A 55,805-nucleotide genomic window follows, 5' to 3' on the forward strand; every position below is an offset into this window, starting at 1 on the left:
AGCCCGGCCCAGGGCTCGCCCCTGGTGCTGGAAGTCCGCCCCAAGGCCTACCCCACCCAGCACCTGCGCCTCAAGAACAAGGGGCAGGTGGAGCTATCGCCGGAAAACGAAGCCCGGGTGGCCCGGGAGCATGAGGAAATCCGGCAGCTCAAGCAGCATTGGCGGGATACGCCCTACGTGGATACCGATTTCGCCCTGCCCGCCGATGGCCGGGTTTCCGGGCATTTCGGGGTCCGCCGTTTCTTCAATGGCCAGCCCCGGGCGCCCCATTCGGGCATGGACCTGGCCGCCCCCCGGGGCGCACCGGTGCGGGCTGCTGCCGGCGGCAAGGTGCTGGCCGTGGCCGATTACTTCTTCAATGGCCGTTCCGTGTTCGTGGACCATGGCCAGGGCCTGATCAGCCTGTACTGCCACCTGGACAGCATCGCCGTGCGTCCCGGCCAGTGGCTGGAGAAGGGGGAGCCGGTGGGCAGCGTCGGTTCCACCGGGCGCTCCACCGGCCCGCACCTGCACTGGACCGTGGTCCTGAACGGCACCAACGTGGATCCCGCCCTGTTCGTCCAGCCGTGAAGCGGCGCTCCGGCATGGTTCCTTAACACAACTGCGGCATAATCAGCCCTTGTTCATCAACCAACCCAGGAGCACAGCCCCATGAACGCCCAGAACGGCTACGACATCGAAGACCTGCAACCCGGCATGAGCGCCAGCCTGGCCAAGACCATCACCGACGCGGACATCGTGCTCTTCTCCGCCGTGTCCACCGACACCAACGCGGTGCATCTGAACGAGGAATTCGCCAAGACCACCATGTTCGGCGGTCGCATCGCCCACGGCATGCTCACCGCCGGCCTGATCTCCGCCGTGCTGGGCAACCGCCTGCCCGGTCCCGGCACCATCTACATGGGCCAGACCCTGAAGTTCAAGGCCCCGGTACGCCCCGGCGACACGGTCACCGCTACCGCCACCATCAAGGAAGTGATCGTGGAAAAGAAGCGTTGCATCGTCGAAACCGTATGCACGGTCAACGGCAAGGTGGTGCTCGAAGGCGAAGCCACCATGATGTGCACCAGCCGCGCCGCCTGAGCCCTGCTTCCGGGGCGTAAGCCCTTCGTAAGCCAGACGCTGACACAATGCCGGGATGCCCCCATCCCGGCCCCTTTCTCCCCGCCTCGCCATCACCCTGATCGTACTGGCCCAGCTGTTCGGAACCTCCCTCTGGTTCTCCGCCAACAGCGCCGCCGATGACCTGATCCAGGCCTGGGGCCTCAGCCTCGCCGACCTGGGCAGCCTCACCAACGCCGTACAGGCAGGCTTCATCTGCGGCACCCTGGGATTTGCCCTCACCGGCCTGGCCGACCGTTTCCCTGCCAGCCGCATCTTCGCCCTGTGCGCCCTCCTCGGCGCCGCCGCCAATGCCGCCTTCGCGCTTCTGGCCAGCGACATGGACAGCGCCCTGCTCCTGCGCTTTTGCGTCGGCCTCAGCCTCGCGGGCATCTACCCCCTGGGCATGAAGATGGTGGTGAGCTGGGCCCCGGAACAGGCCAGCGCCACCCTGGCCTGGCTGGTGGGCATGCTCACCCTGGGCACCGCCCTGCCCCACGGCATCCGCATGGCCGGGGCCCACTGGCCCTGGCAGGAAGTGATCCTGGCCGCTTCCGGCCTGGCCCTGCTGGCGGGCGTCCTGATCTTCCGGCTGGGAGACGGCCCCCACTTCCGGCGCCGCCCCGATGCCCCCCGCCTGCGCCTGGGCCAGGCCCTGCTGGCCTTCCGCCAGCGGGATTTCCGGGCCTCGGCCCTGGGCTATTTCGGCCACTGTTGGGAGCTGTATGCCTTCTGGACCCTCACGCCCCTGCTGATCGTCGAGAGCGGCCTGGACCGGGCGCTGGGCTGGGGCGTTTCCGGCCTGGCCTTCCTCATCATCGGCAGCGGCGCCCTGGGCTGTGTCCTGGCGGGCCAGCTGTCCCGGCGCATCCCCGCCGGGCGGGTGGCCGCCGGCGCCCTGGCCCTGTCCGGCAGCTGCTGCCTGCTCTATCCCTGGGCCCAGGCCCTGCCCGCCGGCCTGCTGCTGGCTTTCCTGCTGCTCTGGGGCAGCACGGTGATCGCTGACTCGGCCCAGTTCTCCGCCCTTTCCGCCCGGGCCTGCGGACCAGAGGTGGTGGGCAGTGCCCTGGCCCTGCAAAACAGCATCGGCTTTGCCCTGACCATGGTCTCCATCCACCTGGCCATGGACCAGGCCCTGACCTGGGGCACCCAGGTGGCCTGGCTGCTGCTGCCCGGCCCGCTCCTGGGCCTGCTCGGGCTGCGCCCCCTGTGGCGTCGTCAGGCTTAGTTGTTGGTGTTGGCCTGCGGCAATGCGAAAATGGCGCCCTTCTTGCCATCACCGCCGCCACGCCTCCCTTCATGCCCGATCTTGACGTAACCCGACTTGGCCAAGTATTCACTCCCGCCCAGGTCGTGGACTGCATGCTCGGCCTGTGCCGCAACTCCGGGCGGGTGCTGGAACCTTCGGCGGGGGACGGGGCCTTCCTGAGGGAACTGCAGGCCCGGGGACGGGATTGCACCGGGATCGAGATCGATGCCCGGGTGGCCCCCGAAGGCTCCCTGGTGCGGGACTTCTTCAGCTACCCGCTCAAGGAGCAGTTCGACACCATCATCGGCAATCCCCCTTACGTGCGCTTTCAGGACATTCCTGCACGCACCCGCCGGCGCCTCAAATCGCCCCTCTTCGACGGGCGCAGCAACCTGTTCCTGTTCTTCATCGAAAAATGCGTGCGCCACCTGAAGCCGGGAGGTGAACTGGTGTTCATCGTGCCCCGGGAGTTCATCAAGCTCACGGCGGCCAAGAAGCTCAATGCCTGGCTCTACAGCCAGGGCAGCATCACCGATTTTCTCGAAACCGGGGACAGCAGCATCTTCGGCCCCTATGTCCCCAACTGCGCCATCTTCCGCTTCGAGAAGGGGCGCATGGAGCGGACCCTGCACGACGGCCGCCGGTTCACCCAGGTGGATGGGCAGCTGATGTTCCTGCGCGAGGATTACAGCCTGCCCCTGGCCCGCTTGTTCGAAGTGCGGGTGGGCGGGGTGTCCGGAGCCGACGACATCTTCACCCACCCGGAGGGCAATCTGGAGTTCGTCTGCTCCCGCACCGTGGATAGCGGCGAGACCCGGCGCATGATCTACGGCCTGCGCCATCCCCACCTGGAGGCCCACAAGGAGCGGCTGCTGGCCCGCCGGGTGCGCACCTTCGATGAGGAGAACTGGTGGCATTGGGGCCGGGCCTATCCCCTCAACGAGCGGCCGCGCATCTACGTGAATGGCAGAACCCGCCGGCCGGAACCCTTTTTCCTGCACGACAGCCCCCATTTCGACGGCTCCATCCTGGCCCTGTTTCCCACCAACCCAGCCCTTTCCCGCCGCGACCTGATCCAGGCCGTGGTGATGCTGAACCGGGAGGTAAACTGGGAAGAACTGGGCTTCGTCTGCGACGGCCGTTTCCTGTTCACCCAGCGCAGCCTGCAGACCTGCCTGCTGCCCGGGAGCTTCTCCCGATTTCTCGCCAAAGAAGACTGATCATGACCTTCATCGCCTCCCTGGCTGCCGCCTGGCAGAAAAACGACTCCCTGCTCTGCGTCGGCCTGGACCCGGACCCGGCCAGATTCCCCGCCCACCTGAAAGGCCGGGACGATGCCATTTTCGAGTTCTGCAAGGGCATCGTCGATGCCACTGCTGACCTGGTGTGCAGCTTCAAGCCCCAGATCGCCTACTTTGCCGCCCGCCGGGCCGAAGACCAGCTGGAAGCCCTGATCGCCCACATCCATGCGAAGCACCCGGGCATCCCGGTGATCCTGGACGCCAAGCGGGGCGACATCGGCAGCACCGCCGAACAGTACGCGGTGGAATCCTTCGAGCGCTTCAAGGCCGACGCCATCACGGTGAACCCCTACATGGGCCGGGATTCGGTGGAGCCCTACCTGGCCTGGCCGGACAAGGGGGTGATCCTGCTCTGCCGCACCTCCAACCCGGGGGGCAGCGACCTGCAGTTCCTCGACGTGGGCGGCGGGGAAAAGCTCTTCGAACGGGTGGCTCGTCTGGTGGCTACCGAGTGGAACACCACCGGCCAGTGCGCTCTGGTGGTGGGCGCCACCTTCCCGGCGGAAATCGCCCGGGTACGTGAACTCACCGGCACCCTGCCCCTGCTGGTGCCCGGCATCGGTGCCCAGGGGGGTGACATCGAAGCCACGGTGAAGGCCGGCAAGACCCTGGGCGGCACCGGGCTGATGATCAACTCCTCCCGGGCCATCCTCTATGCCGGCCAGGGCGGGGACTACGCCGACGCCGCCCGCCAGGCCGCCCTGGAAACCCGGGACGCCATCAACCGCTACCGCTGAAGCAGCTCCAGCCCCAGCAACAAGGGCCTTGTCCCCGGGAGGAGACAAGGCCCTTGTGCATGGCGGAGTGGCCTGCTGCCGGGATCAGGTCAGATCGAAGCGGTCGGCGTTCATCACCTTGGTCCAGGCGGCGATGAAGTCGCGGACGAACTTTTCCTGGTTGTCGTCCTGGGCGTAGACCTCGGCGTAGGCGCGCAGGACTGAGTTGGAGCCGAAGACCAGGTCGGCCCGGGTGGCGGTGAACTTGGTGGCGCCGCTGTGGCGATCGACGATGGCGTAGCTGTTGCGGCCCGTGGGTTTCCAGGTGTAGGCCATGTCGGTCAGATTGACGAAGAAGTCGTTGCTGAGCACGCCGACCCGCTCGGTGAACACGCCGTGCTGGCTGCCGCCGTGGTTGGCGCCGAGGACGCGCAGGCCGCCGACCAACACGGTCATCTCGCTGGCGGTGAGGCGCAGCAGCTGGGCCTTGTCGAGCATCATTTCTTCCGGCGTCACCACGTAGTGGGTCTTTTGCCAGTTGCGGAAGCCATCGGCCAGGGGTTCGAGCACCTCGAAGGATTCCACGTCGGTCATGGCCTGGGTGGCATCGCCACGGCCCGGGGCGAAGGACACTTCGACCGGGAAGCCGGCGGCCTTGGCGGCCTGTTCCACGCCCACATTGCCGGCCAGGACGATGACGTCGGCGATGCTGGCGCCGGCCTCAGTGGCGATCTTTTCATAGACCGCCAGCACCTTGGCCAGGCGGGCCGGTTCGTTGCCTTCCCAGTCCTTCTGGGGGGCCAGACGGATGCGGGCGCCGTTGGCGCCGCCCCGCTTGTCGGAGCCCCGGTAGGTGCGGGCGCTGTCCCAGGCGGTGGCCACCATTTCGCCGATGGAGAGGCCGGCGGCGGCGATCTTGGCCTTCACCGCGGCCACGTCGTAGTCCCGGCGGCCGGCGGGGATGGGATCCTGCCAGATGAGGTCTTCCTGGGGCACGTCCGGGCCGAAGTAGCGGGCCTTGGGGCCCATGTCCCGGTGGGTCAGCTTGAACCAGGCCCGGGCGAAGGTCTCGGAGAAATAGGCCTGGTCGTCGCGGAAGCGCTCGGCGATCTTGCGGTATTCCGGGTCGAACTTGAGGGCCATGTCGGCGTCGGTCATGATGGGCTTGCAGCGGATGGTGGGGTCTTCCACATCCACCGGCATGTCCTCTTCCTTGATGTTGATGGGCTCCCATTGGTGGGCGCCGGCGGGGGACTTCTGCAGCCACCAGTCGTAGCCGAGCAGCAGCTTGAAGTAGCCGTTGTCCCACTGGGTGGGGTTGGTGGTCCAGGCGCCTTCGATGCCGCTGGTCACGGTGTCGCGACCGATGCCGCGGCTGCTGTGGTTGTTCCAGCCCAGGCCCTGTTCTTCCAGCTCGGCGCCTTCCGGGGCGGGGCCCAGGTTGGCGGCGCTGCCGTTGCCGTGGGCCTTGCCGACGGTGTGGCCGCCGGCGGTGAGGGCCACGGTTTCTTCATCGTTCATGGCCATGCGGGCAAAGGTGGTGCGCATGTCCCGGGCGGTTTTCAAGGGATCGGGCTTGCCGTCCACGCCTTCGGGATTGACATAGATGAGGCCCATCATGACGGCGGCCAGGGGGTTTTCCAGGTCCCGCTCGCCGGAGTAGCGGCTGCCTTCGGCGCCGGTGGGGGCCAGCCATTCCTTCTCGGAACCCCAGTAGATGTCCTTTTCCGGATGCCAGATGTCTTCCCGGCCGAAGGCGAAGCCGAAGGTCTTCAGACCCATGGATTCATAGGCCATGTTGCCGGCCAGGATCATCAGGTCGGCCCAGCTGATCTTGTTGCCGTATTTTTTCTTGATCGGCCAGAGCAGGCGGCGGGCCTTGTCCAGGTTGGCGTTGTCGGGCCAGGAATTGAGGGGGGCGAAGCGCTGGTTGCCGGTGCCGGCACCGCCCCGGCCGTCGGCGATGCGGTAGGTGCCGGCGGAGTGCCAGGCCATGCGGATCATGAGGCCGCCGTAGTGGCCCCAGTCGGCCGGCCACCAGGGCTGGCTGTCGGTCATGAGGGCCTTGAGGTCGTTCTTCAGGGCAGCCACATCCAGCTTCTTCAGTTCTTCACGGTAGTTGAAGCCGGCACCCATGGGATTGGTCTTGGCATCGTGCTGGTGCAGGATGTCCAGGTTCAAGGCCTTGGGCCACCATTGCATGGGGGCATTACCGGCCGCCGTGTTGCCGCCGTGCATGACCGGGCATGTGCCGGTCCGGGTTGCATTCTCGCTCATCTCCATCTCCTGTCTTGGTGGGGTTGTTCCGCTGCTGCATCGGGCCGGGGCCGCGATGACTGATGCCGTGGCACTACTCTAGGCCAGGAAAAACATGGGGACCAATCATTTAAGGCAAACGACCCCATAACCTGCGGCTATGGGGTCTGCGAGAGGAGATAAATTCCGGCAAATAAGGCCGGGGAATCAGTGACCGGGACTGTCGTCCGGATGCAGATGGAACAGCCGGGAGGCCGCCTGTTGCAGCTCCTGGCGGCTTTCCGCGTCGCTCAGTTGCAGGGCCTGGGTGGGGGCGTGCAGGAACTTGTTGGTAAGCCGCAGGGAGAGCTGCTCCAGGACCTTCTCCGGCGGGTCGCCGGCGGTCAGGCGCTTCATGGCGTGATCCAGCTCATGGCGACGGTTGCGTTCGGCTGCATCCCGGAGGCTGCGGATCAGGGGCACCGTATCCCGGGACTCCATCCAGTGCAGGAAGCTGTCCACCTGGGTGTCGATGATGGCTTCCGCCTGGATCACGGCCGCCTGGCGCGACTCGATGCCACTCGCCACCACCTGGGCCAGGTCGTCCACGGTGTAGAGGAACACGTCGTCCAACTCCCCCACCTCGGACTCGATGTCCCGGGGCACGGCCAGGTCCACCATGAACATGGGCCGGTGCCGCCGGGCCTTGATGGCCCGTTCCACCATGCCCAGGCCGATGATGGGCAGGGGGGAGGCGGTACAGGAGACCACGATGTCGTACTGGCCCAGGGTATCCGCCAGTTCGTCCAGGCGGATGGCGTGGCCGCCGAAGCGATCGGCCAGGACCCGGCCCCGCTCCACGGTCCGGTTCGCCACCGTCACCTGCTTGGGCTGACGGGCGCAGAAATGGGTGGCGCAGAGTTCGATCATTTCCCCGGCACCGATGAACAGGATCTTCTGGCTGGAAACGGATTCGAAGATCCGCTCCGCCAGTTGCACGGCCGCCGCCGCCATGGAGACGGTATTGGCGCCGATGGCAGTGCTGGTGCGCACTTCCTTGGCCACGGCAAAGGCCCGCTGAAACAGCTTGTGCAGATGCATGCCCAGGGTGCCGGCGTTCTCGGCCAGGCGTACCGCATCCTTCATCTGCCCCAGGATCTGGGCCTCGCCCACCACCATGGAGTCCAGGCCGCTGGCCACCCGGAAGGCGTGGCGCACCGAGTCCCGGGGAGAAAGGGTATACAGGAAGGGCTTGATGGCCTCCCGCTCCAGGCTGTGGTACTCGGCCAGCCATTCGGCCGCCGCCTCGGGCTGCTCCGTGGCGCAGTAAATCTCGGTGCGGTTGCAGGTGGAGAGGATGGCGGCCTCGCGCACCGGTTTCTGCCGGGTCAGCGCCGAGAGGGCCTGGGGCAGGGTTTCCACGTGGAAGGCCACCTGCTCACGGATGGCCAGGGGAGCCGAGTGGTGATTGATGCCGAGGGTGAAAATTGCCATGGAGTTGCCATTCAGGGGGTGGGCAATTATATCACCCGCGCCGGCCCCTCCCTGTGGCTAGGCCGGCGTCTACGCGCTATCATCCGCCCCTGACCCAAATCCGTGCCTGGAATCCCCCACCATGAACCGCCCCAGCCGCTCCACCCTGGCCCTTTCCCTTGCCGCCCTGTTCCTGGCCGCCTGCGCCGCCGCGCCCAGCAATGACGGCAAGGTGGTTCCGCCCACCGCCTTCAAGGTGCATCCCGCTCTGCTCGGCCAGCCGGTGCCCCCGGAGCTGCAGCCCGCCGGGGCCGGCACTGTCGCCACGGTAGTGGCCGACAACGCCCAGGGCGGCACCATGCGCATGGATGGGGAAGGCCTGCGGACCCAGCGCAGCGTCTACTTCGACTTCAACCAGCACGACCTCAAGGCCGACTTCCAGCCCGCCCTGGCCGCCCACGGCCGCTACCTGGCCGAACATCCCAAGGCCCGCATCCGGGTCGAGGGCAACGCGGACGAACGGGGCTCCGCCCATTACAACAAGGTCCTGGGCATGCGCCGCGCTCACTCGGTGAAGAACGCCCTGCTGGCCAATGGCGCCAAGGATGCCCAGGTGCGCACCATCACCCTGGGCGACACCCGTCCCAAGCTGAAGGGCCAGGACGAAGCCTCCTGGGCGGAAAACCGCCGGGCCGACGTGGTCTACGAAGTGGAAAAATGAAGGCGGTGGCCCGCCCCATGAAAAACCCCGGTCCAGGCCGGGGTTTTTGTTTGTCCGGAGGCGGTCTCAGGCGAACAGGCGGGCCAGCTCCACGCCCGGGTCCGGCGCCCGCATGAACGCTTCACCCACCAGGAAGGCATGGACATTCCGGGCCCGCATGGCCTGCACATCCCCGGGCGCCAGGATGCCGCTCTCGGTGACCACCACCCGCTCGGCAGGAATCCGGTGCAGCAGGGAGAAGGTGTTCTCCAGGCTCACTTCAAAGTTGCGCAGGTTGCGGTTGTTGATGCCGAGCAGGGGGGTCTGCAGTTGCAGGGCCGCGTCCAGCTCGTCGCCGTCGTGGACTTCCACCAGCACCCCCATGCCATAAGCCTGGGCCTGGGCTTCCAGGGCCTGCATCTGGGACAGGGACAGGCAGGCGGCAATGAGCAGGATGCAGTCGGCCCCCATGGCCCGGGCTTCGGCCACCTGGTAGGCATCGACGATGAAATCCTTCCTGAGCACCGGCAGCGCGCAGGCCGCCCGGGCGGCCTGGAGGTATTCCGGACAGCCCTGGAAGTACTGCCGGTCGGTGAGCACCGAGAGGCAGGCGGCCCCGTGGGCCGCATAGCTGCGGGCGATCTCGGCGGGCCGGAAATCGGCCCTGATCACGCCTTTGGAAGGGCTGGCCTTCTTGATTTCGGAGATCACCGCAGGCTGGCCGGCGGCAATCCGGGCGCGGATGGCGCCCACGAAATCCCGGGGTGCGGCCTGGGCAGCGGCTTCGGCTTCCACCTGGGCCAGGGGCTTGAGCGCCAGGGCTGCGGCGATCTCTTCCCGCTTGGTGGCAACGATCTTGTTGAGGATGTCCGCCATCACTGCCCCAGCTTCTGGGTTGCCTGGACAAAGGCGTCCAGCCTGGCCCGGGCAGCGCCGGACGCGATGGCTTCCCGGGCCTTGGCGATGCCTTCAGCGATGCTGCCGGCCAGGTTTGCCACATAGAGGGCGGCCCCGGCGTTGAGACAGACGATGTCCCGGGGCGCGCCGGGCTGATTCTCCAGGGCGGCGAGCATCATCGCCTTGGACTCGCAGGCACTGCCGACCCGCAGGTGCCGCAGCGACATCATCGGCAGGCCGAAGTCTTCCGGATGCAGCTCGTATTCGCGCACTTCCCCATCCTTCAGTTCCCCCACCAGGGTTGCGGCGCCGAGGGAGATTTCGTCCAGATTGTCCTTACCGTGCACCACCAGCACCCGCTCGGCGCCCAGGCGCTGCATGACCCGCACCTGGATGCCGACCAGATCGGCATGGAAGACCCCCATCAGGGTGTTGGGCGCCCCGGCCGGATTGGTCAGCGGGCCGAGGATGTTGAAGATGGTGCGCACCCCCATTTCCCGACGCACGGGGGCCACGTGCTTCATGGCGCTGTGGTGGTTGGGCGCGAACATGAAGCCGATGCCGCAAGCCTCGATACAGGCAGCCACCTGCTCCGGCCCCAGATTGATGTTGGCCCCCAGAGCCTCCAGCACGTCGGCGGCCCCGGAACTGGAAGAGACACTGCGCCCGCCATGCTTGGCCACCTTGGCGCCAGCGGCGGCCGCGACGAACATGGAGGTGGTGGAGATGTTGAAGCTGTGGGCCGCATCGCCGCCGGTGCCGACGATATCGACGAAATGCCGGTCATAGGGCACCTGCACCGGGGTAGCCAGTTCCCGCATGACACTGGCAGCAGCGGCGATCTCGCCTATGGTCTCCTTCTTCACCCGCAGGCCACTGATGATGGCGGCGATCATCACCGGCGACACCTCACCGGACATGATCTGGCGCATCAGGGACACCATCTCGTCATGGAAGATCTCGCGATGCTCGATCACCCGTTGCAGGGCAGCTTGCGGCGTCATGGCTTGTGCTCCTCGAGGAAGTTGTTGAGCAGGTCGTGGCCCCGCTCGGTGAGGATGGATTCCGGATGGAACTGCACCCCCTCCACGGCCAGGGTTTTGTGGCGCACCCCCATGATTTCCCCATCCTCGGTCCACGCCGTGATCTCCAGGCAGTCGGGACAGGTTTCCCGCTCGATGGCGAGGGAATGGTAGCGGGTGCAGGTGAGCGGGTTGGGCAGGCCCTTGAACACGCCCAGGTCCTTGTGATGCACGGGCGAAACCTTGCCGTGCATCAGCTGCTTGGCGTGCACGATCTTGCCACCGAAGGCTTCGCCAATGGACTGGTGCCCCAGGCAGACCCCCAGCAGGGGAATCTTGCCAGCGAATTCCTTGATGGCCGCCAGGGAAACCCCGGCCTGGGCCGGGGCGCAGGGCCCCGGGGAAATCACCAGGTAATCGGGGCGCAGGGCGGCAATCCCCTCCAGGGTGATGGCGTCGTTACGGAACACCCGCACCTCCTGGCCCAGCTCACCGAAGTACTGGACCAGGTTGTAGGTGAAGGAGTCATAGTTGTCGATCATCAGCAGCATGATGGAAACCTTTCACCACAGAGGCACAGAGACGCAGAGAAAACATGGGTTTTCATAATTTCATCCTCTTGATGCCGTCCTTCAATACCGGGACATTGAAGTTGAGCAATAAGCCCAGGGAATAACCGCCCAGCTTGAGATAAGTCAGCAACTGAGCTTCGTGCAGCGGCAATAGCTGCTCCACGGCTTTCAATTCGATCACCACCGCCTGTTCCACCACCAGGTCCAGCCGATAAGCGGCATCCAGGCTGAGTCCTTTGTAATTCAGGGGAAGCCCCAGCTGGCTTTGAAAGTGCAGTCCCCGCAAGCCCAGTTCGAGCGCCAGGCACTCCTGGTAAACAGACTCCAGCAAGCCGGGACCCAATGCCCGGTGAACCTCGATCGCGGCACCAATGATTTGCTCCGTCAGAGCGTCTCTCGGTGTCTCCGTGTCTCTGTGGTTCATGGTTTTAGTCCAGCCGCGTATCGAGGCCGGCTTCTGCCAGTTCGGCGGCACGGAGCACGGCCCGGGCCTTGTTGCGGGTTTCTTCCCATTCGGCGTCGGGGTTGGAGTCGGCGACGATGCCGGCTCCGGCCTGCACATGCAGCTTGCCGTCCTTGAGCACGGCGGTGCGGATGGCGATGGCCACGTCCATGTCCCCATGGAAGCCCAGGTAGCCGACGGAGCCGGCGTAGATGCCGCGCTTCACCGGCTCCAGCTCGTCGATGATTTCCATGGCCCGCACCTTGGGCGCGCCGGAGACGGTGCCGGCAGGGAAGGTGGCCTTGAGCACGTCCATGGCATCCAAGCCTGGCTGCAGCCGGCCTTCCACGTTGGAGACGATGTGCATCACGTGGGAATAGCGCTCGATGCTCATGTTCTCGGTGACCCGCACGCTGCCCACCTGGGCCACCCGACCGCAGTCATTGCGCCCCAGGTCCAGGAGCTGCACGTGCTCGGCCCGTTCCTTCTGGTCGGCCAGCAGTTCGGCGGCCAGGGCCTCGTCTTCCTCGGGCGTGGCGCCACGCTTCCGGGTCCCGGCGATGGGGCGCACGGTGACCTTCTGCGTTTCGCCCTGGTGCTCCAGGCGCACCAGGATTTCCGGCGAGGAACCCACCACGTGGAAATCCTCGAAATCGAAATAGAACATGTAGGGGGACGGGTTGAGGCTGCGCAGGGAGCGGTACAGGGCCATGGGACTGGCGCCGTAGGGCTTTTCCATGCGCTGGGACAGCACTACCTGCATGATGTCCCCTTCGGTGATGTAGTCCTTGGCCTTGAGCACAGCGGCCTTGAAGGCTTCCTCGCCGAAGGTGGACACGGCCGGGGCCGAAGCGGTCGGAGTCTCCACCGGTACGGATACCGGCTGGCGCAGCCGCAGCAGCAGTTCCTTGAGGCGCTTCCGGGCCTGCTGGTAGGCGCCTGGCACCCCGGGCTCCGCATAGACGATCAGGGTCAGCTTGCCGGACAGGTTGTCCACCACCGCCAGCTCTTCCGAAAGCAGCAGCAGGATGTCGGGTGTGCCCAGGTCGCCGGCGCTGGGTCCCTGGTTCAGCCGGGGCTCCACGTAGCGCACCGTGTCATAGCCGAAGCAGCCTACCAGGCCGCCGGTGAAACGGGGCAGACCAGAAGACGGGGGCGCCTTGAAGCGGGCCATGAACTCGGCGACGAAATCCAGGGGATTCACGTCCTCGGCCTGTTCGGCGATGCGCTGCCCGGTGAGCACCAGCACCCGCCGGCCATAGGCGCTGATGCGGGTGGGGGCGGCCAGGCCGATGATGGAGTAACGCCCGAAGCGCTCGCCCCCCTGCACGGATTCGAGCAGGTAGGTGTAGGGGCCGTTGGCCAGCTTCAGATAGATGGAAAGGGGGGTATCGAGATCGGCAAAGGTCTCGAGGCTGACCGGGATGCGGTTGTAACCTTGCCCGGCCAGGGCATTGAATTCTTGTTCAGTCATGGAAAGCCTCGCAAAAACGGAAACGACGAAGGGGTGCTGCGGGTGCTGCGTACAGGTTGCCTGCCGGAAACGGCTCGGCGCAGGATCACGGACGCCAGAGGCGCCAGCTATGCCGGGGTTGCCAGGTACGCAGGTTCGTCATGTTCTTGAGGCTGTCTCAGTTCGGAGGTACGGAGAGAATCAGATCAGGGATCGGGCCTGCCGCAGGGCGGCAAGCAGGTCGGATACTAGCGCATCGCAATCGGCACTGTCCACCGGCTTGCCCTCGGTGTAGCCGTAGGGCACCAACCAGGCCAGACTGCCGGCGGCCCGGGCGGCCGCCACATCGTTGAGGGAGTCACCGATGTGCAGATTGGCCTCGGGCGCCACGCCCAGGGCCTCGCAGGCATGCAGCACCGGCCCCGGATGGGGCTTCTTGTAGGGCGTACTGTCGCCGCAGACGTAAAGCTGGAAATAGGGGGCCAGGCCGGTCATTTCCATCAGGGGTTCCGTGAAGGCCAGGCTCTTGTTGGTGACCACCGCCAGGGGCAGACCGGTCTCCAGCCAACCCTGCAGCCCCTCCACCACGCCCGGATAGGGCCGGGCGGCCCGGCCGTTTTCTTCCTGGTAGAACTGCCGGAAGAACTGCACCCCGGTCTGCACCGCCTCGGGGGCCGGCGGCGCATCCCAGGTCAGGCACTTGGTGACCAGTTCCTCCATGCCCCGCCCGACGAAGTTGCGGATCTCGGTCTCGCTGCGTTCCGGCAGGGCCATGGCGCGGAACATCCGGTTACAGGCCACGGTGATGTCCAGGGCCGTGTCCAGCAGGGTCCCGTCCAGGTCGAAAGTCACGGATTGCAGTTTCATGCTCAGACCTTTGCCAGTTCAGCCCGCAGGGCGCCGATCACCGAATCGTAGCGGTGCGGGTCGCTATCCCGGCCCGCGCCATAGACGGCAGAGCCCGCCACGAAGGCATCGGCCCCGGCCCGAGCGATCTCGGCGATGTTGCTGACCTTGACGCCGCCATCCACTTCCAGGCGGATGTGCCGGCCGCTTTCCCGTTCGTAGGCATCGAGCCGGGCCCGGGCCTGGGCCAGCTTGGCCAGGGTGGCGGGGATGAAGGACTGGCCGCCGAAACCGGGGTTCACGCTCATCAGCAGCACCAGGTCCAGCTTGTCCATCACATGGTCCAGGTAATGCAGGGGGGTGGCCGGGTTGAACACCAGGCCGGCCTGGCAGCCGCTGTCCCGGATCAGGCCCAGGCTGCGGTCCACGTGCTCCGAGGCTTCCGGATGGAAGGTGATGATGTTGGCCCCGGCCTTGGCGAAATCGGGAATGATGCGGTCCACGGGCTTGACCATCAGATGCACGTCGATGGGCGCCTCGGTGCAGGGCCGGATGGCCTCGCAGACCAGGGGGCCGATGGTGAGATTGGGGACATAATGGTTGTCCATCACGTCAAAATGGATCCAGTCAGCGCCGGCGGCGATCACCTGGGCCACCTCCTCCCCCAGTTTGGCAAAATTGGCCGACAGGATGCTGGGGGCGATGAGAAAGTCCCGGCTGGGCATGGAGATTTCTTTCAGGAGGTGAACAAGCCCGCTATTCTAACGATCCATACTCCTCCCCAAAACCCAAAAAAACCAATTCACCCCCCCAGAGCCCGACCATGAGTGACAGACACAACATCCAGGTGAGCGTGCGCACCCAGTTCCTCCCCGACCAGTCCGACGGAGAAAACGGCCGCTACGTGTTCGCCTACACCATCACCATCCGTAACAGCGGCACCCTGCCGGCCCAGCTGATCTCCCGCCACTGGATCATCACCGACGGCAACGGCCGGGTCCAGGAAGTCAAAGGCCTGGGCGTGGTAGGCAACCAGCCCCTGCTCAAACCCGGGGAAAGCTTCGAGTACACCAGCGGCTGCGTCCTCGACACCCCGGTGGGCACCATGGGCGGCAGCTACCAGATGGTGGCCGACGACGGCAGTCCCTTCGAGGCGGAAATCCCGGAATTCGTGCTGGCCATGCCCCGCACCCTGCACTGAGCTTCATGAGCCTGCGCTTCACCTACAGCTGCTTCGCGCCCCTGTACGACACCCTGGTGGAGCGGGCCACCCGCTCCCTGCGCCAGGACAGCCTCGCCCACCTGCCGGCGTCCCCGGGCCGGGTGCTGCTGGCGGGCCTGGGCACCGGCCTGGACGCCCCCTGGCTGCCGCCCCAGCATGAGTACGTGGGCCTGGACCTGACCCGGGCCATGCTGCAAAAAGCCCTGCCCCGGCTGGTGGCGCACCGTTTCACGCCCCTGCAGGGGGATGTGCACGCCCTGCCCTTCGCCGACGCCAGTTTCGACCACGCGGTGCTGCACCTGATCCTGGCCGTGGTGCCGCGCCCGGAAGCCTGCCTGCAGGAAGCGGCCCGGGTGCTGAAGCCCGGCGGCCGGCTGCTGATCCTGGACAAGTTCCTGCGCCCCGGCCAGAAAGCCCCCCTGCGCCGCCTGCTGACGCCGGTTTCAGGCCGCCTGGCGACCCGCCTGGACGTGGTGTTCGAAGAAGTACTGGCCCGGACCCCGGGCCTGGAGTTGGAGGAAGACCAGCCCGCCCTGGCGGGAGGCTGGTTCCGGCGCATCCGGCTGAGAAAGAGCGATCAGCTGCGGTAATCCGCGTTGATCTTCACGTAGTCGTAGGAGAAATCGCAGGTGTAGACCCTGGCGGCGGCGGCGCCCCGGCCCAGGTGCACCCGCACGGTGATCTCGGCGTTGGCCATGATGGCGGCGCCCATTTCTTCCTTGTAGGCCCCGGCCCGGCCACCCAGCTCGGAAACCAGGGCCGACTGCCCAGCGGCTTCCAGCCACACCTTGACCCCGTCCACATCCAGATCGGCGATGCCGGCGTAGCCCACGGCAGCCAGGATGCGGCCCAGGTTGGGGTCGGAGGCGAAGAAGGCGGTCTTTACCAGGGGGGAATGGCCGATGGCGTAGGCCACCTGACGGCATTCGTCCCGGTCCTTGCCCCCTTCCACCGCCACGGTGATGAACTTGGTGGCGCCCTCCCCGTCCCGGACGATGGCCTGGGCCAGCTCCCGGGCCACATCGATCAGGGCCGCCTTGACCTCGGCCCAGCCGGCTTCCTGGCCGGAGGCAAAGGCAAGCTCGCCCTTGCCGGTGGCGATCATGATGAAGGAGTCATTGGTGGAGGTGTCGCCATCCACGGTGATGCAGTTGAAGGACTCGTCGGCGGCTTCCTTCACCAGCGCATCGAGCAGGGGCTGGGCGATGCCCGCGTCGGTGGCCATGAAGCCCAGCATGGTGGCCATGTTGGGCTTGATCATGCCGGCCCCCTTGGAGATGCCGGTGACGGTCAGGGTCTTGCCGGCCACCTGCAACTGGCGCGAGGCGGCCTTGGCCACCGTGTCCGTGGTCATGATGGCGTGGGCGGCGGCATGCCAGTGGTCGGCGGCGAGGTTGACCTTGGTGGCAGGCAGACCAGCCACCAGGCGCTCCACGGGCAGGGGTTCGAGGATCACGCCCGTGGAAAAGGGCAGCACCTGGTCGGCGCCGATGCCGAGCAGCTGGCCCACGGCGTTGCAGGTGGCCTGGGCCGCCTGACGGCCGGGCTCGCCGGTGCCGGCGTTGGCGATGCCGGTGTTGATCACCAGGGCACGGATGCCCGGGCCTTCGGCCAGGTGCTTGCGGCACAGCTGCACGGGGGCGGCGCAGAAACGGTTGAGGGTGAACACACCGGCCACCGTGGCCCCGGCTTCCAGCTCGATCAGGGTCAGGTCCTTACGGTTCTTCTTGCGGATCTCGGCCTCGGCCACCCCGAGGCGGACGCCGGCGACGGGATGCAGGGCTGCGGGAGCGGGAGTGGCGTAATTCACAGGCATGGGAAACTCCAGAACAGTTGAAAGGGGATACCAAAAACCTCATTTGAACCACAGAGGCACAGAGAAAAACCAGGCCTTGCTTCTGCAGGCTACCTCACCGCCCGGACAGGACAAGGCAAGGGGATGAAGCCTTTAGTTTTTGCCTTTTGCCGCACCTCCGGGGCCCTGTGGTGAGGAATCAACCTAAAAACCTCACCACAGAGACACAAAGACACAGAGAAGTTCAAAAAAACAATGGCTTGCATCATCTTCTGCGCTCACCTAGAAAGTGACCTGGCCTTCCAGGACAAGTCTTTGTTTTTCCTCGGCGTCTCTGTGCCTCTGTGGTTTAACTGAGGTTTTAAGGATCAAGGATGATTCAGGAAAGCGGGTCCAGAAGGAAAAACGGCGCCCTGCCGGACGCCGATTTTTCCAGGACCAGGATATCAAGCCAGCTTTCCGTGACAGTGCTTGTATTTCTTGCCGCTGCCGCAGGGACAGGGGTCGTTGCGCCCCACCTTGGGCTCACCCTGGGCCGGCTGGGGCTTGTCCCCGCCCTCTTCCGGCTCGCCCAGGGCCTCGTCGAAACCGGCGTGGTGGTACTGGACGTTCTCCACCTCGGCGTGGGGCGCCGCCTCTTCCACGTCGGCCTGGGAGCGGATCTGCACGGTGACCAGCACCCGGGTGACTTCCCGGCGGATGGAATCGAGCAGCCCTTCGAACAGTTCGAAGGCCTCGCGCTTGTATTCCTGCTTGGGATTCTTCTGGGCGTAACCGCGCAGGTGGATGCCCTGACGCAGATGGTCCAGGGCGGCCAGGTGCTCGCGCCAGTGGGTGTCCAGGCTCTGCAGCATCACGTTGCGCTCGAACTGGTGGAACACCTCGAGGCCCACCTGATCCACCTTGCCGCTGTAAATCTCGTCGGTAAGCTTGATCAGCCGGCTCAGGATTTCGTCATCGGTGATCGTGGGTTCCTGGCTGACCCACAGGGCCAGGGGAACTTCGATCAGGAAGTCGCCGGCCAGGGCCCGCTCCAGCCCGGGGATGTCCCACTGCTCTTCCACGGATTCGGCCGGGACGAACTGGCGGAACAGCTCCTCCAGCACCCCGTGGCGCATGGCGGTGATGGTTTCGGAAATATCCTCGGTTTCCAGCAGTTCGTTGCGCTGGGCGTAGATCACCTTGCGCTGGTCGTTGGCCACGTCGTCGTATTCCAGCAATTGCTTGCGGATGTCGAAGTTGCGGCCTTCCACCTTGCGCTGGGCAGACTCCAGGGAACGGGTCACCAGGGGATGCTCGATGGCTTCCCCCTCGGGCATCTTCAGGCGGTCCATGATGCCGCGCAGCCGGTCGCCGGCGAAGATGCGCAGCAGGGGGTCTTCCAGAGACAGGTAGAAGCGGGAGGAGCCCGCATCCCCCTGGCGGCCGGCCCGGCCCCGCAGCTGGTTGTCGATGCGGCGGGATTCGTGCCGCTCGGAAGCGATGATGTGCAGGCCGCCAGCGGCGAGCACCTGGTCATGGACCTTCTGCCACTCTTCCTTCATGGCCGCGATGCGCTGGGCCTTGTCGGCCTCGGCGAGGCTCTCGTCCTCTTCCACGGCCGCGATCTGCTTCTCGATGTTGCCCCCGAGCACGATGTCCGTACCCCGGCCCGCCATGTTGGTGGCGATGGTGATCATGCCGGGGCGACCGGCCTGGGCGACGATTTCGGCTTCCCGGGCGTGCTGCTTGGCGTTGAGCACCTGGTGCGGCAGCTTTTCCTGGTCGAGGAGCTTGGAGAGCAATTCGGAAGCTTCGATGGAGGTGGTGCCCAACAGCACGGGCTGACCCCGGCCATGGCATTCCTTCACGTCGGCGATGATGGCCGTGTGCTTCTCCGCCGCCGTCTTGAACACCTGGTCGTTGTGATCCTTGCGCTGCATGGGCCGGTGGGTGGGGATCACCACGGTTTCCAGCGCGTAAATCTGGTGGAACTCGTAGGCTTCCGTGTCGGCGGTGCCGGTCATGCCAGCCAGCTTGCCGTACATGCGGAAATAGTTCTGGAAGGTGATCGAGGCCAGGGTCTGGTTCTCGTTCTGGATCTTCACCCCTTCCTTGGCCTCCACGGCCTGATGCAGGCCGTCGGACCAGCGCCGGCCCGCCATCAGGCGACCGGTGAATTCGTCCACGATGATGATCTCGCCGTTCTGCACCACGTAGTTCTGGTCCTTGTGGAACAGGGTGTGGCCCCGCAGGGCGGCATTCAGGTGATGCATCAGGGTGATGTTGGAGGCCTCGTAGAGGCTGCGGCCGTCGGACAGCAGGCCCAGGTTCACCAGGATCTGCTCGGCGTGCTCGTGGCCCTCCTCGGTGAGGTGCACCTGATGGCCCTTTTCATCCACCCAGTAATCGCCGGGAGCATTTTCCTCGGCGCAGCGGCTCAGCATGGGCACCACGGCGTTCATGCGGATGTACAGCTCCGTATGATCCTCGGCCTGCCCGGAGATGATCAGGGGGGTGCGGGCTTCGTCGATGAGGATGGAGTCCACCTCGTCCACGATGGCGTAATTGAGGCCCCGCTGCACCCGCTCACCGGCCGAATAGACCATGTTGTCGCGCAGGTAGTCGAAGCCGAATTCGTTGTTGGTGCCGTAGGTGATGTCGGCGGCGTAGGCCTGCTGCTTGGCTTCGTGGTCCATCTGGGACAGATTCACCCCGACCGTGAGCCCCAGGAAGCGGTGCAGCCGCCCCATCCATTCCGCATCGCGGCTGGCCAGGTAGTCGTTCACCGTGATGACATGGACCCCCTTGCCGGAAATGGCATTCAGGTAGGAGGGCAGGGTCGCCACGAGGGTCTTGCCTTCGCCGGTGCGCATTTCGGCGATCTTGCCGTAGTGCAGCACCATGCCGCCGATCAGCTGCACGTCGAAGTGGCGCATGCCCAGCACCCGCTTGCCGGCCTCGCGCACCACGGCAAAGGCTTCGGGCAGCAGGTTGTCCAGGCTTTCACCCTGACCATGACGCCGGCGGAATTCGTCGGTCTTGGCCCGCAGGGCTTCGTCGGAGAGGGCGGCAATGCCCGACTCCAACTCATTGATGCGACGCACGGTCTGGGAGTACTGCTTGATCAGCCGGTCATTGCGGCTGCCGAAAATTTTCTTGAGAAGGCCGGAAATCATCACTTAACGCGCAAGGCGTCCCTAGGCACCAAAGGGCTGATTCTAACATGATGAAAAATTGCCACCGCACCGGTGGAAATGAATCTCCCGATCCGGGGCTGCAAGGGCTTCAGCGCCCCCGGCTGGCCAGCAGGGTGCCCAGGAACACGGCCGGATCCAGGGCCGAACCGTTTTCCTTGACTTCGAAATGCAGATGCGGCCCGGTGGAGCGGCCAGTGGTCCCCAGGGTCCCCAGCTGCTGGCCCCGGCGCACGGGGGTGCCCACCTGGACGCTCATGGAGGAGAGGTGGGCGTAGCGGGTGATCAGCTCGCCGCCGTGGTTCACTTCCACCAGATTGCCGAACTCCGGGTGGTAGGACGCATTGACCACCACGCCGCCGGCGGCGGCCAGGATGGGGGTGCCATGGGGAGCCACGAAATCCAGGCCTTCATGGATGGCCCGGCCCCGCCCGAAGGGATCAACCCGGGGCCCGAAGGAGGAGCCCAGGCGCGCCCCGCCGGCCACGGGCAGGGTGGTAGGCAGGAACTCCCGCCGCACCATGGATTCCCGCATCCGGGTTTCCACGGCAGCCAGGGCCAGGGATTTGTCCTGGATCTGGCTGGCCAGGCGATCGATCTCCTGACGCAGGCTGTCTTCACTCAGGGGGGCGGGGATGAAAGGCCCCCCCTGGGGCTCGGCCTTGGCGCCCTCCCGCTTCTTCCCGGCAGCCACCCCGGTCTTCTCCGAGAGGCGCTGCCCCAGGCCGTCCAGCTGTACCATCTGGGCCTGCAGCTCCCCGACCCGGGCAGCCAGCACCTGCAGATTGCCCTTGACGAACTGCTCGGTCTGGCGGGTTTCATGCTGCTGCATGGAGAGCACCAGATCCTGGATCACCGGCAGGCGCAGCTGGATGCTGAGCCAGGAGAGAATGGCGGAACCAAAGAACACGGCGGTCAAAAAAAGGCCAAACACTGCGACAATATGTTTGACCCCGATGGTGATCGTCTTGGCCGTGGAAAAACGGCTGGAAACCAGAATAATCTGCACGGGCTTATCTCCTATGCTCACACCCGAAAAACTGCTCGAACGTTCGGACCAGACCGCCCAGGTCCTGGCCCATGCCCGCCTGCTGGTCAGGCTGGGGGAACGCTTTGCCGCATCAGTCCCGCCCGGGCTGGCTGAGCACGCCCGGGTAGTCAATTACCGATTGGGGACTATCGTTATCCACGCCGCCAATGGCGCGGTTGCCGCCAAGCTCAAGCAGATCAGCCTGCGCCTGCGAGACAGTTTTGTGAAAATCGGTCTGGAGTGTAACCAGATAGAGGTGAAAGTTCAACCCATCCAAAACCACGAGCAATCAACCACTTCCACGGTGAAGCTGATCTCGCGGGAGAGCGCCATGGGACTTTCGGCCTGCGCCGCCGCCATGCCGGAGGGCTCGCCCCTGGCCCGGGCCCTGCTGCATCTGGTGCAGCGGGCCGCTATAAGGGAATGAGCGCCACCCGCTCCAGGAACAGCAGGGCGAACAGGATGAGTGCGAAGACCAGGCCGTATTTGAGCAGCCGGAACGACAGCTGCAGGTAGCGGCGCTCCCCGGTGAGGGCGTAGGCGAGAAAGCCCACCCCCACGGCCACCACCAGCAGCACGGCGAGGATGCGCAGGATGTACATGGATCCCGCCCGACCTGGCTCAGGCGGCCTGGGCCAGCCAGCGCCGCACCCGCTCGGGGGCGGCTTCCGGCTCGGGGAAGGTGACGAACTCCCAGGCATCCCGCTGAACCAGCAGAGCCCGGGCCAGGGCATTGTTGAGGCCGTGCCCCGACTTGTGGGCGGTGAAGCTGGCCAGCAGGGGATGGCCGATCAGGTACAGGTCGCCGATGGCGTCCAGAATCTTGTGTTTGACGAACTCGTCGCCGTAGCGGAGCCCGTCGCCATTCAGCACCCGGAACTCGTCCAGGACGATGGCGTTTTCCAGGCCGCCCCCCAGGGCCAGCCCGTTTTCCCGCAGCCACTCCACTTCCTGCATGAAACCGAAGGTGCGGGCCCGGGCCACCTCGCGCACATAGGACTGATCGGCAAAGTCGATCACCGCCCGCTGGGCGGACTTGTCGATGGCGGGATGGTTGAAGACGATGGAGAAATCCAGGCGGTAGCCGTCGTAGGGATCGAAGCGGGCCCACTTGTCCCCGTCCGTGACTTCCACGGGCCGGGTGACGCGGATGAAGCGTTTGGGCACCGGCTGCTCCTCGATGCCGGCCGACTGGATCAGGAACACGAAAGGTGCGGCGGAGCCGTCCAGGATGGGCACTTCCGGCGCATCCAGGTCCACCCAGAGATTGTCAATGCCCAGCCCGGCCAGGGCCGACATCAGATGTTCGATGGTGCCCACCTTGACCTTGCCATCGGGGCCATCCCGCTCGAGGCAGGAACACATGCGGGTATCCCCCACCAGCAGGGCGGAGGCGGGAATATCCACCGGTTCGGCCAAATCCACGCGACGAAAGGCGATGCCCGTATCCGGAGCGGCCGGACGCAGGGTCATGTTCACCTTGACGCCGCCATGGAGGCCAACGCCGGAAGCGCGGATGAGGGACTTCAGGGTTCTCTGCTTGAGCATCTTGCTGCCTGGAAATGCGGGCCCGACAAGGGGCGGGGGGACGGGCATTCTAACATGAAGGCCCATCCCCTCTTGCAGAGGCGAAGTGTGACCGGCGCGGTCAGTCAGCCTGCTTGCGCAGGAAGGCGGGGATGTCGTAGCGATCCACGCCGCTGTTTTCCAGCGCTTCCACGGTGACATTGCGCTTTCTGACCACCGCCGGGGTGTTGGCCATCTCGTTGTAGTCGATGGCCCCCCCCATGACCATGCCGTCGGTCCCGGTGGCCTGCAGTACCGGGGTGTTGATGACGGTGAAGGTCTGCTGCTTGGCCGCCTGGCCCAGACCCGTGGCCACCACGGTGACCCGCAGCTGGTCGCCCATGTTCTCGTCGTAGACGGCACCGAAGATGATGTGGGCGTCTTCCGCCGCGAAGGCCCGCACGGTGGCCATCACTTCGTTGACTTCCTTCATCTTCAGGGCGGAACGGGCGGCAGTGATGTTCACCAGCACGCCCCGGGCGCCGGACAGGTTGATGCCTTCCAGGAGCGGCGAAGCCACGGCCTGTTCGGCGGCGATGCGGGCCCGGTCCTGACCGGCGGCCACGGCGGAACCCATCATGGCCCGGCCGGTTTCACCCATCACGGTGCGCACGTCTTCAAAGTCGACGTTGACCAGGCCGTGGTTGGTGATGATTTCGGCGATGCCGCCCACGGCGTTCTTGAGCACGTCGTCGGCCGCCTTGAAGCAGTCATCCACGCCCGCGTCGTCGCCCATCACTTCCATCAGCTTGTCGTTCAGGATGACGATCAGGGAATCCACGTGCTTGGAGAACTCGGTGATCCCGGCTTCGGCATTCTTCATGCGCTTGCCGCCCTCGAAGGAGAAGGGCTTGGACACCACGCCCACGGTGAGGATGCCCATTTCCCGGGCGATCTCAGCCACCACGGGCGCTGCACCGGTACCGGTGCCGCCGCCCATGCCGGCGGTGATGAACGCCATGTGGGCGCCTTCGAGCTGAGCCCGGATGGCGTCTTTGTGGATTTCCGCCGCGCTCTTGCCGGCCTCGGGCTTGCCGCCCGCGCCCAGCTTGCCCAGGGCCAGCTTGGTGGCGGCCTGGCTGCGGCTGAGGGCCTGGGAATCCGTGTTGGCGGCGATGAACTCCACCCCCTGGACCCCTTCCCGGATCATGTGTTCGACGGCATTGCCGCCCGCTCCCCCGACACCCACCACCTTGATGATGGTATCGAGCTCGTCTTTCTCGATGATTTCAAACATACGCGCCTCCGCTGCAAAAAAACGTTGATGACTAGGAATTAAAAGTTCTTTTCGAACCAGGACTTCATGCTGGAAAAGACGTCCTTGACGGAACGCTTCTCCTCAACCTTCTGGCCCCGGCGTCGCTGGGCCTGGGCCTCCAGCAACAGGCCGTAGGCCGTGGAAAAACGGGGGTTCTGCACCACGTCGGCCAGGCTGCCCCGGTACTTGGGCGTGCCCTGGCGCACCGGCATGTGGAAGATTTCCTCGCCCAGCTCGATCATGCCGGGCATCACCGAAGCGCCACCGGTGATGACGATGCCCGAGGACAGCACGTCCTCGAAGCCGGCCCGGCGCAGCTCGTGCTGGATCAGTTCGTAGAGCTCCTCCACCCGAGGCTGGATCACGTCGGCCAGGGCCCGGCGGGACAGCTTGCGGCTGGGCCGGTCATCCACCCCGGCCACTTCCAGGATGTCCTCAGGGTCGGCCAGCTGGGACAGGGCGCAGCCGTACTTGCACTTGATGTCTTCCGCGTCCCGGGTCGGGGTGCGCAGGGCCATGGCGATGTCGTTGGTGATCTGGTCGCCGGCAATGGGAATCACCGAGGTGTGGCGGATCGCCCCCTGGGTCCACACGGCGATGTCGGTGGTGCCGCCGCCGATGTCGATCAGGCACACGCCCAGATCCTTCTCGTCCTCGGAGAGCACCGCATAGCTGGAAGCCAGGGGCTGCAGCACGATGTCGTTCACTTCCAGGCCGCAACGGCGCACGCACTTGACGATATTCTGGGCCGCCGAGACGGCGCCGGTGACGATGTGCACCTTCACTTCCAGACGCATGCCGCTCATGCCGATGGGCTCGCGGATGCCGTCCTGGCCGTCGATGACGAATTCCTGGGTGAGGATGTGCAGGATTTCCTGGTCGGCGGGAATCGGTCGGGCCCGGGCGGTCTCGATCACCCGGTCCACATCCGCCGGGGTCACTTCCTTGTCCTTGATGGCCACCATGCCATCCGAGTTGAAACTCTTGATGTGGCTGCCGGCGATGCCCGTATACACGTCACGCACCTTGCAGTCGGCCATCAGCTCCACCTCCTGGACCACCCGGGAGATGGTATGCACGGTCTCCTCGATATTGACCACCACCCCCTTCTTCAGGCCGCGGGAATCCTGGGAGCCCATGCCGATCACGTTGAGCCGCCCTTCCCCGGTGATCTCGGCCACCAGGGCGACGATCTTGGAAGTGCCGATGTCCAGGCCGACGATCAGGTCCTTGCTTTCTCTGCTCATTCTCTACCTCTGTGTTCCGGAAGCGTCCCCGCCGGGTACAGGGCGAAGCCGTTGGGATAACGCAAATCCACGGTTGCCGGCCGCGGCTCCCGGCCCGCCACGGCGGCGGGATAAATATCGACGAAACGCTGCAGGCGCAGGCTGGCCGGAGAACGGCTCTGCTCCCGCCCCAGCTCCAGGCGCATGCCGTTGTCCAGCTTCAGCCCCAAGGCCAGCCGGGACGAGAGGCTCACGGCCACCGGTTTCAGCTGCAGGGGCGCCAGTAACTCCAGGGTTTCCCCGTAGCGCTTCAACAGCAGGGGCGCCGTGCCCGAGGGGCCCTTGAGGGTGGGCAGCTCCAGCCCGGCCCCGTCGGGAAGGCTGGCGGCAAAGGTCTCCCCGAAGGAGTTCACCCATTCGCCGCCGGTATCCCCCCAGCGGGCCACCGGCTGGTGCTCCTCCAGGCTGACCACCAGCCGGTCGGGCCAGACCCGCCGCACCATGGCCTTGCGCACCCAGGGCAGCGCCTCCAGGGCATCCCGCACCCCGTCCAGGGACAGGCTGAGGAAGTTGCCCCGCACCCGGCCCTGCAGGGCCTCTTCCAGTTCGGTCGGATGCACGTGCTGCAGGGGCGCTTCCAGCACCACCTCGCGGATCGGCGCGAAAGGCATGCGCAGCACCCAGATGGCCAGGGCAGCCATGAGCATGGCCGCCCCTGCCGCAAACAGCAGGTCCGCCAGGGTGTTGAGCAGCTGGGGTCGGTGCCACATTCATCGTTCTCTTCAGTCCCGTCCCGCCAGGGAGAGCACTTGCAATACCAGTTGGTCGTAATCCATGCCGGCCACCCGGGCCGCCATGGGCACCAGGGAATGGTCGGTCATGCCGGGGGAGGTGTTCACCTCCAGGAAGTAATGCCGGCCGGCCTCGTCCATGAGGAAGTCCACCCGGCCCCAGCCCTTGCCGCCCAGGACCTGGAAGGCTTTCAGGGCGCCGGCCTGGATCTCGGCCTCCTTTTCGGCCGACAGGCCGCAGGGGCAGAGGTAGCGGGTGTCGTCCCGGAAGTATTTGGCGTCGTAGTCGTAGAAGGCCGTGGTGGGCTCGATCTTGATGATGGGCAGGGCCCGGTCGCCCAGGATGCCTACCGTGTATTCGCCCCCCATGACCCCGGCCTCGGCAATCACCAGGGGATCGTGCCGGGCAGCTTCCTGCCAGGCGGCGCGCAGACCGCCCTCGGTGGTGACCATGGAGACCCCGATGGAGGAGCCTTCGCGCACGGGTTTCACGAACAGGGGCAGGCCCAGCTGCTCTTCCACCTCGTCGAAATGGGAGTCGGCGCCCAGCATCGCGTACTCGGGCACGGGCAGGCCGGCGGCCTGCCAGATCAGCTTGGTGCGGAACTTGTCCATGCCCACGGCGGAGGCCATCACGCCCGGGCCGGTGAAGGGAATGCCCATCAGGTCCAGGGCGCCCTGGATGGTGCCGTCCTCGCCATAGCGGCCGTGCAGGGCGATGAAGGCCCGGTCATAGCCCTTGAGGGCGTCCAGGGGCTGCTCGGCGGGATCGAAGGCATGGGCATCCACGCCCTGGCGCTGCAGGGCCGCCAACACCCCGGCACCGCTTTTCAGGGACACCTTGCGCTCGGCGGAAGTCCCGCCCATCAACACGGCCACCTTGCCGAATTTCTGCTGCATTTCATTCATGACTGAATCACCTTTGCTGGCACGCCGCCGATGGAACCGGCGCCCATGGTCAGGACCACGTCCCCATCCCGGGCCACTTCCCGGATCATTTCCGGCATCTGGCCGATATCCTCGACAAACACGGGCTCCACCTTGCCGGCCACGCGCAGGGCCCGGGCCAGGGCCCGGCCGTCGGCGGCCACGATGGGCTGCTCCCCGGCCGCATAGACATCGGCGAGCAGCAGGGCATCCACCCCGGAGAGCACCTTGACGAAATCCTCGAAGCAGTCCCGGGTGCGGCTGTAGCGGTGGGGCTGGAAGGCCAGCACCAGCCGGCGCCCCGGGAAAGCGCCCCGGGCAGCAGCCAGGGTGGCGGCCATTTCCACCGGGTGATGGCCGTAGTCGTCTACCAGGGTGAAGCTGCCGCCCTCGGGCAGGGCCACTTCCCCGTAACGCTGGAAGCGCCGTCCCACCCCCTTGAAATCGGCCAGGGCCTTGATGATGGCCTCATCCGCCACCTGCACCTCGGTGGCCACGCCGATGGCGGCCAGGGCGTTCAGCACGTTGTGCATCCCGGGAATGTTCAGGGTGATGGGCAGGCGCGAGGTGCTGCCATTGACCCGCACCGCGTCGAAATGCATCTGCCCTCCCTCGGCCCGGATGTTCTCGGCGTAGATGTTGGCTTCCGGCGTCAGGCCGTAGCGCACCACCTGCTTGGGCACCTGGGGCATGATTTCGCGCACGTGGGGATCGTCCTGGCAGAGCACCGCCACGCCGTAGAAGGGCAGGCGGTTAAGGAATTCCACGAAGGCCTGCTTCAAGCGGCCGAAGTCGTGCCCGTAGGTCTCCATGTGGTCCGCGTCGATGTTGGTCACCACCGACACCACCGGGGACAGGTAGAGGAAGGAGGCGTCCGACTCGTCGGCCTCGGCCACCAGGAAATCCCCCTTGCCCAGGCGGGCATTGGCCCCGGCCGCATTCAACCGGCCGCCGATGACGAAAGTGGGATCCAGCCCCCCTTCCGCCAGGATGCTGGCCACCAGGCTGGTGGTGGTGGTCTTGCCATGGGTGCCGGCAATGGCGATGCCGTGCTTGAGACGCATCAGCTCCGCCAGCATCTGGGCCCGGGGCACCACGGGAACCTCGGCCAGACGGGCCGCCACCACTTCCGGGTTATCCGGCTTCACGGCGGTGGACACCACCACCGCATTGGCGCCGACGATGTTCTCTGCCCCGTGGCCGATGGCCACCCGGATGCCCAGGCTGGAGAGCCGCTGGGTGGTGGCCGTGGTGGACAGGTCGGAGCCGGACACGGTGTAGCCCAGATTGACCATCACCTCGGCGATGCCGCTCATGCCGGAACCGCCGATGCCGACGAAATGGATATGTTTGACCTTGTGCTTCACTTGGCGATCTCTTTACAAACTTGAGCCACGTCCCGGGCTGCATCGGGACGGGCCAGGGCCCGGGCCTTGTCCGCCATCTCCCGCAGCTGGCCGCGGCTGTAATTGCCGATCAGGGCCACGGATTCCGGCGTCAGCTCGGTCTGGGGCAGCAGGAAGGCGCCGCCGGCCAGGGTGAGGAAACGGGCATTGCCGGTCTGGTGGTCATCCACCGCATGGGGGAAAGGCACCAGGATGGCGGGCACCCCCACGGCGGCCAGCTCGGCCACGGTCAGGGCTCCGGCCCGGCAGATCACCAGATCGGCCCAGCCATAGGCACCTGCCATGTCATCCACGAAACTGACGCAGTGGGCCTTCACCCCGGCCTCGGCGTAATTGCGCTGCAGGGCCTCCAGGTGCTTTTCCCCGGCCTGGTGCACCACGTGGGGACGCACGGAAACGTCCATCAGGGCCAGCCCCTGGGGAATGACCTCGTTCAGGGCCTGGGCGCCCAGACTGCCGCCCACCACCAACAGGTTGAGGGGACCTTCCCGGCCCGCCAGGCGCTCGGCGGGAGGCGCCACCCGGGCGATTTCCTCGCGCACCGGATTGCCCACCCAGCTGCCCTTGGGCATGACTTCCGGGAAACCTGTCAGCACCCGGTCGGCGACCCGGGCCAGGACCCGGTTGGCCAGGCCCGGCACGGAATTCTGTTCATGGATCACCAGGGGAATGCCGAGCAGGCTGGCCATCATGCCGCCCGGGAAGGTGACGTAGCCGCCCATGCCCAGCACCACGGCCGGGCGGATGCGGCGCAATTCCCCCAGGGCCTGGGCGAAGCCCCGGATCAGGTTGAAAGGCAGCAGCAATTTGCGCATCAGCCCCTTGCCGCGCAGGGCAGCAAAGCGCAGGGGCACCAGTTCGAAGCCGTGCTGGGGCACCAGACGCGCCTCCATGCTGCCCGGATTGCCCAGCCACAGCACCTTCCAGCCCTCGTCCCGCAGCAGGTGGGCCACCGCCAGGGCGGGGAAGATGTGGCCGCCGGTGCCGCCGGCCATGATCAGGATGGTTCGGTCGGGATGCCGGCTCACAGCTTGGCCCCCCGCATCAATTGCCGGTTTTCCCAGTCCACCCGCAACAGGATGGCCAGGGCGACACAGTTGGCGAGGATGCCGGAGCCGCCGAAACTCATCAGCGGCAGGGTCAGCCCCTTGGTGGGCAACAGGCCCATGTTCACTCCCATGTTGATGAAACTCTGGACCCCGATCCAGATGCCGATGCCCATGGCCACCAGGGCCGGATACAGGCGTTCCAGCTGGACGCACTGGCGCCCCACGGCGAAGGCCCGGTGCACCAGGATGGCAAACAGGCTGACCACCAGCAGCACGCCGACGAAGCCCAGCTCCTCGGCGATCACCGCCAGGAGGAAGTCGGTATGGGCCTCGGGCAGGTAGAACAGTTTTTCCACGCTGGCCCCCAGCCCGACGCCGAAAAATTCCCCCCGGCCGAAGGCAATCAGGGCGTGGGACAGCTGGTAGCCCTTGCCATAGGCATCGGCCCAGGGGTCCATGAAGCCGAACAGGCGGTCGCGCCGGTAGGGGGAAACGATGATCAGGATGGTGAAGGCCGCCAGCAGGAACAGGAACAGGAAGGCGAACAGGCGCGCCTTCATGCCCCCCAGGAAGAGGATGCCCACGGCAATGGCGATGATCACCACGAAAGCCCCGAAGTCCGGCTCCTTCAGGAGCAGCCCCCCCACCAGGGCCATGGCCGCCGCCATGGGCAGGAAGGCCTGCTTCAGGTCGTGCATCACCTCCATCTTGCGCACTGTGTAGTCGGCGGCGTAGAGCACCGCGAACAGCTTCACCAGCTCCGAAGGCTGCAGGTTCACCACCCCCAGGGGCAGCCAGCGCCGGGCCCCGTTCACGTCCCGGCCGATGCCGGGAATGAGCACGATGGCCAGTAGCAGCACCCCCACCATGAACAGGTAGGGGGCCAGCTTCTGCCACACGGTCAGGGGCACCTGGAAGGCCACCGCCCCCGCCACCAGGCCGATGGCCAGGAACACCCCGTGCCGCATCAGGAAATAGCCGGCCTGATTGCCGAAAGCCCGGTTACCCTCGGCAAAGGCGATCGAGGCGGAATAGACCATCACCAGCCCCAGGGTCAGGAGCAGCAGGCTGCTCCAGAGCAGGGCCGGATCGATCTCGGCGATCTGGCGGCGGGGAGCGTTCAGGGCTTCGACGATCATGCCCCGGCCTCCAGTTTCTGCACTGCGGCCACGAAGGCCTCGGCCCGATGGGCGTAGTTGCGGTACATGTCCAGGCTGGCGCAGGCCGGCGAGAGCAGCACGCAGTCACCGGCGCAGGCCTGGGCCGCCAGCCAGCGCACGGCCGACTCCATGTCAGCACAGGACTGCAGGGGCAGGCCGCAGCCCTCCAGGGCGGCGGCTATGGCCGGCCCGTCCCGGCCGATCAGGGCCACGGCCCGGCCGTGCTGGGCCAGGGCGGCCTTGAGGGGCGAGAAATCCTGGCCCTTGCCGTCGCCCCCCAGGACGATGGCCACCGGCCGGCCCATGCCGGCGATGGCCGCCAGGGTGGCGCCCACGTTGGTGCCCTTGGAGTCGTCCACGTACAGCACCCCGGCGATTTCGGCCACCGGCTCCACCCGGTGCGGCAAGCCCTTGAAGGTCTTGAGGGCCGGCAGGAGCCGGGCAGCGTCCACGCCGATGGCGGCGCAGAGGGCCAGGGCCGCCATGGCGTTGGCGGCATTGTGCAGGCCCTTGAGGGGCAGCTCGTCGAGGCCGATCAGGCGCTCCTGCCCCAGCCAGATGGCCCCGTCCCGGAGCCCGTAATGACCGGCCCGGGGCGGCGGGTTGAGGCCGAAGGTGACCATGTCCGTGCCGCAGCCGCCCATGGACAGGCTCCAGTCGTCATCCCGGTTCAGCACCCGCAGGGGCCTGCCCTGGAAGATCCGGGCCTTGGCGGCGGCATAGCCGGCCAGTCCCTCGTAGCGGTCCAGGTGGTCCTCGCTGATATTGAGGACCGTGGCCCCCTGGGCGTGCAGGTGGTGGGTGGTTTCCAGCTGGAAGCTGGAGAGTTCCAGCACCCAGGCGGCGGGCAGGCGGCCGGCATCCAGGGCGTCCATCAGGGCGTCCAGCACCGAAGGGGAGATGTTGCCGCAGGCCACGGCGCTCACCCCGGCGCCATTGAGCAGATGGGCGGTGAGGGCCGTGGTGGTGGTCTTGCCGTTGCTGCCGGTGATGGCCAGCACCCGGGCTTCAGGCTGGTATTTCTCCAGGGCGTCCACGAACAGCTCCACCTCGGAAATCACCGGCACGGTGGCGGCGGCAATTTCCGGGGTGGACTTGGGCACGCCGGGGGACAGGGCGATGCAGTCGATGCCGGCAAAGGTTTCCGGCCGGAAAGGCCCGGCCACCAGTTCCGCTCCCGGGGCTTCCGCGGCCAGGCGCTGCTGGTTGGGCGGATTTTCCCGGCTGTCGGCGACCCGCAGCCGGGCCCCCTGGCGATGCAGCCACCTGACCATGGCCAGGCCCGACTCGCCGAGTCCGATCACCAGAAAATGTTTGCCCTTGAGTTCCATGTGCCTCTTACCGCAGCTTCAGACTGGCCAGACCGAACAGCACCAGGAAGATGGTGATGATCCAGAACCGGACCACCACCTGGGTTTCCTTCCAGCCGCTCTGTTCGAAATGGTGGTGCAGGGGGGCCATGCGCAGGATGCGCCGGCCCTCCCCGTATCTTTTCTTGGTGTATTTGAACCAGCTCACCTGGAGCATCACCGACAGGGTTTCCACCACGAACACCCCGCCCATGATGAACAGCACGATTTCCTGACGCACGATCACGGCGACGCAACCCAGGGCCGCGCCCAGGGCCAGGGCGCCTACGTCGCCCATGAACACCTCGGCCGGATAGGCGTTGAACCAGAGGAAGCCCAGCCCCGCCCCGGCGATGGCCCCGAGCAGGATGCAGATTTCCCCGGCCCCCGGCACGTAGGGCACCAGCAGGTACTTGGCATAGACGGCATTGCCGGCCACGTAGGCAAAGATGGCGAAGGCCGAGGCCACCATCACCGTGGGCATGATGGCCAGGCCGTCCAGGCCGTCGGTGAGATTGACGGCGTTGGAAGTGCCGACGATGACCAGGTAGGTGAGCACCACGAAGCCCCAGATCCCCAGCGGCAGGGCGACGCTCTTGAAGAAGGGCACGATCAGCTCGGTCTGGGCCGGCACATGGGCCGAGAAGGCGATGAACAGGGCGGCGCCCAGGCCCAGCACCGACTGCCAGAAGAATTTCCAGCGCGAGGCGAGGCCGTTGGGGTCCCGGTACACCACCTTCTTCCAGTCGTCGTACCAGCCGATGATGCCGAAGCCCAGGGTGACGATCAGCACCGTCCACACGTATTTGTTGGTCAGGTCGCCCCAGAGCAGGGTGGTGATGCCGATGGCGATCAGGATCAGTACCCCGCCCATGGTGGGAGTGCCCGACTTCACCAGATGGGTCTGGGGCCCGTCGGTACGCACCGCCTGGCCGATCTTCTTGGCCGCCAGCCAGCGGATCACCCGGGGGCCGGCGATCAGGGAGATGAACAGGGCGGTCATGGCCGCCAGCACCGTGCGTAGGGTGATGTAGTTGAAGACATTGAAGGCCCGGATGTCCTGGGCCAGCCATTGGGTCAGCAAAAGCAGCATCAGCGGTTCCCCCCGACAGTCTCGTTGCCGGCCAGCAGGGCCTGCACCACCCGCTCCATCTTCATGAAGCGCGAACCTTTCACCAGCACCGTGGTGTCCCCGTCCAGCTCGGGCAGCAGGGCCTGGGCCAGGGCTTCCGGGGTCTTGAAGTGCCGGGCGCCCTCGCCGAAATTGCGTACCGCCTGCTGGCTCGCCTCGCCCAGGGCGTAGAGGCGGTCCACCCCCATGCTCTTGGCGTAACCACCGATTTCATCGTGGTACTGGGCGCAGGCTTCGCCGATCTCGCCCATGTCACCCAGCACCAGGATCTGGCGCCCCACGGTGGAGGCCAGCACGTCGATGCCGGCGCGCACGGAATCCGGGTTGGCGTTGTAGGTATCATCCAGGAGCACCGCGCCCCGAGGGCCCGCCAGGCGCTGCAGGCGGCCCTTGACGCCGCTGAATCCGGCCAGGCCCCGGGCCACGGTATCCAGATCCAGGCCCATGGCCAGACCCACGCTGGCGGCGGCCAGGGCGTTGCGGGCGTTGTGGCGGCCCGAAACCTGCAGGGGAATGTCGCGGCTGCCTTCCGGGGTTTCCAGGGTGAGCCGGGTTTCCAGGCCGTGCAGTTTCACCCGCCCGGACACCCGGGCCGGCTGATCCAGGCCGAAATCCAGCTGGGGCCGCCCGGCATTGAGCTCCCGCCACAGCCCGGCGTAGGCATCGTCGCCATTGATCACGGCCACGCCCGTCTGCCCCAGGCCCTCGTAGATGGTGGCCTTTTCCCGGGCCACCGCGTCCAGGTCGCCCATACCTTCCAGGTGGGCCCGCTGGGCATTGGTGACCAGGGCCACCGTGGGCTGGGCAATGCGGGTCAGGTAGGCGATCTCGCCCGGATGGTTCATGCCCATCTCCACCACCGCCGCCTTGTGGCCCGCATCCAGGCCCAGGAGCGTGAGGGGCAGGCCGATGTCGTTGTTGAAGTTGCCCTGGGTGGCCAGCACCTGTTCCCCATGGGCGGCCTTGAGTACGGCGGCGATCATTTCCTTGGTGGTGGTCTTGCCGTTGGAGCCGGTCACCGCCACCAGGGGAATCGCGAAGCGGCGGCGCCAGGCCGCAGCCAGACGCCCCAGGGCGAGGCGGGTGTCATCCACCAGCAGGGCCGGCACCCCCGGCGGCAGCCCCGTTTCCCGGCTCACCAGCAGGGCGGCAGCCCCCTGGGCCACGGCCTCGGCCAGATAGTCGTGGGCGTCGAAACGCTCGCCCTGCAGGGCCACGAACAACTGTCCGGCACAGGGCTTCCGGGTATCGGTGGCGACGCCCAGCACCTCCCGGTCATTCCCGATCAGGCGCCCTTCCAGGGCCACGGCCATTTCCTTCAGATTCCAGCGCATTACGCTACCTTCCTGTCTTGTTGCCTGGCCGCCAGGGCCAGCCGGGCCTGCTCCCCATCCGCAAAGGGATGGCGTACTCCGGCGATTTCCTGATAGGGCTCATGGCCCTTGCCGGCGATCAGGATCACGTCCTGATCCGCCGCCGCAGCCACCATCCGGGCAATGGCCAGCCCCCGGTCAGCTTCCACCCGGGCAGCGGGGGCGCCGGGACGGATGTCCTCGATGATGGACATGGGGTCTTCGCTGCGGGGGTTGTCGCTGCTGATCCACACCTCGTCGGCCCCGGCCACGGCCACCTGGCCCATGAGGGGGCGCTTGCTCCGGTCCCGTTCGCCGCCGCAGCCGAACAGGCACCACAGGCGCCCGCCCCGGGCTGCCGCCACGGGACGCAGGGCGCCCAGGGCGTTTTCCAGGGCATCAGGAGTGTGGGCGTAGTCCACCACCACCAGGGGTTCCCCTACGCCGCCGTAACGCTCCATCCGGCCCGGGGGCGCCTGCAGGCCCCCCAATCGTTCCGCCACTTCCGCCACCGGCAGTCCCAGGTCCAGGAGCACCGCCGCCACAGCCAGCAGGTTGGAAATGTTGTAGCGCCCCACCAGGGGGGTGTGCACCGGCGCCTCGCCCCAGGGGCTCTGCAGCAGGAATTGCTGGCCGGAGGGACTGTCGCGCAGGTCCCGGGCCAGCACCAGTTGCCCCGCGGGAAGTTCAGCGCCATCCCCGGCGATGCTGTAGGCGAGCACCCGGGCGGCACAGGTCCGTTGCAGCAGCCGCCGGCCGAGGCCGTCGTCCGCGTTGATCACCGCCAGGCGCAGGCCGGGCCAGCGGAACAGCTTTTCCTTGGCGGCCCCATAGGCCTCCATGGTGCCGTGGTAATCCAGGTGATCCTGGGTGAAGTTGGTAAACAGGGCCGTATCCACCTGGAAGCCGTTCATGCGGCCTTCCTCGATGCCGATGGAACTGGCTTCCAGGGCGCAGGCCCGGGCCCCCTGCTGCAATTGCTCCGCCAGCAGGCGGGCCAGCATGGTGGCTTCCGGCGTGGTGAAGCCGGTGGGCACCAGGGCGTCGGGGAAGCCGGCGCCCAGGGTGCCGATGGCGGCGCAGGATCCCGGGTAGGCCCGGGCCAGCCACTGGCTGACGGTGGTCTTGCCGTTGGTGCCGGTGATGGCCAGCAGGTCCAGGGCGTTACTGGGCCGCCCCGCCAGTTCGTGGGCCAGAGGGCCGGCCAGGGCGCGCAGCCCGGTTACCGACAGCTGCGGCACCTGCCAGTCCGGATTCCAGGCGAAATCGCCGCCGGGTTCCCAGCACACGGCGGCAGCTCCCCGGGCCAGGGCCTGGGGAATGTAGGCGCGCCCGTCGGCCCCGTGCCCCGGATAGGCCAGGAACAACTCCCCCGGCCGCAGCAGACGGCTGTCATCCATGGCGCCAGTAAGCCCACCGGGCAGGGCCTGCAGCAGTTGTTGCAGTTCCATCACAGGCTGCCCTCCCTGGCACGTCCTTCGGCCACCTGCAAGGGGGCGTCAGGGGCGATCCCCATGGTGCGCAGGGTGCCTGCGGTGATCTGGGAAAATACCGGGCCCGCCACGGAGCCCCCGAAATACTTGCCGGATGAGGGCTCATCCACCATCACCGCGACGATGAAGCGGGGATCGGACATGGGCGCGATGCCCACGAAGGACGCCACGTACTTGCGCGCATAGACCCCGCCTTCCAGCTTGTGGGCGGTGCCGGTCTTGCCGCCCACCCGATAGCCGGCCACCTGGGCCTGGGGCGCCGTGCCGCCGGGGCCGGCCGCCATTTCCAGCATGGTGCGAATCTCCCGCACCGTCTGGGGTGAAAACACTTGCACGCCCCGGGCCGGCGGCTGCTCCAGGGCTTGCAGGGAGAGGGGCAGCAGGTCCCCGTCCCGGGCGAACACCAGATAGGCCCGGGCCAGCTGGATCAGGCTGACGGAGATGCCGTGCCCATAGGACATGGTGGCCTGCTCAATGGGCCGCCAGTGCTTCCAGGGCCGCAACCGGCCGCCCACCTCGCCGGGAAAGCCCAGGGCCGGCGGGGTGCCGAAACCCAGGGCATCGTACATTTCCCACATTTCCTTGGGGGCAAAGGTGGAAGCCATCTTCACCGTGCCCACATTGGAGGATTTCTGGATCACCTGGGCCACGGACAGGGCCCCATGGGGATGGGCGTCGGAAATGGTGGCATTGCCCACGGTGATGCGCCCCGGGGCGCAATCGATGATGCTGTCGAAACGGAACTTGCCCTTTTCCAGGGCCAGGGCCACGGTGAAGGGCTTCATGGTGGAGCCGGGCTCGAAGCTGTCGGTCACCGCCCGGTTGCGCAACTGGGGACCGGTAAGCCGGGAACGGTTGTTGGGGTTGTAGGACGGCCAGTTGGCCAGGGCCAGAATTTCCCCGGTCTTGGCGTCGAGCACCACGGCACCGCCGGCCTTGGCCTGGTTGTCCTGCACCGCCTGCTTGATGGCCGAAAACGCCAGGTACTGGATCTTGGAATCCAGGGCCAGGCGGATGTCCTTGCCATCCTGGGGCGGACGCATGCCGCCCACGTCCTCGACGATCTGGCCGCGCCGGTCCCGGATCACGCTGCGGCTTCCGGGGCGCCCCATCAACTCCGACTGGTAGGCAAGCTCCACTCCCTCCAGGCCCTTATCGTCCACCCCGGTGAAGCCGACGATGTGGGCCACCATGTCCCCGGCCGGGTAGTAGCGGCGGAATTCCTTGTTCTGGTGGATGCCGGGCAGCTTCAGGGCGGCAATCCGGTCGGCCGTTTCCGGCGGCACCTGGCGCTGCAGATAGACGAAATTCTTGTCGGTGGCCAGACGCCGGTTCAGTTCCTTCACATCCATTTCCAGCAGACCCGCCAGGGCCTTGGCCTGGACCGGCTCGAGCCGGGCGTCGGCGGGAATGGCCCAGATGGATTTCATGGGCGTGCTGATGGCCAGCAGATCCCCGTTCCGGTCGGCAATCTTGCCCCGGGAGGCCGACACTTCCAGATCCCGGCGATAGCGGGATTCGCCCTTGTCCTGCAGGAATTCATTGTTGATCACCTGCAGATAGAAGGCCCGCCCCAGGAGCAGCACGAACAGGGAGAGCAAGGCCAGACCGGCGAAACGGGAACGCCAGCCGGGCAGGGCCAGCTGCAGCAGGGGATTTTCGGTAAAGCGGTGGGCCCGGGCCGAACCGCGACGTCTGACCACCATCAGCGCCCCCCCGCTGCGGCGGCTGCCGCAGAAACACGGACCGGGGGCGGCACCACCATCTTCAGGCGCTCCCGGGCGATCTTCTCGATGCGCGGGTGGGTGGCCCAGGTGGACAGCTCCAGTTGCAGCTGGTCATATTCCACGTCCAGCTGACGCGCCCGCTCCTGCTCCGCCTCCAGGGCCTGGAACAGCTTGCGCGCCTTGTGCTGGGAGGTCACCGTACCCAGGGCGCAGCAGATGACGATCAGGAGCAGGACCATGTTGAAGCGCAGCATCAGAGTTTTTCCGCGACGCGCATGACCGCGCTGCGGGCCCGGGGATTGGCCGCCACTTCAGCGGCGGAGGGCTTCATGGCCTTGCCCAACAGGCGCAGCCGGGGCTGGGGCAGCTGGTCCGCCCGCAGGGGCAGGTTTTTCGGCAGGGCATCGGCAGGCGAGGCGGCATCACGCATGAACTGCTTGACGATGCGGTCTTCCAGGGAATGGAAGGAAATCACCACCAGGCGGCCGCCGGGCCGCAGCAGTTCCAGGGCCTCGGGCAGGGCTAGCGCGAGTTGGCCGAGCTCCTGATTGACGTGAATCCGTAGAGCTTGAAAGCTGCGCGTCGCCGGGTCCTGGCCGGGCTCGCGGGTCCGCACGGCTTCGCGTACGAGCGCGGCGAATTCACCTGTGGTTGCAATAGGCCGCTCGGCCCGAGCAGCCACAATCTTCTTTGCAATCTGGAAAGCAAACCGTTCTTCGCCATAATTTCTGATGACCTCCGTGATATCCCTGATTTCGGCTCGCGCCAACCAATCCGCCGCCGTCTCGCCGCTGGTGGTATCCATGCGCATGTCGAGGGGAGCGTCGTGGCGGAAGCTGAACCCCCTCCCACCATCATCCAGCTGGGGGCTGGACACCCCCAGGTCAAACAAGATCCCGTCCAGGCCGGCACAACCCGCCTCCGCCGCACCTTCGGCCAGCTCGGCAAAGGGACGGTGCAGCAGGGTGAAACGGGGATCGGCCAGGCCGCGCCCGACCGCAATGGCATCCGGATCCCGGTCCAGGGCCAGCAGGCGGCCCTGGGGCCCGAGGCGGGCAAGAATGGCCCGGCTATGGCCGCCGCGACCGAAGGTGGCATCCAGATAAACTCCGTCGGGTTTGACCGACAAAGCCTCCACCGCCTCCTCCAGCAGCACCGTTACGTGGGCGCCGCCAGGGGTCACAGGGAAATATCCTCAAAACCCGGCGGCGGCTCGTCGCTTTGCAGCGCCTCGAAAGCCAGTTCGTTCTGGCGCCGCCAGCCGGCATCGCTCCAGATCTCGAAATGACTTCCCATACCCACCATCCAGACGGTTTTTTCCAGCTGGGCATGCTCCCGCAACTCGGCAGCCACCAGCAGACGCCCGGCCGAATCCATGGCCTCGGTCCGGGCATTCCCCACCAGCACCCGCTTCAGGCTCTGGGCCCGGGCATCGAAGCTCGGAGCCTTGAGAATCTTGTCGCGGATCGGCTCCCAGGCCGGCAGGGGATAAAGCAGCAGGCAACGCTGGGGATGGGCGGTCAAAACCAGGGAACCTTCGGCGGCGGAGGCGAGCACCTCCCGGTGGCGTGCCGGAATGGCAAGCCGACCCTTCGCATCAAGACTCAGCGAGACCGCACCTTCGAACATTCTTCCCTAAACCCCCGTTTACCCACTTTGCACCACTCCTTCCCACTTTAAGACACCCCGCACCAGAGCGTCAAGGACAAAATTCCCGTTTTTTTTAGTCAAGACAAGGACTTAGAGACATTTCCTGAGAAATGTTAACAAAAAATAACCTATTAAAATCAATAGATCAGAAGCGGAAGTAAAAGTGCTTTGTAAAGAGTGTTGGCAAGTGGGATTTTTTAGCGGCCGGGCTGCCACGGGCACGCCATCAGCATCCGCACGAGTGCTGCGGATGGAAGTGGTGGGAAAAAGTGGAGGAGGTAAAAGACGAGCCTGGCGGCCCATGGAAAAAAGAAGGGGGAGTTGGCCGATAAGCCGGGTTCTGTGGAGGACTTGCGTCCCCTGGCAGCCATTCCTCTAGGCCCTGCATTGCTGCAGGGCTCAAGCAACCTACCCGGAAGCAGCGCGGGCCACGCCTGACGCTTCCCTATTTGGTCTTGCTCCGGATGGGGTTTACCGTGCCGGTCCTGTCGCCAGTCCCGCGGTGGGCTCTTACCCCGCCGTTTCACCCTTACCTGATCCCCATGCTTGCGCAATGGGGCCATCGGCGGTCTGCTCTCTGTTGCACTTTCCGTCGCCTTGGGCCTCGCGGCTTATAGCGCCCGGCCGTTAGCCGGCATCCTGCCCTATGGAGCCCGGACTTTCCTCCCCCCGCCAGACGGCGGGCAGCGGCTGCCTGGCCAACTCCCGGGGCGGATTATACGCCGGGAAGGAGGTTCCCGGCCCGGCGCCGGCCCGGACGGAACTGCCAGGCGTCGGCGTAATAGGCAGGATCATCGTTTTCCGCCACCAGGCCGGGAATGCCCAGGAGCGGCAGGGGCTGCAGTTCCCCCGGGGTCTGGTAGTGCCCGGCGGCCACCTGGGCGGCCAGCCAGGCATCCAGGTCCGCCCGCCGGGCCGCCAGGGATTGCCGCTGCCAGGAGGGCGGCACCAGACGCAGCACGGCCTTGGCCGTCAGCCCCCGGAAAGGGGCCAGCAGCTGTTCATAGGTGGCATGGCCGAAGACGTGGAACTCCATGGACGCCAGCACCTCCTGGCGTGCCTCCCAGAACAGGCGCCGCCACTGGAAACCGCGCAGCAGCTCCAGCAGTTCGGGACGGCTGCTGAGCACCAGGATGCCGCATTCGTCCAGGTGGGTCATGGCATCCCGGGCGCTGCCCCTGGCCCCGGGCTGGAGCTGGGCCCGGTGCCGGGCATTGAGGGCGGCCTTGGCCTGGGGAAAGGCCAGCCAGACCAGGCCGTTGAAATAGTCGTGCCAGTTGTCGGGCCGGGTTTCCACCCGTCCCGTACGCCAGATGCGCTCCTCGTAAGCCAGTCCGTCAGCGGCGGGGGGCACCAGTTCCAGAGGCAGCCCGGAGCCGCTCCGCAGGCCGGCATCCCGCACCCAGGCGGCCAGTTGCCCGGCATCCGGCACCTGCGCCGCGGGCCCCGGCCAGTTTGCCAGCCAGGGCGACAGGGTCTGGAACAGGCGCCCCAGAACCGGGGCTCCGGGCGTCACTGGGCCGACTGGGGAGCGGCCTCGTCCCTGGGGGTGGGAATGAAGCTGAACACCCCTTTTTTCAGGGCGAAGGTTCCCAACTGCGCGCCGAAGCCGCCCGGGGGGTCCTCGTCCATCCGGGCGAAGCCCTGGCAGGTCCGGGTTTCGGTCACGTACATGTTCTTGCCCACCTTGAAGATGTAGGTCCCCGGCCCGGGTTGCCAGAGTTCCACCTGGGCATTGGGACTGGCCTTCTGGATCACATGCTTGCGCTGGCAGTCGGGCAGGCGGGAGACCACCACCGCCAGCTCCACCTGCTTTTCCCAGAAGAAGTTGCGCTCCCGCACCACGGACAGGGCGTGCTGGGGACCATCCACCACGTAGGCGGCGCCGTCGTTGATGCAGGCCGCCAGCAAGGGCAGCAGGGCCAGGGACAACAAGGGCTTGAGGCGCATGGCAAGTCTCCCGGCAGGATTCAGTCCTGCAGCTTCCAGGTCAGGGTTTCCCCGGCCCGCAGGGGCACCAGGGTTTCGCCGGCCACATAGGGGAAAGAGGCCGGCACCGGCACGTTTTCCTTGACCAGGGTGACCCGGTCCGGATTGCGGGGCAGGCCGTAGAAATCGGGGCCATGGAAGCTGGCGAAGGCTTCCAGCTTGTCCAGGGCGCCGGCATTCTCGAAAGCTTCGGCGTAGAGCTCGAGGGCGGCGTAGGCGGTGTAGCAGCCAGCGCAGCCGCAGGCGGATTCCTTGGCGCCCCGGGCATGGGGCGCCGAATCGGTGCCCAGGAAGAAACGGGGATTGCCGGAAATGGCGGCTTCCACCAGAGCCTGGCGATGGATCTCCCGCTTCAGCACCGGCAGGCAGTACCAATGGGGCCGCACCCCGCCCTGGAAAATGGCGTTACGGTTGTAGAGCAGGTGGTGGGCGGTGATCGTCGCCGCCACGTTGGCGGTGGCCCCGGCCACGAATTCGGCGGCGTCCTTGGTGGTGATGTGCTCCATCACCAGCTTCAGCCGGGGAAAACGCTGCAGCAGGGGCTGCAGCACCGTGTCGATGAAGACCTTCTCCCGGTCGAAGAGGTCCACGGCCGGATCGGTCACTTCCCCATGGACCAGCAGGGGCAGGCCCAGGCGCTCCATTTCCGCCAGGGTGTCGGCGGCCCTGTCGATCCGGGTCAGCCCGGCATCGGAATTGGTGGTGGCCCCGGCCGGGTAAAGCTTGACCGCCTTGACGAAACCGGACGCCACGGCCCGGGCGATTTCAGTGGCCGGGGTGTTGTCGGTCAGGTACAGGGTCATCAGGGGCTCGAAGCTGAGGCCGGCGGGCAGGGCTGCCAGGATGCGCTCCCGGTAGGCGGCGGCCAGCTCGACCGTGGTCACCGGCGGCTTCAGGTTGGGCATGACGATGGCCCGGCCAAACTGGCGGGCGGTATGGGGCAGCACGGCGGCCAGGGCCTCGCCATCGCGCAGATGCAGGTGCCAGTCGTCGGGGCGGGTCAGGGTAAGTTGCATGGGAGTCTCGCGTACAGGAATCAGGGGGAATTCTAGCCCTTCAGGGCCAGGGCCTGCTCATAGAGGGCGTTCTTGGCGGCGCCGGTGATGGCAGCGGCCAGCCGGGCCGCCTGCTTGACCGGCAAACCATCGGCCAGCAGCAGGCGCAGCACCCGCTCCGCCTCCAGGTCCCGGCCATCATCCCGGCAGCCGGAGAGCAGCAGCACGAACTCCCCCTTCTGTCGGTTAGGATCGGCCTCCAGCCAGGAGAGGGCCTCGCCCAGGGGCAGGCTGTGCACGCTCTCGAACAGCTTGGTCAGTTCCCGGGCCACCACCAGGGTGCGCTCCGCCCCCAGGACCGCCGCCAGATCGGCCACGGTTTCCAGCACCCGATGCGGCGCCTCGTAAAACACCAGGGCATAGGGCAGATCCCGGAGGACCTCCAGGGCCTTCTGGCGCTGCCCCGACTTGCTCGGCAGGAAACCGTAGAACAGCCAGTGATCCTCCTCCAGCCCGGCCGCCGACAGGGCCGTGGCGGCGGCACAGGGACCGGGCAAGGGAATCACCCGGCCGCCGGCGGCCCGTACCCGGGCCACGATGCGGGCCCCCGGGTCCGAGATGGCGGGCGTACCCGCGTCGGACACCAGGGCCACCGCCTCGCCCGCCTCCAGCCGCGCCAGGATCTGCTGGGCGGCTTCGGCTTCGTTGTGCTCATGGGCGGCCAGGAGGCGGGCCTGGGACCCCAGGTGCTTGAGCAGGGGGCCCGAATGGCGGGTGTCTTCCGCCGCCACCCAGGGCACGGCCGCCAGGATCTCCCGGGCCCGCTCGCTGATGTCCTTGAGGTTCCCCAGGGGTGTGGGGACCACGTACAATGGCGCCAATTCTTTTGTCATGGAACGTCTCTATGGCAGATGCAGGCAAAGATACCACGGACGGCAAGCGGGCCGAGGCCCTGGCCGCCGCCCACCTGGAGGCCAGGGGGCTGCAGCTGCTGGCCCGCAATTACCGGGTCCGGGGTGGCGAAATCGACCTGGTGGCCCGGGAGGGGAGCTGCACCGTGTTCGTGGAGGTACGCCTGCGCCGCCACCCGGGCTTCGGCAGCCCGGCGGACAGCATCACGGCGGCCAAGCGCCGGCGGCTGATCCTGGCGGCCCGGCATTGGCTGGCCGCCCACGGGGAAAGCCCCTGCCGCTTCGACTGCATCCTGCTGACCCGGCTGGAGCCCGGTGCCATCGAATGGGTACGCCATGCCTTCGATGCGGACTAGTTTCCTGGCTGTCCTGGCCCTGCTCGTTCTGCCCGGTGCCGGCCCCCGGGCCCAGGAAGCTCAGGTGCGCCTGCTGGTGCAGGCTTCGCCCCTGGCCGGCAGCCAGTTCCACGACCTGGAGGCCCTGCGCCCCCGGCTGCGGGTGGGAGACCCCCTGACCCTGGTGCGGGAACCGGAGAATCCCCACGACCCCAGGGCGGTGCGGGTGGAATGGCAGGGCCACAAGCTGGGCTATGTGCCACGCAAGGAAAACCGCAGCGTGGCGGCAGCCCTGGACCGGGGGGATGTGCTGCGGGCCCGGATCGCCCGCCTGCGGGAGGACCCGGACCCCTGGCGGCGCCTGGAGTTCGAGATCTGGATGGAACTCTGAGGCCGGCAGCCCGGTCGGACGGAAAGCGCATCCCGGCCGGCCTGGCGAGTCTGTCGCCGCAACCCCTCAAGTCCGGCAGGCTGCTAGAATCCGCGTTTCCGACATTCCTGACGGACATGACCTTGCCATGGAGCCCGCCCCCATCCAGGTCATGGCCGTTGTGCTCTCCCCTCCCCCACGGGAACAGGAGGGCGCGTTGCCGGCCCCGGGGCCTGCACGCCAACCCCATGAGAAGAAAATGGATTTGATAGCCCGTGTCAGCCAGCATTTCGAGGACAGCGCCCGGACCAAACTGGAGTCCGTGGAGCTGCTGGCGGCCCCCCTGGCCGCCGCCATCGAGATCATGACCCATACCCTGATCAATGACGGCAAGATTCTCGCCTGCGGCAACGGTGGCTCCGCTGCCGATGCCCAGCACTTCGCTGCCGAACTGGTGGGCCGCTTCGAGGTGGAACGCCAGGAACTGGCGGCCATCGCCCTGACCACGGACAGCTCCATCCTCACGGCGGTGGGCAACGATTACGCCTTCAACCAGATATTTTCCCGCCAGGTGCGGGCCCTGGGGCGCCCCGGGGACGCGCTCCTGGCCATCTCCACCTCGGGCAATTCCGGTAACGTCATCGAGGCCATCCGCGCCGCCCACGACCAGGACATGAAGGTGATTGCCTTCACCGGCCGGGACGGAGGCCAGATCGGCAGCCTGCTGCGCGACGACGACATCCACCTCTGTGTTCCTGCCCAGCGCACCGCCCGCATTCAGGAGGTGCACCTTTTGATGATCCACTGTCTGTGCGATGGCATCGACAGTCTGTTGATGGGAGTAGATGAATGAACCAACCCCTCCTTCCCGGCCGCCGCTCCTGGCTGGCCCTGGCCACCCTGGGCCTTGCCCTGCCCGCCCTGCAGGGCTGTTTCGGCGTTGCCGTGGCCGGCGCCACCGTGGGCGCCCTGGCCGTTTCCGACCGCCGCTCCATCGGCGTGCAGACCGACGACGAGGCCATCGAGCTCAAGGCCGCCAACCGCCTGAGCAAGGAAATCCGCGACCGCAGCCACGTCAATTTCACCAGCTACAACCGCCGGGTGCTGCTCACCGGCGAAGTGCCGGACGAGGCCACCAAGGCCCGGGTAGCCGAGGAGACCAGCCGCATCGAGAACGTCCAGGGGGTCTGGAACGAACTGGTGGTGGGCGCCAACAGCAGCCTCAGCACCCGCAGCAACGATGCCTACGTGACCTCCAAGGTCAAGGCCCGCTTCATCGACGCCAACCAGTTCGGCGCCCATCACGTGAAGGTGGTCACCGAGGCCGGCACCGTGTTCCTGCTCGGCATCGTCAGCGAACGGGAAGCCAAGGCCGCCGTCCAGGTGGCCCGCACCACCTCCGGCGTGCGCCGGGTGGTGAACGTGATGCAGGTGATCAACGACGCGGAAGTGCGCCGCATCGACGCCAGCATCGCCAACTCCGCCAGTTCCACCGCCACCTCCTCCAGCAGCCAGTAAGCCGCGTCCATGGAGGCCGCCCCCCTTTCCCTGGCCAGCGTGGCCGGCGGCTTCATCGGCGGGATCGGCCTCTTCCTCCTGGGCATGCACATGCTCACCGAGGGGCTCAAGCTGGCTGCCGGCCGGGCCCTGGAGGACCTGCTCGGACAATGGACCTCAAGCCGCAGCCGGGGCCTGTGCACCGGCTTTCTCATCACCACCCTGGTGCAGTCCTCCACGGCCGTCACCATCGCCACCATCGGCTTCGTCAACTCGGGCCTGCTCACCCTGCGCAATTCCCTCTGGGTGATCTTCGGCTCCAACCTGGGCTCCACCATGAATGCCTGGCTGGTGGCCGCCCTGGGCTTCAACTTCAAGATCGACGCCTTCGCCCTGCCCTTCGTGGGCGTCGGGGCAGTGCTGATGCTGGTGGCCCGGGGCGCCCGCCCCAAGGCCCTGGGCCAGGCCCTGGCGGGCTTCGGCATCCTGTTCCTGGGCATCGACGTGCTGAAGGACGTGTTTTCCGGCCTGGGGGGGCATGCCTCCCTGGAGGAATTCACCCGGCCCGGCATGGCCGGCTATCTGATCCTGGTCGGCATAGGCACCGTGCTCACGGTGCTGATGCAGACCTCGGGGGCGGTGATTGCCCTGATCATCACCGCCGCCCAGGGAGGACTGATGAGCATCGAGGCGGCCTGCGCCATGGTCATCGGCACCAACATCGGCACCACTTCCACGGCCATCCTCGCCGCCCTGGGCGCCACCGCCAACGCCAAGCGGGTGGCCGCCTCCCACGTGGTATTCAATGTCATCACCGGCCTGGCGGCCCTGGCCCTGCTGCCCCTGTTGATCAATTTCCTCGAGGAAATCCAGGAGTTCCTGGCCCAGCCGGCCTCCCCGGCAGTGATGGTGGCCATGTTCCATTCCACCTTCAACCTGCTCGGGGTGGCCCTGATGGTGCCCCTGGACCCCTGGCTCATCCGCAGCCTGAGCCAGCGCTTTCGCAGCCGCCAGGAGGAAGCCGCTCAACCCCGTTACCTGGATCACAACGTGGTCAGCGTCCCCGACCTGGCCCTGCGTGCCCTGCGCCTGGAACTGGCCCACACCCAGGCCCTGGCCTGCGAGGGCCTGCGCCTGGCTGCGGCACCGGTTCCCGACGAGGCCCGCATCGCCCGCCGCCGGGACACCCTGGAAACCCTGGCCCTGGCCATCAGCGACTACATCCGCCGGATCAGCGCCGCCGCCCTGCCCGCCACCCTGGTGGAAGCCCTGGCCCGGGGCCTGCGGGTATTGCGCTACCAGCAGGCCACCAGCGACCTGAGCCAGCACGGCGCCGCCCTGCACGGCCATGCCACCGCCTGCGGCCTGGAACAGGTGCTGTTCCAGCAGGCCCTGGGCGCCCTGGCCGAAGCCTGCGACGGCAGCAAGCCCGAGTTCAGCCCGGCCGCCATGGAGCTGGCCCTGGAAAACACCGAGACGGCCTACGCCACCTTGAAGGAAGCCCTGCTGGTGGCCGGCGCCGCCGGCCACCTGGACATCCGCGACATGGAAAACCGGCTGCGCCAGGGCAGCCTGTACCGGCGCGCCGCCGAACAACTGGTCAAGGCCCAGCGCCACCTGCTCTCCCTGGAAGCCCCGGACGCCCACCCCCTGCCGGACGACCGCCTGGAAGCCATCCCCGGCTGAGCCCCGGAGCTACTCGCCGAGGAACACCACCTCAGTGCGGTTGCGCCCCGCCTCCTTGGCCCGGTACAGGGCCTGGTCGGCCCGGGCCAGGGCCATGCTGGCGCTGTCACCGGGGTGGGCCAGCAGGGTGATGCCGATGCTGGCGGTGATGTGTATCCCCCCCTTGCTGGTTTCCAGGGCCTTCTCCGCCAGCGTCTGGCGCAGACGCTCGGCCAGTTCCACGGCGCCCCCCACCCCGGTGCCCGGCAGCAGGGCCGCGAATTCCTCGCCCCCCACCCGGCCGGCCAGGTCGGTACGGCGCAGCAGGGACTGGAGCAGCAGCCCGAAACCCTGCAGCACCTCGTCCCCGACCCCGTGGCCATACTGGTCGTTCACCCGCTTGAAATGGTCCAGGTCCAGCATCAGCAAGGCCGTTTCCCCCTGTTCGTAACGGCTGATGCGGGCCATTTCCAGGTCCAGGCGCTCCAGGAAGATGCGCCGATTGGGCAGGCCGGTGAGGCTGTCCACGCTGGCCAGCCGCTGCAGCTCCCGCTCCTGGAGCTTCTGGGTGGTCACGTCCCAGAACACCCAGAGCCGTCCCAGCAGGCGCCCGTCCGCGGCGATGGGCTGGTAGTCCCGCTCCAGAACCCGTCCGTCGGCCAGCCCCAGTTCCCGGCCCAGCACCGGCTCCAGCCCTTCCCCCAGCTCCCGCAACTGCCACTCGAAATGCTCCGGGTGGCTGAAACGGCTGCGCACCCGGGCGATGCAGTTGCTGAAATTCTCGCCCACCACCCCTTCCGGGTGCTCCTCCAGGCCGAACAGGCGGCAGAAGGTGTGGTTCACCAGCACGATGCGGCGCTGGTCGTCCTCCACCAGCAGGCCCCCGGGGAAATGGTCGATGATGGCTTCCAGACGGGTGCGGGAGGCCTGCAGGGCTTCCCGCATCTGGTGCTGATGGGTGACGTCGAGCATGGTCCAGATCACGGCTTCGCCGCCGGGTTCCAGCCAGGTGCCGTATACGGAAATCCAGCGCTGACTGCCGTCCTTGCGGCGCAGGGGATATTCCTCCTGAACCCAGCCTTCGCGCCGCAAACGGGCGTAGGCCGGACGAAACTGCTCGTAGCTCTGGGCATCCACGTGCAGGCGGCTGAAACTCTGGCCCAGCAGCTCTTCCGGCCGGTAGCCGAACATTTCCGCCCCCCGGGCGCTGACTTCCAGGATGACCCGCTCCGGGGAAGCCACGAACACCCCGGCGGCAATATGGTCCAGCAACGCCGTCCGGTGCCGGGCCGCGGCGACCACGGCCTCCTCGGCCGCCACCCGGGCGCTGATGTCGGTCTGGGTCCCCACCACCCGCAGGGGCTCCGGCCCCGCAAACGCCACGGTCTTGCCCCGGGACTCCACCCATAGCCAGCTGCCGTTCGCCCGGCGCTGCCGGTAGGCCACCGAGAACCCCCGTTCGGAACCCAGGCTGTCCCGGACCTGCTGCCAGACCCGGTCCCTATCCTCGGGATGCAGCATCTCCAGCCATTTATCCTGGCTCACCGGGAAGGCCTGGTCCCCGTGGCCCAGCATCTCGAACCAGTGGGCATCGCAATTGATGCGGCCGCTCGGCACATCCCAGTCCCAGAGGCCATCCCGCACGGCGGCGAAGGTCAGGCGGTAACGGGCCTCGCTGGCAGCCAGGGCCGCCGCAGCCTGGGCCTGCAGCCCCAGGGCCCGTTTCTCACGCAGGAACAGCAGCGTGGTGGGCAGCAGCACGAACAGCAGGCCCGCCCCCAGGAACAGGGTCAGTTTGCGCACCTCCCGCTCCCACTCGCCCAGAACCTTGCCCCGCTCCAGGTGTATGGAGAGCAACAGGGGAAAAGCCCGCACGCTGCGCCAGGCGGACAGGGCCGGCACCCCGTCATGGCGGGCCCCCTCCAGGGTTCCCGCGCCGGTTTCGGCAAAGTCCGCCAGCCCCAGGTCCCGGGGGTGAGGCTGGCCAGGCACCTGGCTCTCCTGGCTCGAAAAGAGCAGCCGGCCATCGGCCAGGAGCACATCCACGCTGCCCTCTTCCGGGGTCAGGTGGGCTTCGATGTGATTCAGGAAATACCCCGGGTTGAGCGCTGCCACCAGGTAGGTGGAGGCGCTCACCGGCAGCGCCACGGGCAGCAGCCCCGAACCGCGCAGCGGCTCGTGGTCATGGAAATCCCGGCCTTCCAGGGGCGGCCCGAAACGCAGGGTGTCAGCGCCCCCCTCGCCGGGGTAAAAGCCCTCCAAGGAGAGTTTCTGCCCCAGGTTGCGGGAATCGCTGCTGGCGATGACTTCGCCATCCACCCCCACCAGGGACAGGGAGCGTAAGAATGGGGCATTGCGCAGGGCCCCCTGCAGGTGCTCCCCCAGATGTGCCTGGCCCTCGCCCCGGCGGGGCACCTGGTCGCGCAGGGTTTCCAGCATCAGCTGCACCGTCGTCAGGGTCTGGGCCAGACGATCCTCGAACAAACGGGCATGGGCAGCCGCCTGCTGCAGGCGCCCCTGGATGATTTCCCGCTGGATGCGCTGGGTGGTGTAGGTCAGCACCCCCAGCACCACGGCCAGCAGGAACAGGACGAACAGGATGTAGGCCCGGTCAGGGCTCAGGCGGGGCAAGGGAAGACGCCGCAGCATGGGCTAGTCCCGGACCAGGATGGCATCGAGCTGGTAGCGCCGGGCTGCCGCCTCCAGCCGGCCATCCCGCTTGATGGAGGTCACGAAGGCATCCAGCCGCAGCCGCCAGGGCTCGTCCCCCTGGGCCACGGCCCAGGCGTAGGAGGTCAGGTGATAGGGAGCCGGGGGCGCCACCAGCCGGGCCCAGTCCGTGAGCCCCAGCATGCGGCGGCTGAAGGGGTAATCGGTCATGAACACATCGGCCCGGCCGGATTCCACCTCCTGCTCCCGCCCGGCCGGGGTATCGGTCACCAGCAGGGTGGCCTGGCGCAGGCGCTCCCGCATCACCAGCTCATGCAGGGTGCCCCGGGCCACGGCCACCACCACCCCGGGCTGGTCGATGTCGCTCCAGTGACGGATGCGCCGGTTGCTGCGGGTGGTGATGGCGTAGATGTCGCTTTTCAGATAGGGCTGGGTGAAGGCCAGGCGCTCGGCCCGCTGGGGCAGGATGCCGATGGCGAACATGGCCACATCGCAGCGGTCCTGGTTCAGGTCATCCACCAGCCGGGCAAAGGAACTGTCCACAAAGCGGGGCTTTGCCCCCAGTTCCCGAGCCAGCTCCCGGGCCAGGTCCACATCCAGGCCGGAAAGGAGCTGGGTGCGGGGGTCGCGCCAGGAAATGCCGAAATAATCGGGCCAGATGCAGATGCGCAGCTCACCGCTCCGCCCCACCCGTTCCAGATGTCCCGCAGCCAGCAGGGGAGTGCTCAGGAAGAGGGCAAAAAGAATCAACAGCTTGCGCATACAGGAAATCCCGGCAGGGCCCCCATGACTTTAGTCGTAAAACTTGATTGTACTCAATGCTGCCAGGGAAGCGCGGCCCCGTCACCCAGGCCTTGCAGCAGCTGTTCCAGCGCTTCGGCCGGCAGGGGGCGGCTGAACAGGTAGCCCTGCAACTGGTCGCAGCCCAGGCGGGTGAGATAGCGCTGCTGGGTCTGGGTCTCCACCCCCTCCGCCACCACCGACAGGCCCAGGGCATGGGCCAGGGCGATGGTGGCCGAACAGATCACCGCGTCGTCCTCCCCCTGCTCGATGTCCTTCACGAAGGAACGGTCCAGTTTCAGGGTGTCGATGGGCAGCAGCTTCAGGTAGGCCAAGGAGGAATAGCCGGTGCCAAAATCGTCGATGGCCACCGGAACTCCCATGGCCTTGATTTCCTTCAGGACATTGATGGTGGCCATGGGATTGTCCATGGCCACACTCTCGGTGATTTCCAGCTCCAGGTCCCCGGGCCCCAGGCCATGGGCCGCCAGCAGCGCCCGGACCCGCTCCACGAAACCGGGCTCCAGAAGCTGCAGGGAAGACAGGTTCACCGCCACCCGGAAGGCCGGCAGGCCCGCGCTGTACCAGGCCCGCCGCTGCCGGCAGGCTTCCTCCAGCACCCAGGCGCCGAGGGGCAGGATCAAGCCGGTTTCCTCGGCAATGGGGATGAAACGGTCCGGCGGCACCAGGCCCCGCTCCGGGTCCAGCCAGCGCACCAGGGCCTCCACCCCCACCAGCCGGCCGCTTTCCGCGTCGATCTGGGGCTGGTAATGGAGCAGGAACTGTCCCTGCTCCAGGGCCTTGGGCAGGTTGTTTTCCAGGATCAGCCGTTCGCTGGCAGCGGCATTCAGGGCCGGCTCGTAGCACTGGATGTTGTTCCGCCCCCGGGACTTGGCGTGGTACATGGCCACGTCGGCATTACGCATCAGGGCGCCGCCATCCTCCCCATCCCGGGGAAAAAGGCTGATCCCCAGGCTGGGGGTGGTGTGCAGCACCCGGCCGTCGAGCTCGTAGGGCTGACGCAGGGCTTCCAGGACCTTCGCCGCCACCGCCTCCACCGGCTCCGGCGACTGGACTCCGGTCACCACCACCACGAACTCGTCCCCCCCCAGGCGGGCCACCACGTCGCTGCTGCGCACGCAGGCCAGGAGCCGCTCGGCCAGCTGGATCAGGAGGGCATCGCCGGTGTGGTGCCCCAGGGTGTCATTGATCAGCTTGAAGCGGTCCAGGTCCACGAAGATCACCCCGAGCATTTCCTGGCGCCGCCGGGCACCCAGCAGGGCCTGCTCCAAGCGCTCCTGCAGGCTGAGCCGGTTGGGCAGCCCGGTCAGGGCATCGTGCAGGGCCAGATAGCGGATGCGGTTTTCCGCCTCCTTGTGCTCGCTGATGTCGGTGAAACTGGCAATGTGATGGGTGATCTGCCCAGCCGCGTCACGCAGCACGGAAATGGACAGGAGCTTGGGATAGACCGCCCCATCCTTGCGCCGGTCCCACACCTCGCCCTGCCAGTGCCCCCGCTCCCGGATGCCGGCCCACATGCGCTGGTAATCCTCGGCCGGTGTGGCCCCCGCCGACAGCAGCCGGGGGTTGCGCCCCCGCACTTCCTCGAAGGAATAACCAGTGAGGGCCGTGAAGGCCTGATTCACCATGACGATGCGGTTCTCGTGATCGCTCACCAGGATGGCTTCGCCGGCATGGCGGAAGACCTCGCCCATCAGGTGCAGACGGGCCTGGTCCGCCTTGCGGGCGGAAATATCATGGACCACGCCGATCAGATGCAGGGGCCGCCCCTTCTCGTCCCGCAGGCACCCCACGGACAGCTCCACCCAGACCTCCCGCCCATCCCGGGTCAGGTAGCGTTTTTCCATCTGGTAGCTGTCCTGGTCGCCCCGGGCAATGGCTTCCAGATAGCGGACCTCCGTCGCCACATCATCCCCGTGGGAGAACTCGGCGATGGACAGGCCCACCATCTGGGCCGGGCTATAGCCCAGCAGGCGGGCATAGGCATCGTTGACCTCCAGCAGGCGCCCCTGGAAATCCGCCAGGGCGATGCCGGCGCTGGCCGTCTCGAAGATGCTGCGCTGCCTGGCCTCGCTGCGGGCCAGGGAGGCCAGGGCGGTCAACCGTTCCGCCGAAATGGCGGAAATCAGCAGGCAGGTCACGGCCAAGCTCAGGGCCAGCAAGCCCACGGTGAGCAAGGGGCGGGCATTACCCGCATGCACGAAGGGTCCCAGCTCATCCAGGGTACCCCAGGCAGCAACCCCCATCGTCAGGGGCAACAACAGGGCCACGGCCCGGGGCGGAAAACGCAGCGCCACCCAGGCCAGAGGCAGGATCAGCAGGAAATGCAGACCTGCCACCCGCTGCACCGGCGCATGGATGCCGAAGAACACCGCCAGGCAGAGCAGCAGGGCCAGGCCGGCCACCAGCAGCAGCTCCCCCCGGCGCCGGGGGGGCAACAGACGCCGGTCCTGCCACACGGAAAGGAACAGGGGAGCCAGCAGCAGCACGGCCGTGGCATGGGCCACCCAGCAGCGGATCCACAGCTCCCCCAGCTCATCCGGCTGCGCCAGCCCCCAGGCCAGCAGGCTCCAGCTGCCCCACAGACCGATCAGCGCCGGCGCCAGCAGGGCCCCGAAACCGATGAAGCAGACCACATCCCCGAGCCGGCACAGGGGCACGGGGGTGCCACAGCGGCGGCGGATTTCCCCGGCCGCCCAGAATGGCACCAGCGCACTGGCCAAAGACAGGGTCAAAGCTGGCAGCAAGGGCTGGCCCAGCACCAGTCCATGGGCAAGCAGCACCCCCAGGGCAACGCCCGGCAGGCAGCGCCAGCCGCCCAGCAGGGCGGCGGCCAGGGCCAAGGCCGCCCCCGGCCAGAAGGGCAAGGGCAGGAGACCATGACCATGGGTGAGCAGGACTACCCCTTGGGTCAGCCCCCAATAGCCCAGGGCCAGGGCCCCGTTCGCCAGCACCATGGTCGCGCCCCGTATCGCCAAACCGATGCCTCCTACTTAAGGGATAATCGAATCATTGCCGGATTCTACTGTCTTTGAGTAACAATAACGGTTTTCGTCCCGGGAGTAGCCCATGTCCGGTCAGCTGTTCATCGTCGCCGCCGCCTCCGGCGCCGGCAAAACCACCCTGGTGCGCCAGTTGCTGGCCCGGGAGCCGGACATCCGCCTGTCCATCTCCTACACCACCCGCGCCCCCCGACCCGGGGAGGAAAACGGACGGGAATACCATTTCGTCTCCGAGCCCCAGTTCCAGGCCATGATCGCCGCCGACGATTTTCTCGAATGGGCCCAGGTGCACGGCAACTACTACGGCACCTCGAAACGCTGGATCGTCACCGAACGGGCTGCAGGCCGGGACGTGCTGCTGGAAATCGACTGGCAGGGGGCCCAGCAGGTGCGCCGGGTGTTCCCGGACGCCATCGGCGTGTTCATCCTGCCCCCCTCCATGGAGGAACTCACCCGGCGCCTCACCGGCCGGGGCACCGATAGCGCCGAGGTGATCGCCCGGCGTCTGGCCGCGGCCAGAGAGGAGATGAGCCATGTGGGGGAGTTCGGCTATGTTATTATTAACGACGACCTGCAAACAGCGCTGTCGGATTTCGTTGCCGTCGTGCGGGCTACCCGTCTCCAGCTGGAAACCCAGCGCCTGCGCCATCCCGAGCTGTTTGCCCGACTCACCTGATCCTTCCTGGAAGCAAGAACATGGCTCGCATCACCGTCGAAGACTGCCTGAAGCACATCCCCAACCGCTTTGAAATGACCCTGACCGCCGCCCACCGGGCCCGGCAGCTGGCCTCCGGCTCCACCCCCATGGTGGAAGACGAGAAGGACAAACCCACGGTCATGGCTCTGCGTGAGATCGCCGTGGGCAAGGTGGGCAAGGAAGTCCTCAACCGCGGCCAGGCCTGAGTCTTGCGGCGAGCGGTGACCCATGGCCAGATCCAGTGTCCAGCCCTCGCCCCCTTCCAGCACGGCAAGCCCTGCCGCTGCATTGCGTTATGAATACCCGGAGGGCGACTTCTGCGCCCTCCGCCCCGATGACCCGGCTTACCGGGTCTTCATCGACAGCCTGGACTACCTGAGCCCCGAGGAGATCATCCGGGTCAAGGATGCCGTCTGTTTCTCGGACAAGGCCCACGAGCACCAGGTGCGCCTGTCCGGCGAACCCTACATCACCCACCCCCTTTCCGTAGCTGGCGCCGTGGTCGAATGGCGCATGGATGCAGACGCGGTCTGCGCCGCCCTGCTCCACGACGTGCTGGAGGATACCGGGGTCACCAAGGCCGAGCTGGCCCAGCGCTTCGGTACCGGCGTGGCCGACCTGGTGGACGGGCTCTCCAAGCTGGACAAGATCGAGTTCGCCTCGCACCAGGAAGCCCAGGCGGAAAACTTCCGCAAGATGCTCCTGGCCATGGCCCGGGACCTGCGGGTGGTGCTGATCAAGCTGGCCGACCGGCACCACAACCTGCAGACCATGTCCGCCGTGCGCCCCGACAAGCGCCGCCGCATCGCCCGGGAAACCCTGGAAATCTACGCCCCCATCGCCAACCGGCTGGGGCTGAACAAGATGTTCCGGGACCTGCAGGACACCTCCTTCAAGCTCATCCACCCCATGCGGGCCCGGGTCCTGGGCAAGGCAGTGCAGGCTGCCCGGGGCCACCGCAAGGAACTGCTGCAGCGGATTCTCGACAGCATCCGCGCCAAGATGAACGAGGTGGGCATACTGGCCCAGGTGTTCGGCCGGGAAAAGAGCCTGTTTTCCATCTACACCAAGATGGAGGAGAAGCACCTGTCCTTCTCCCAGGTGCTGGACATCTACGGCTTCCGGGTCGTGGTCAAGGACATTCCCACCTGTTACCTGGCCCTGGGGGCTCTGCACGCCCTGTTCAAGCCGGTGCCGGGCAAGTTCAAGGACTACATCGCCATTCCCAAGGCGAACGGCTACCAGTCCCTGCACACCACCCTGATCGGCCCCTTCGGCACCCCGGTGGAAGTGCAGATCCGCACCGAGGAAATGCACCACGTGGCCCAGGAGGGCGTGGCCTCCCACTGGCTTTACAAGGATGCGGAACACAGCGGCGCCGACCTGCAGATCCGCACCCACAAGTGGCTCCAGTCCCTGCTGGAGATGCAGAGCGGTGACTCCTCGGAGTTCTTCGAGAACGTCAAGATCGACCTGTTCCCGGACGAGGTCTATGTGTTCACCCCCAAGGGCCGCATCATGGCCCTGCCCCAGGGGGCCACGCCGGTAGACATGGCC

The 55,805-nt window shown here is 66.8% G+C and carries 53 protein-coding genes and 1 other RNA gene (2 of these 54 only partly in view); 17 read left to right on the top strand and 37 right to left on the bottom strand.

Features of this window, described 5'->3' with window-relative positions; translation table 11 throughout:
* The 5 genes from G474_RS0110835 to pyrF form a co-directional block, all read left to right on the top strand.
* Positions 1-570: the 3' portion of a peptidoglycan DD-metalloendopeptidase family protein gene (locus G474_RS0110835; RefSeq protein ID WP_026686994.1), read on the top strand. It extends 240 nt beyond the left edge of the window; only the last 570 of its 810 coding nucleotides appear in the window; the start codon falls outside the window, past its left edge; its stop codon occupies positions 568-570.
* A gap of 81 nt (positions 571-651) precedes the next feature.
* Positions 652-1,083, top strand: coding sequence for a MaoC family dehydratase (locus G474_RS0110840; RefSeq protein WP_026686995.1), 432 nt, complete (start codon positions 652-654; stop codon positions 1,081-1,083).
* Positions 1,084-1,138: 55 nt separating this feature from the next.
* Complete coding sequence (locus G474_RS0110845; RefSeq protein ID WP_043464056.1) at positions 1,139-2,329, top strand: MFS transporter; 1,191 nt, start codon at positions 1,139-1,141, stop codon at positions 2,327-2,329.
* 71 nt (positions 2,330-2,400) lie between these two features.
* On the top strand, positions 2,401-3,570 hold the full coding sequence (locus tag G474_RS0110850; RefSeq protein ID WP_026686997.1) for an Eco57I restriction-modification methylase domain-containing protein: 1,170 nt from the start codon (positions 2,401-2,403) through the stop codon (positions 3,568-3,570).
* 2 nt (positions 3,571-3,572) lie between these two features.
* On the top strand, positions 3,573-4,388 hold the full coding sequence (gene pyrF / locus G474_RS0110855; RefSeq protein ID WP_026686998.1) for an orotidine-5'-phosphate decarboxylase: 816 nt from the start codon (positions 3,573-3,575) through the stop codon (positions 4,386-4,388).
* A gap of 84 nt (positions 4,389-4,472) precedes the next feature.
* Here pyrF and katG read toward each other — a convergent pair whose 3' ends face one another.
* Together katG and hemA are read right to left on the bottom strand one after the other, a co-directional pair.
* A complete protein-coding gene (gene katG, locus G474_RS0110860) occupies positions 4,473-6,644 on the bottom strand; it encodes a catalase/peroxidase HPI (protein WP_026686999.1) in 2,172 nt (723 codons plus the stop codon).
* Positions 6,645-6,830: 186 nt separating this feature from the next.
* On the bottom strand, positions 6,831-8,096 hold the full coding sequence (gene hemA / locus G474_RS0110865; protein ID WP_026687000.1) for a glutamyl-tRNA reductase: 1,266 nt from the start codon (positions 8,094-8,096) through the stop codon (positions 6,831-6,833).
* A 121-nt stretch (positions 8,097-8,217) separates the two neighbouring features.
* On the opposite strand from hemA, the gene G474_RS0110870 reads away from it, so the two are divergent.
* Positions 8,218-8,796 carry an OmpA family protein gene (locus G474_RS0110870; RefSeq protein ID WP_026687001.1) on the top strand — a complete coding sequence of 193 codons (579 nt, stop codon included), beginning with the start codon at positions 8,218-8,220 and terminating at the stop codon, positions 8,794-8,796.
* Positions 8,797-8,862: 66 nt separating this feature from the next.
* Here G474_RS0110870 and trpC read toward each other — a convergent pair whose 3' ends face one another.
* From trpC to rpe, 7 genes are all read right to left on the bottom strand, one after another.
* Complete coding sequence (gene trpC, locus G474_RS0110875) at positions 8,863-9,651, bottom strand: indole-3-glycerol phosphate synthase TrpC (protein ID WP_026687002.1); 789 nt, start codon at positions 9,649-9,651, stop codon at positions 8,863-8,865.
* Positions 9,651-10,676 (bottom strand): anthranilate phosphoribosyltransferase, encoded by a 1,026-nt coding sequence (trpD, locus tag G474_RS0110880; protein ID WP_026687003.1) that lies wholly within the window; start codon positions 10,674-10,676, stop codon positions 9,651-9,653. Before trpD ends, trpC begins: the two co-directional genes overlap by 1 nt.
* Positions 10,673-11,245, bottom strand: a complete 573-nt coding sequence (locus G474_RS0110885; protein WP_026687004.1) for an aminodeoxychorismate/anthranilate synthase component II — start codon at positions 11,243-11,245, stop codon at positions 10,673-10,675. Before G474_RS0110885 ends, trpD begins: the two co-directional genes overlap by 4 nt.
* A gap of 52 nt (positions 11,246-11,297) precedes the next feature.
* A complete protein-coding gene (locus tag G474_RS0110890) occupies positions 11,298-11,690 on the bottom strand; it encodes a GxxExxY protein (protein WP_026687005.1) in 393 nt (130 codons plus the stop codon).
* Between the two features lie 4 nt (positions 11,691-11,694).
* On the bottom strand, positions 11,695-13,182 hold the full coding sequence (gene trpE / locus G474_RS0110895; RefSeq protein ID WP_026687006.1) for an anthranilate synthase component I: 1,488 nt from the start codon (positions 13,180-13,182) through the stop codon (positions 11,695-11,697).
* 180 nt (positions 13,183-13,362) lie between these two features.
* Complete coding sequence (gph, locus tag G474_RS0110900) at positions 13,363-14,028, bottom strand: phosphoglycolate phosphatase (RefSeq protein WP_026687007.1); 666 nt, start codon at positions 14,026-14,028, stop codon at positions 13,363-13,365.
* A 2-nt stretch (positions 14,029-14,030) separates the two neighbouring features.
* Positions 14,031-14,732 carry a ribulose-phosphate 3-epimerase gene (rpe, locus tag G474_RS0110905; protein ID WP_043464060.1) on the bottom strand — a complete coding sequence of 234 codons (702 nt, stop codon included), beginning with the start codon at positions 14,730-14,732 and terminating at the stop codon, positions 14,031-14,033.
* A 98-nt stretch (positions 14,733-14,830) separates the two neighbouring features.
* Between rpe and apaG the strand changes: the two genes are divergently transcribed.
* Positions 14,831-15,208 carry a Co2+/Mg2+ efflux protein ApaG gene (gene apaG / locus G474_RS0110910; RefSeq protein ID WP_026687009.1) on the top strand — a complete coding sequence of 126 codons (378 nt, stop codon included), beginning with the start codon at positions 14,831-14,833 and terminating at the stop codon, positions 15,206-15,208.
* A 5-nt stretch (positions 15,209-15,213) separates the two neighbouring features.
* Complete coding sequence (locus G474_RS0110915; RefSeq protein ID WP_026687010.1) at positions 15,214-15,819, top strand: class I SAM-dependent methyltransferase; 606 nt, start codon at positions 15,214-15,216, stop codon at positions 15,817-15,819.
* Here the strand turns inward: G474_RS0110915 and argJ are convergent.
* The 3 genes from argJ to G474_RS0110930 all read right to left on the bottom strand — a co-directional run bounded on the left by argJ (position 15,807) and on the right by G474_RS0110930 (position 21,209).
* On the bottom strand, positions 15,807-17,045 hold the full coding sequence (gene argJ, locus G474_RS0110920; protein ID WP_026687011.1) for a bifunctional glutamate N-acetyltransferase/amino-acid acetyltransferase ArgJ: 1,239 nt from the start codon (positions 17,043-17,045) through the stop codon (positions 15,807-15,809). The two genes, G474_RS0110915 and argJ, sit on opposite strands and share 13 nt — an antisense overlap.
* Before the next feature lie 425 nt (positions 17,046-17,470).
* Positions 17,471-20,182, bottom strand: a complete 2,712-nt coding sequence (gene secA, locus G474_RS0110925; RefSeq protein ID WP_026687012.1) for a preprotein translocase subunit SecA — start codon at positions 20,180-20,182, stop codon at positions 17,471-17,473.
* Positions 20,183-20,291: 109 nt separating this feature from the next.
* Positions 20,292-21,209, bottom strand: coding sequence for a M23 family metallopeptidase (locus G474_RS0110930; RefSeq protein ID WP_026687013.1), 918 nt, complete (start codon positions 21,207-21,209; stop codon positions 20,292-20,294).
* Positions 21,210-21,222: 13 nt separating this feature from the next.
* Between G474_RS0110930 and G474_RS0110935 the strand changes: the two genes are divergently transcribed.
* Entirely contained in the window at positions 21,223-21,657 is a 435-nt protein-coding gene (locus G474_RS0110935; protein WP_026687014.1) for a DciA family protein, read from the top strand.
* On the opposite strand, the gene G474_RS0110940 is transcribed toward G474_RS0110935, so the two are convergent.
* The 22 genes from G474_RS0110940 to rsmI all read right to left on the bottom strand — a co-directional run bounded on the left by G474_RS0110940 (position 21,644) and on the right by rsmI (position 43,193).
* Entirely contained in the window at positions 21,644-21,832 is a 189-nt protein-coding gene (locus G474_RS0110940) for a hypothetical protein (protein ID WP_026687015.1), read from the bottom strand. The genes G474_RS0110935 and G474_RS0110940 overlap by 14 nt on opposite strands.
* Positions 21,833-21,851: 19 nt before the next feature.
* Positions 21,852-22,778, bottom strand: coding sequence for a UDP-3-O-acyl-N-acetylglucosamine deacetylase (lpxC, locus tag G474_RS0110945; protein ID WP_026687016.1), 927 nt, complete (start codon positions 22,776-22,778; stop codon positions 21,852-21,854).
* Between the two features lie 100 nt (positions 22,779-22,878).
* Positions 22,879-24,033: a cell division protein FtsZ gene (gene ftsZ / locus G474_RS0110950; protein ID WP_026687017.1), complete on the bottom strand. Its 1,155-nt coding sequence runs from the start codon at positions 24,031-24,033 to the stop codon at positions 22,879-22,881.
* 38 nt (positions 24,034-24,071) lie between these two features.
* Positions 24,072-25,301, bottom strand: a complete 1,230-nt coding sequence (gene ftsA / locus G474_RS0110955) for a cell division protein FtsA (RefSeq protein ID WP_026687018.1) — start codon at positions 25,299-25,301, stop codon at positions 24,072-24,074.
* Positions 25,298-26,050 (bottom strand): cell division protein FtsQ/DivIB, encoded by a 753-nt coding sequence (locus tag G474_RS0110960; RefSeq protein ID WP_026687019.1) that lies wholly within the window; start codon positions 26,048-26,050, stop codon positions 25,298-25,300. The genes ftsA and G474_RS0110960 overlap by 4 nt, the downstream gene beginning before the upstream one ends.
* A gap of 12 nt (positions 26,051-26,062) precedes the next feature.
* Positions 26,063-26,971: a D-alanine--D-alanine ligase gene (locus G474_RS0110965; RefSeq protein WP_211228107.1), complete on the bottom strand. Its 909-nt coding sequence runs from the start codon at positions 26,969-26,971 to the stop codon at positions 26,063-26,065.
* A gap of 5 nt (positions 26,972-26,976) precedes the next feature.
* Positions 26,977-28,365 carry a UDP-N-acetylmuramate--L-alanine ligase gene (gene murC / locus G474_RS0110970; RefSeq protein WP_026687021.1) on the bottom strand — a complete coding sequence of 463 codons (1,389 nt, stop codon included), beginning with the start codon at positions 28,363-28,365 and terminating at the stop codon, positions 26,977-26,979.
* Positions 28,362-29,432, bottom strand: coding sequence for an undecaprenyldiphospho-muramoylpentapeptide beta-N-acetylglucosaminyltransferase (gene murG / locus G474_RS0110975; RefSeq protein ID WP_026687022.1), 1,071 nt, complete (start codon positions 29,430-29,432; stop codon positions 28,362-28,364). Before murG ends, murC begins: the two co-directional genes overlap by 4 nt.
* Positions 29,429-30,592 (bottom strand): putative lipid II flippase FtsW, encoded by a 1,164-nt coding sequence (gene ftsW, locus G474_RS0110980; protein WP_026687023.1) that lies wholly within the window; start codon positions 30,590-30,592, stop codon positions 29,429-29,431. Before ftsW ends, murG begins: the two co-directional genes overlap by 4 nt.
* Positions 30,589-31,944 (bottom strand): UDP-N-acetylmuramoyl-L-alanine--D-glutamate ligase, encoded by a 1,356-nt coding sequence (murD, locus tag G474_RS0110985; RefSeq protein ID WP_026687024.1) that lies wholly within the window; start codon positions 31,942-31,944, stop codon positions 30,589-30,591. Before murD ends, ftsW begins: the two co-directional genes overlap by 4 nt.
* A gap of 7 nt (positions 31,945-31,951) precedes the next feature.
* Positions 31,952-33,055, bottom strand: coding sequence for a phospho-N-acetylmuramoyl-pentapeptide-transferase (mraY, locus tag G474_RS0110990; protein WP_026687025.1), 1,104 nt, complete (start codon positions 33,053-33,055; stop codon positions 31,952-31,954).
* A complete protein-coding gene (locus G474_RS0110995; protein WP_026687026.1) occupies positions 33,055-34,428 on the bottom strand; it encodes a UDP-N-acetylmuramoyl-tripeptide--D-alanyl-D-alanine ligase in 1,374 nt (457 codons plus the stop codon). Before G474_RS0110995 ends, mraY begins: the two co-directional genes overlap by 1 nt.
* Positions 34,428-35,897 carry a UDP-N-acetylmuramoyl-L-alanyl-D-glutamate--2,6-diaminopimelate ligase gene (locus G474_RS0111000; RefSeq protein WP_043464063.1) on the bottom strand — a complete coding sequence of 490 codons (1,470 nt, stop codon included), beginning with the start codon at positions 35,895-35,897 and terminating at the stop codon, positions 34,428-34,430. The genes G474_RS0110995 and G474_RS0111000 overlap by 1 nt, the downstream gene beginning before the upstream one ends.
* The gene (locus tag G474_RS0111005; RefSeq protein ID WP_026687028.1) at positions 35,897-37,645 is read right to left on the bottom strand and encodes a peptidoglycan D,D-transpeptidase FtsI family protein; all 1,749 of its coding nucleotides are present in this window, start codon (positions 37,643-37,645) and stop codon (positions 35,897-35,899) included. Before G474_RS0111005 ends, G474_RS0111000 begins: the two co-directional genes overlap by 1 nt.
* A complete protein-coding gene (ftsL, locus tag G474_RS0111010; RefSeq protein ID WP_026687029.1) occupies positions 37,645-37,920 on the bottom strand; it encodes a cell division protein FtsL in 276 nt (91 codons plus the stop codon). The genes G474_RS0111005 and ftsL overlap by 1 nt, the downstream gene beginning before the upstream one ends.
* Positions 37,920-38,849, bottom strand: coding sequence for a 16S rRNA (cytosine(1402)-N(4))-methyltransferase RsmH (gene rsmH, locus G474_RS0111015; protein WP_026687030.1), 930 nt, complete (start codon positions 38,847-38,849; stop codon positions 37,920-37,922). Before rsmH ends, ftsL begins: the two co-directional genes overlap by 1 nt.
* On the bottom strand, positions 38,846-39,295 hold the full coding sequence (mraZ, locus tag G474_RS0111020) for a division/cell wall cluster transcriptional repressor MraZ (RefSeq protein ID WP_026687031.1): 450 nt from the start codon (positions 39,293-39,295) through the stop codon (positions 38,846-38,848). The genes rsmH and mraZ overlap by 4 nt, the downstream gene beginning before the upstream one ends.
* A 334-nt stretch (positions 39,296-39,629) precedes the next feature.
* Positions 39,630-40,022, bottom strand: an RNA gene (gene rnpB / locus G474_RS22110) — RNase P RNA component class A.
* A gap of 9 nt (positions 40,023-40,031) precedes the next feature.
* Positions 40,032-40,832 carry a DUF3025 domain-containing protein gene (locus G474_RS0111025; protein ID WP_026687032.1) on the bottom strand — a complete coding sequence of 267 codons (801 nt, stop codon included), beginning with the start codon at positions 40,830-40,832 and terminating at the stop codon, positions 40,032-40,034.
* Complete coding sequence (locus G474_RS0111030; RefSeq protein ID WP_043464066.1) at positions 40,829-41,266, bottom strand: hypothetical protein; 438 nt, start codon at positions 41,264-41,266, stop codon at positions 40,829-40,831. Before G474_RS0111030 ends, G474_RS0111025 begins: the two co-directional genes overlap by 4 nt.
* 20 nt (positions 41,267-41,286) lie before the next feature.
* Positions 41,287-42,321: a dihydroorotase gene (gene pyrC, locus G474_RS0111035; protein WP_026687033.1), complete on the bottom strand. Its 1,035-nt coding sequence runs from the start codon at positions 42,319-42,321 to the stop codon at positions 41,287-41,289.
* 32 nt (positions 42,322-42,353) lie between these two features.
* Positions 42,354-43,193, bottom strand: a complete 840-nt coding sequence (gene rsmI / locus G474_RS0111040; protein WP_026687034.1) for a 16S rRNA (cytidine(1402)-2'-O)-methyltransferase — start codon at positions 43,191-43,193, stop codon at positions 42,354-42,356.
* Between the two features lie 11 nt (positions 43,194-43,204).
* Between rsmI and G474_RS0111045 the strand changes: the two genes are divergently transcribed.
* The 5 genes from G474_RS0111045 (at position 43,205) to G474_RS20475 (ending at position 47,099) form a co-directional block, all read left to right on the top strand.
* Positions 43,205-43,567, top strand: coding sequence for a YraN family protein (locus G474_RS0111045; protein ID WP_026687035.1), 363 nt, complete (start codon positions 43,205-43,207; stop codon positions 43,565-43,567).
* Positions 43,557-43,937: an HIRAN domain-containing protein gene (locus G474_RS0111050; protein WP_026687036.1), complete on the top strand. Its 381-nt coding sequence runs from the start codon at positions 43,557-43,559 to the stop codon at positions 43,935-43,937. Before G474_RS0111045 ends, G474_RS0111050 begins: the two co-directional genes overlap by 11 nt.
* A 238-nt stretch (positions 43,938-44,175) precedes the next feature.
* A complete protein-coding gene (locus G474_RS0111055) occupies positions 44,176-44,769 on the top strand; it encodes a phosphoheptose isomerase (protein WP_026687037.1) in 594 nt (197 codons plus the stop codon).
* Positions 44,766-45,434 carry a BON domain-containing protein gene (locus G474_RS20470; RefSeq protein ID WP_051282218.1) on the top strand — a complete coding sequence of 223 codons (669 nt, stop codon included), beginning with the start codon at positions 44,766-44,768 and terminating at the stop codon, positions 45,432-45,434. The genes G474_RS0111055 and G474_RS20470 overlap by 4 nt, the downstream gene beginning before the upstream one ends.
* 9 nt (positions 45,435-45,443) lie before the next feature.
* Positions 45,444-47,099, top strand: a complete 1,656-nt coding sequence (locus tag G474_RS20475) for a Na/Pi cotransporter family protein (protein ID WP_169729515.1) — start codon at positions 45,444-45,446, stop codon at positions 47,097-47,099.
* A 9-nt stretch (positions 47,100-47,108) separates the two neighbouring features.
* Here the strand turns inward: G474_RS20475 and G474_RS0111070 are convergent, their stop codons facing one another.
* From G474_RS0111070 to G474_RS20480, 3 genes are read right to left on the bottom strand one after another with little or no spacing between them, the layout of a single operon-like run.
* Positions 47,109-49,727: a diguanylate cyclase gene (locus G474_RS0111070; RefSeq protein WP_026687038.1), complete on the bottom strand. Its 2,619-nt coding sequence runs from the start codon at positions 49,725-49,727 to the stop codon at positions 47,109-47,111.
* A 3-nt stretch (positions 49,728-49,730) separates the two neighbouring features.
* Entirely contained in the window at positions 49,731-50,510 is a 780-nt protein-coding gene (locus G474_RS0111075; RefSeq protein WP_026687039.1) for a substrate-binding periplasmic protein, read from the bottom strand.
* A 53-nt stretch (positions 50,511-50,563) separates the two neighbouring features.
* Positions 50,564-53,527 (bottom strand): bifunctional diguanylate cyclase/phosphodiesterase, encoded by a 2,964-nt coding sequence (locus tag G474_RS20480; RefSeq protein WP_156919235.1) that lies wholly within the window; start codon positions 53,525-53,527, stop codon positions 50,564-50,566.
* A 91-nt stretch (positions 53,528-53,618) separates the two neighbouring features.
* On the opposite strand from G474_RS20480, the gene gmk reads away from it, so the two are divergent.
* The 3 genes in view from gmk to G474_RS20485 are tightly spaced (at most 22 nt apart) and all read left to right on the top strand, a layout consistent with a single transcriptional unit that may run on beyond the window.
* A complete protein-coding gene (gene gmk, locus G474_RS0111085) occupies positions 53,619-54,227 on the top strand; it encodes a guanylate kinase (RefSeq protein ID WP_026687040.1) in 609 nt (202 codons plus the stop codon).
* 20 nt (positions 54,228-54,247) lie between these two features.
* Positions 54,248-54,454, top strand: a complete 207-nt coding sequence (gene rpoZ, locus G474_RS0111090; RefSeq protein ID WP_026687041.1) for a DNA-directed RNA polymerase subunit omega — start codon at positions 54,248-54,250, stop codon at positions 54,452-54,454.
* Between the two features lie 22 nt (positions 54,455-54,476).
* Positions 54,477-55,805 carry the 5' portion of a RelA/SpoT family protein gene (locus tag G474_RS20485; RefSeq protein WP_084513713.1) on the top strand. 897 nt of this gene lie beyond the right edge of the window, so the window shows 1,329 of its 2,226 coding nt (coding positions 1-1,329); the start codon lies at positions 54,477-54,479; its stop codon lies off the right edge, out of view.

Source organism: Azovibrio restrictus DSM 23866, assembly GCF_000429665.1.
In the GTDB taxonomy this organism is placed as follows: domain Bacteria; phylum Pseudomonadota; class Gammaproteobacteria; order Burkholderiales; family Rhodocyclaceae; genus Azovibrio; species Azovibrio restrictus.

Bases quoted from the DNA above. Each gene is read 5' to 3' on its own strand.
- rpoZ (WP_026687041.1), top strand. From the start codon at position 54,248: ATGGCTCGCATCACCGTCGAAGACTGCCTGAAGCACATCCCCAACCGC.
- trpC (WP_026687002.1), bottom strand. From the start codon at position 9,651: ATGGCGGACATCCTCAACAAGATCGTTGCCACCAAGCGGGAAGAGATC.
- G474_RS0111000 (WP_043464063.1), bottom strand. From the start codon at position 35,897: ATGGAACTGCAACAACTGCTGCAGGCCCTGCCCGGTGGGCTTACTGGC.
- G474_RS0111030 (WP_043464066.1), bottom strand. From the start codon at position 41,266: ATGCGCCTCAAGCCCTTGTTGTCCCTGGCCCTGCTGCCCTTGCTGGCG.
- hemA (WP_026687000.1), bottom strand. From the start codon at position 8,096: ATGGCAATTTTCACCCTCGGCATCAATCACCACTCGGCTCCCCTGGCC.
- G474_RS0110915 (WP_026687010.1), top strand. From the start codon at position 15,214: ATGAGCCTGCGCTTCACCTACAGCTGCTTCGCGCCCCTGTACGACACC.
- secA (WP_026687012.1), bottom strand. From the start codon at position 20,182: ATGATTTCCGGCCTTCTCAAGAAAATTTTCGGCAGCCGCAATGACCGG.
- lpxC (WP_026687016.1), bottom strand. From the start codon at position 22,778: ATGCTCAAGCAGAGAACCCTGAAGTCCCTCATCCGCGCTTCCGGCGTT.
- G474_RS0111070 (WP_026687038.1), bottom strand. From the start codon at position 49,727: ATGCTGCGGCGTCTTCCCTTGCCCCGCCTGAGCCCTGACCGGGCCTAC.
- G474_RS20475 (WP_169729515.1), top strand. From the start codon at position 45,444: ATGGAGGCCGCCCCCCTTTCCCTGGCCAGCGTGGCCGGCGGCTTCATC.
- G474_RS0111005 (WP_026687028.1), bottom strand. From the start codon at position 37,645: ATGGTGGTCAGACGTCGCGGTTCGGCCCGGGCCCACCGCTTTACCGAA.
- trpD (WP_026687003.1), bottom strand. From the start codon at position 10,676: ATGACGCCGCAAGCTGCCCTGCAACGGGTGATCGAGCATCGCGAGATC.
- G474_RS0110995 (WP_026687026.1), bottom strand. From the start codon at position 34,428: ATGCGCTGGAATCTGAAGGAAATGGCCGTGGCCCTGGAAGGGCGCCTG.
- gmk (WP_026687040.1), top strand. From the start codon at position 53,619: ATGTCCGGTCAGCTGTTCATCGTCGCCGCCGCCTCCGGCGCCGGCAAA.
- G474_RS0110940 (WP_026687015.1), bottom strand. From the start codon at position 21,832: ATGTACATCCTGCGCATCCTCGCCGTGCTGCTGGTGGTGGCCGTGGGG.
- G474_RS0110965 (WP_211228107.1), bottom strand. From the start codon at position 26,971: ATGCAGCAGAAATTCGGCAAGGTGGCCGTGTTGATGGGCGGGACTTCC.
- G474_RS0110935 (WP_026687014.1), top strand. From the start codon at position 21,223: ATGCTCACACCCGAAAAACTGCTCGAACGTTCGGACCAGACCGCCCAG.
- mraY (WP_026687025.1), bottom strand. From the start codon at position 33,055: ATGCTGCTTTTGCTGACCCAATGGCTGGCCCAGGACATCCGGGCCTTC.
- pyrC (WP_026687033.1), bottom strand. From the start codon at position 42,321: ATGCAACTTACCCTGACCCGCCCCGACGACTGGCACCTGCATCTGCGC.
- G474_RS20470 (WP_051282218.1), top strand. From the start codon at position 44,766: ATGAACCAACCCCTCCTTCCCGGCCGCCGCTCCTGGCTGGCCCTGGCC.
- argJ (WP_026687011.1), bottom strand. From the start codon at position 17,045: ATGCCTGTGAATTACGCCACTCCCGCTCCCGCAGCCCTGCATCCCGTC.
- ftsW (WP_026687023.1), bottom strand. From the start codon at position 30,592: ATGATCGTCGAAGCCCTGAACGCTCCCCGCCGCCAGATCGCCGAGATC.
- trpE (WP_026687006.1), bottom strand. From the start codon at position 13,182: ATGACTGAACAAGAATTCAATGCCCTGGCCGGGCAAGGTTACAACCGC.
- G474_RS0110850 (WP_026686997.1), top strand. From the start codon at position 2,401: ATGCCCGATCTTGACGTAACCCGACTTGGCCAAGTATTCACTCCCGCC.
- ftsL (WP_026687029.1), bottom strand. From the start codon at position 37,920: ATGCTGCGCTTCAACATGGTCCTGCTCCTGATCGTCATCTGCTGCGCC.
- murD (WP_026687024.1), bottom strand. From the start codon at position 31,944: ATGGAACTCAAGGGCAAACATTTTCTGGTGATCGGACTCGGCGAGTCG.
- apaG (WP_026687009.1), top strand. From the start codon at position 14,831: ATGAGTGACAGACACAACATCCAGGTGAGCGTGCGCACCCAGTTCCTC.
- rsmI (WP_026687034.1), bottom strand. From the start codon at position 43,193: ATGACAAAAGAATTGGCGCCATTGTACGTGGTCCCCACACCCCTGGGG.
- pyrF (WP_026686998.1), top strand. From the start codon at position 3,573: ATGACCTTCATCGCCTCCCTGGCTGCCGCCTGGCAGAAAAACGACTCC.
- G474_RS0111055 (WP_026687037.1), top strand. From the start codon at position 44,176: ATGGATTTGATAGCCCGTGTCAGCCAGCATTTCGAGGACAGCGCCCGG.
- G474_RS0110845 (WP_043464056.1), top strand. From the start codon at position 1,139: ATGCCCCCATCCCGGCCCCTTTCTCCCCGCCTCGCCATCACCCTGATC.
- G474_RS0111045 (WP_026687035.1), top strand. From the start codon at position 43,205: ATGGCAGATGCAGGCAAAGATACCACGGACGGCAAGCGGGCCGAGGCC.
- G474_RS0111075 (WP_026687039.1), bottom strand. From the start codon at position 50,510: ATGCGCAAGCTGTTGATTCTTTTTGCCCTCTTCCTGAGCACTCCCCTG.
- katG (WP_026686999.1), bottom strand. From the start codon at position 6,644: ATGAGCGAGAATGCAACCCGGACCGGCACATGCCCGGTCATGCACGGC.
- ftsA (WP_026687018.1), bottom strand. From the start codon at position 25,301: ATGAGCAGAGAAAGCAAGGACCTGATCGTCGGCCTGGACATCGGCACT.
- G474_RS0110885 (WP_026687004.1), bottom strand. From the start codon at position 11,245: ATGCTGCTGATGATCGACAACTATGACTCCTTCACCTACAACCTGGTC.
- gph (WP_026687007.1), bottom strand. From the start codon at position 14,028: ATGAAACTGCAATCCGTGACTTTCGACCTGGACGGGACCCTGCTGGAC.
- G474_RS0110870 (WP_026687001.1), top strand. From the start codon at position 8,218: ATGAACCGCCCCAGCCGCTCCACCCTGGCCCTTTCCCTTGCCGCCCTG.
- G474_RS0110890 (WP_026687005.1), bottom strand. From the start codon at position 11,690: ATGAACCACAGAGACACGGAGACACCGAGAGACGCTCTGACGGAGCAA.
- G474_RS0110840 (WP_026686995.1), top strand. From the start codon at position 652: ATGAACGCCCAGAACGGCTACGACATCGAAGACCTGCAACCCGGCATG.
- G474_RS0111050 (WP_026687036.1), top strand. From the start codon at position 43,557: ATGCGGACTAGTTTCCTGGCTGTCCTGGCCCTGCTCGTTCTGCCCGGT.
- mraZ (WP_026687031.1), bottom strand. From the start codon at position 39,295: ATGTTCGAAGGTGCGGTCTCGCTGAGTCTTGATGCGAAGGGTCGGCTT.
- ftsZ (WP_026687017.1), bottom strand. From the start codon at position 24,033: ATGTTTGAAATCATCGAGAAAGACGAGCTCGATACCATCATCAAGGTG.
- rpe (WP_043464060.1), bottom strand. From the start codon at position 14,732: ATGCCCAGCCGGGACTTTCTCATCGCCCCCAGCATCCTGTCGGCCAAT.
- G474_RS0110960 (WP_026687019.1), bottom strand. From the start codon at position 26,050: ATGTGGCACCGACCCCAGCTGCTCAACACCCTGGCGGACCTGCTGTTT.